44 protein-coding genes, 1 tRNA gene and 1 pseudogene are annotated in these 42,488 nt (G+C 69.5%); 22 read left to right on the top strand and 24 right to left on the bottom strand.

The genetic code is table 11. The features are described from left to right. The coding region (locus EK403_RS23080; RefSeq protein ID WP_245479605.1) for an NAD(P)/FAD-dependent oxidoreductase at window positions 1-499 on the bottom strand (499 nt) is incomplete at its 3' end. Between the two features lie 105 nt (window positions 500-604). On the opposite strand from EK403_RS23080, the gene EK403_RS09230 reads away from it, so the two are divergent. The 4 genes from EK403_RS09230 to EK403_RS09215 all read left to right on the top strand — a co-directional run bounded on the left by EK403_RS09230 (window position 605) and on the right by EK403_RS09215 (window position 3,899). Next, the gene (locus EK403_RS09230; protein WP_128777203.1) at window positions 605-1,846 is read left to right on the top strand and encodes a family 8 glycosyl hydrolase; all 1,242 of its coding nucleotides are present in this window, start codon (window positions 605-607) and stop codon (window positions 1,844-1,846) included. A 65-nt stretch (window positions 1,847-1,911) separates the two neighbouring features. Beyond that, window positions 1,912-2,592: a DNA-3-methyladenine glycosylase family protein gene (locus EK403_RS09225; RefSeq protein WP_164919555.1), complete on the top strand. Its 681-nt coding sequence runs from the start codon at window positions 1,912-1,914 to the stop codon at window positions 2,590-2,592. Beyond that, entirely contained in the window at window positions 2,589-3,275 is a 687-nt protein-coding gene (locus EK403_RS09220) for an alpha/beta hydrolase (RefSeq protein ID WP_128777201.1), read from the top strand. Before EK403_RS09225 ends, EK403_RS09220 begins: the two co-directional genes overlap by 4 nt. A gap of 66 nt (window positions 3,276-3,341) precedes the next feature. Next, window positions 3,342-3,899: an HNH endonuclease gene (locus tag EK403_RS09215; protein ID WP_128777200.1), complete on the top strand. Its 558-nt coding sequence runs from the start codon at window positions 3,342-3,344 to the stop codon at window positions 3,897-3,899. Window positions 3,900-4,109: 210 nt separating this feature from the next. Here the strand turns inward: EK403_RS09215 and EK403_RS09210 are convergent, their stop codons facing one another. Next, window positions 4,110-4,604 (bottom strand): disulfide bond formation protein B, encoded by a 495-nt coding sequence (locus EK403_RS09210; protein ID WP_128777199.1) that lies wholly within the window; start codon window positions 4,602-4,604, stop codon window positions 4,110-4,112. A gap of 6 nt (window positions 4,605-4,610) precedes the next feature. After that, window positions 4,611-5,192 carry a YqaA family protein gene (locus EK403_RS09205; protein WP_128777198.1) on the bottom strand — a complete coding sequence of 194 codons (582 nt, stop codon included), beginning with the start codon at window positions 5,190-5,192 and terminating at the stop codon, window positions 4,611-4,613. Window positions 5,193-5,340: 148 nt separating this feature from the next. Between EK403_RS09205 and EK403_RS09200 the strand changes: the two genes are divergently transcribed. From EK403_RS09200 to bioD, 6 genes are all read left to right on the top strand, one after another. Further along, window positions 5,341-5,427 (top strand) — tRNA-Leu (locus tag EK403_RS09200). Between the two features lie 113 nt (window positions 5,428-5,540). After that, on the top strand, window positions 5,541-7,157 hold the full coding sequence (locus tag EK403_RS09195) for an ATP-binding protein (protein WP_128777197.1): 1,617 nt from the start codon (window positions 5,541-5,543) through the stop codon (window positions 7,155-7,157). Window positions 7,158-7,188: 31 nt separating this feature from the next. After that, entirely contained in the window at window positions 7,189-7,677 is a 489-nt protein-coding gene (locus EK403_RS09190; protein ID WP_128777196.1) for a DUF3016 domain-containing protein, read from the top strand. Window positions 7,678-7,786: 109 nt separating this feature from the next. Further along, entirely contained in the window at window positions 7,787-8,758 is a 972-nt protein-coding gene (gene bioB, locus EK403_RS09185) for a biotin synthase BioB (RefSeq protein ID WP_245479603.1), read from the top strand. Between the two features lie 185 nt (window positions 8,759-8,943). Then, window positions 8,944-10,083, top strand: a complete 1,140-nt coding sequence (locus tag EK403_RS09180) for an 8-amino-7-oxononanoate synthase (protein WP_428979590.1) — start codon at window positions 8,944-8,946, stop codon at window positions 10,081-10,083. Next, a complete protein-coding gene (bioD, locus tag EK403_RS09175; RefSeq protein ID WP_128777193.1) occupies window positions 10,080-10,730 on the top strand; it encodes a dethiobiotin synthase in 651 nt (216 codons plus the stop codon). The genes EK403_RS09180 and bioD overlap by 4 nt, the downstream gene beginning before the upstream one ends. 117 nt (window positions 10,731-10,847) lie before the next feature. Here bioD and EK403_RS09170 read toward each other — a convergent pair whose 3' ends face one another. After that, window positions 10,848-11,594 carry a phosphocholine cytidylyltransferase family protein gene (locus EK403_RS09170; RefSeq protein WP_128777192.1) on the bottom strand — a complete coding sequence of 249 codons (747 nt, stop codon included), beginning with the start codon at window positions 11,592-11,594 and terminating at the stop codon, window positions 10,848-10,850. Window positions 11,595-11,814: 220 nt separating this feature from the next. After that, on the bottom strand, window positions 11,815-12,507 hold the full coding sequence (locus EK403_RS09165) for a glutathione S-transferase family protein (protein WP_128777191.1): 693 nt from the start codon (window positions 12,505-12,507) through the stop codon (window positions 11,815-11,817). Window positions 12,508-12,662: 155 nt separating this feature from the next. On the opposite strand from EK403_RS09165, the gene EK403_RS09160 reads away from it, so the two are divergent. From EK403_RS09160 to EK403_RS09145, 4 genes are all read left to right on the top strand, one after another. Continuing rightward, window positions 12,663-13,496 (top strand): undecaprenyl-diphosphate phosphatase, encoded by an 834-nt coding sequence (locus EK403_RS09160; RefSeq protein ID WP_128777190.1) that lies wholly within the window; start codon window positions 12,663-12,665, stop codon window positions 13,494-13,496. Between the two features lie 44 nt (window positions 13,497-13,540). After that, window positions 13,541-14,614, top strand: a complete 1,074-nt coding sequence (locus EK403_RS09155; RefSeq protein WP_164919554.1) for an ABC transporter ATP-binding protein — start codon at window positions 13,541-13,543, stop codon at window positions 14,612-14,614. Between the two features lie 89 nt (window positions 14,615-14,703). Next, window positions 14,704-14,922: a hypothetical protein gene (locus EK403_RS09150; protein WP_128777188.1), complete on the top strand. Its 219-nt coding sequence runs from the start codon at window positions 14,704-14,706 to the stop codon at window positions 14,920-14,922. A gap of 97 nt (window positions 14,923-15,019) precedes the next feature. Continuing rightward, window positions 15,020-15,460 carry a DUF3617 domain-containing protein gene (locus EK403_RS09145; RefSeq protein ID WP_128777187.1) on the top strand — a complete coding sequence of 147 codons (441 nt, stop codon included), beginning with the start codon at window positions 15,020-15,022 and terminating at the stop codon, window positions 15,458-15,460. Between the two features lie 3 nt (window positions 15,461-15,463). Here EK403_RS09145 and EK403_RS09140 read toward each other — a convergent pair whose 3' ends face one another. Continuing rightward, window positions 15,464-16,261: a glycerate kinase family protein gene (locus tag EK403_RS09140; RefSeq protein ID WP_245479602.1), complete on the bottom strand. Its 798-nt coding sequence runs from the start codon at window positions 16,259-16,261 to the stop codon at window positions 15,464-15,466. 11 nt (window positions 16,262-16,272) lie between these two features. After that, window positions 16,273-17,688 carry a S8 family serine peptidase gene (locus tag EK403_RS09135; protein WP_128777185.1) on the bottom strand — a complete coding sequence of 472 codons (1,416 nt, stop codon included), beginning with the start codon at window positions 17,686-17,688 and terminating at the stop codon, window positions 16,273-16,275. Window positions 17,689-17,846: 158 nt separating this feature from the next. On the opposite strand from EK403_RS09135, the gene EK403_RS09130 reads away from it, so the two are divergent. Continuing rightward, the gene (locus tag EK403_RS09130; RefSeq protein ID WP_128777184.1) at window positions 17,847-18,383 is read left to right on the top strand and encodes an RNA polymerase sigma factor; all 537 of its coding nucleotides are present in this window, start codon (window positions 17,847-17,849) and stop codon (window positions 18,381-18,383) included. Continuing rightward, window positions 18,380-19,246, top strand: a complete 867-nt coding sequence (locus EK403_RS09125; RefSeq protein ID WP_128777183.1) for a hypothetical protein — start codon at window positions 18,380-18,382, stop codon at window positions 19,244-19,246. Before EK403_RS09130 ends, EK403_RS09125 begins: the two co-directional genes overlap by 4 nt. A 67-nt stretch (window positions 19,247-19,313) precedes the next feature. On the opposite strand, the gene EK403_RS09120 is transcribed toward EK403_RS09125, so the two are convergent. From EK403_RS09120 to EK403_RS22320, 4 genes are all read right to left on the bottom strand, one after another. Then, window positions 19,314-21,428, bottom strand: a complete 2,115-nt coding sequence (locus EK403_RS09120) for a peptidase domain-containing ABC transporter (RefSeq protein WP_128777182.1) — start codon at window positions 21,426-21,428, stop codon at window positions 19,314-19,316. 44 nt (window positions 21,429-21,472) lie between these two features. Further along, on the bottom strand, window positions 21,473-22,810 hold the full coding sequence (locus EK403_RS09115) for an HlyD family secretion protein (protein ID WP_128777181.1): 1,338 nt from the start codon (window positions 22,808-22,810) through the stop codon (window positions 21,473-21,475). A 1-nt stretch (window position 22,811) separates the two neighbouring features. Continuing rightward, window positions 22,812-23,759: a hypothetical protein gene (locus EK403_RS09110; RefSeq protein ID WP_128777180.1), complete on the bottom strand. Its 948-nt coding sequence runs from the start codon at window positions 23,757-23,759 to the stop codon at window positions 22,812-22,814. Window positions 23,760-23,885: 126 nt separating this feature from the next. After that, entirely contained in the window at window positions 23,886-24,041 is a 156-nt protein-coding gene (locus EK403_RS22320; RefSeq protein WP_164919553.1) for a hypothetical protein, read from the bottom strand. A gap of 331 nt (window positions 24,042-24,372) precedes the next feature. Between EK403_RS22320 and EK403_RS09105 the strand changes: the two genes are divergently transcribed. From EK403_RS09105 to EK403_RS09090, 4 genes are all read left to right on the top strand, one after another. Next, window positions 24,373-24,936 (top strand): hypothetical protein, encoded by a 564-nt coding sequence (locus EK403_RS09105; protein WP_128777179.1) that lies wholly within the window; start codon window positions 24,373-24,375, stop codon window positions 24,934-24,936. Window positions 24,937-25,088: 152 nt separating this feature from the next. Next, window positions 25,089-26,660: a sensor histidine kinase gene (locus tag EK403_RS09100; RefSeq protein WP_164919552.1), complete on the top strand. Its 1,572-nt coding sequence runs from the start codon at window positions 25,089-25,091 to the stop codon at window positions 26,658-26,660. Next, window positions 26,657-27,352 carry a response regulator transcription factor gene (locus EK403_RS09095; protein WP_128777177.1) on the top strand — a complete coding sequence of 232 codons (696 nt, stop codon included), beginning with the start codon at window positions 26,657-26,659 and terminating at the stop codon, window positions 27,350-27,352. Before EK403_RS09100 ends, EK403_RS09095 begins: the two co-directional genes overlap by 4 nt. A gap of 103 nt (window positions 27,353-27,455) precedes the next feature. Continuing rightward, entirely contained in the window at window positions 27,456-29,285 is a 1,830-nt protein-coding gene (locus EK403_RS09090) for a sugar-transfer associated ATP-grasp domain-containing protein (protein ID WP_128777176.1), read from the top strand. A gap of 51 nt (window positions 29,286-29,336) precedes the next feature. Here EK403_RS09090 and EK403_RS09085 read toward each other — a convergent pair whose 3' ends face one another. The 11 genes and pseudogenes from EK403_RS09085 to EK403_RS09035 form a co-directional block, all read right to left on the bottom strand. After that, on the bottom strand, window positions 29,337-30,359 hold the full coding sequence (locus tag EK403_RS09085; protein WP_128777175.1) for a GlxA family transcriptional regulator: 1,023 nt from the start codon (window positions 30,357-30,359) through the stop codon (window positions 29,337-29,339). A gap of 66 nt (window positions 30,360-30,425) precedes the next feature. Then, the gene (locus EK403_RS09080; protein ID WP_128777174.1) at window positions 30,426-31,169 is read right to left on the bottom strand and encodes a CbtA family protein; all 744 of its coding nucleotides are present in this window, start codon (window positions 31,167-31,169) and stop codon (window positions 30,426-30,428) included. A gap of 13 nt (window positions 31,170-31,182) precedes the next feature. Continuing rightward, window positions 31,183-31,368 carry a CbtB domain-containing protein gene (locus EK403_RS09075; protein WP_128777173.1) on the bottom strand — a complete coding sequence of 62 codons (186 nt, stop codon included), beginning with the start codon at window positions 31,366-31,368 and terminating at the stop codon, window positions 31,183-31,185. Beyond that, on the bottom strand, window positions 31,365-31,745 hold the full coding sequence (locus tag EK403_RS09070) for a nitrile hydratase accessory protein (RefSeq protein WP_128777172.1): 381 nt from the start codon (window positions 31,743-31,745) through the stop codon (window positions 31,365-31,367). The genes EK403_RS09075 and EK403_RS09070 overlap by 4 nt, the downstream gene beginning before the upstream one ends. 15 nt (window positions 31,746-31,760) lie before the next feature. Then, the gene (gene nthA, locus EK403_RS09065; protein ID WP_128777171.1) at window positions 31,761-32,378 is read right to left on the bottom strand and encodes a nitrile hydratase subunit alpha; all 618 of its coding nucleotides are present in this window, start codon (window positions 32,376-32,378) and stop codon (window positions 31,761-31,763) included. A gap of 15 nt (window positions 32,379-32,393) precedes the next feature. Next, complete coding sequence (gene nthB / locus EK403_RS09060; RefSeq protein WP_128777170.1) at window positions 32,394-33,143, bottom strand: nitrile hydratase subunit beta; 750 nt, start codon at window positions 33,141-33,143, stop codon at window positions 32,394-32,396. A 28-nt stretch (window positions 33,144-33,171) separates the two neighbouring features. Then, a complete protein-coding gene (locus EK403_RS09055) occupies window positions 33,172-33,672 on the bottom strand; it encodes a DUF1097 domain-containing protein (protein WP_128777169.1) in 501 nt (166 codons plus the stop codon). Between the two features lie 26 nt (window positions 33,673-33,698). Continuing rightward, window positions 33,699-34,670, bottom strand: coding sequence for a CobW family GTP-binding protein (locus EK403_RS09050; protein WP_128777168.1), 972 nt, complete (start codon window positions 34,668-34,670; stop codon window positions 33,699-33,701). Window positions 34,671-35,055: 385 nt separating this feature from the next. Next, complete coding sequence (locus EK403_RS09045; protein ID WP_128777167.1) at window positions 35,056-36,054, bottom strand: Lnb N-terminal periplasmic domain-containing protein; 999 nt, start codon at window positions 36,052-36,054, stop codon at window positions 35,056-35,058. Between the two features lie 36 nt (window positions 36,055-36,090). Then, window positions 36,091-37,044, bottom strand: coding sequence for a formylglycine-generating enzyme family protein (locus EK403_RS09040; RefSeq protein ID WP_164919551.1), 954 nt, complete (start codon window positions 37,042-37,044; stop codon window positions 36,091-36,093). After that, window positions 37,041-37,277: pseudogene (locus EK403_RS09035) on the bottom strand (haloacid dehalogenase-like hydrolase); the annotation flags it as partial. The gene EK403_RS09040 and the pseudogene EK403_RS09035, both read right to left, overlap by 4 nt. Window positions 37,278-38,031: 754 nt before the next feature. Here EK403_RS09035 and EK403_RS09030 point away from each other — a divergent pair. Both EK403_RS09030 and EK403_RS09025 read left to right on the top strand, forming a co-directional pair. Next, on the top strand, window positions 38,032-38,775 hold the full coding sequence (locus EK403_RS09030; RefSeq protein WP_164919550.1) for a hypothetical protein: 744 nt from the start codon (window positions 38,032-38,034) through the stop codon (window positions 38,773-38,775). 102 nt (window positions 38,776-38,877) lie between these two features. Continuing rightward, window positions 38,878-40,125 carry an alpha/beta hydrolase gene (locus tag EK403_RS09025; protein ID WP_128777164.1) on the top strand — a complete coding sequence of 416 codons (1,248 nt, stop codon included), beginning with the start codon at window positions 38,878-38,880 and terminating at the stop codon, window positions 40,123-40,125. A gap of 310 nt (window positions 40,126-40,435) precedes the next feature. On the opposite strand, the gene EK403_RS09020 is transcribed toward EK403_RS09025, so the two are convergent. After that, window positions 40,436-41,719, bottom strand: a complete 1,284-nt coding sequence (locus EK403_RS09020) for a S8/S53 family peptidase (protein WP_128777163.1) — start codon at window positions 41,717-41,719, stop codon at window positions 40,436-40,438. 156 nt (window positions 41,720-41,875) lie between these two features. After that, a complete protein-coding gene (locus tag EK403_RS09015) occupies window positions 41,876-42,487 on the bottom strand; it encodes a response regulator transcription factor (RefSeq protein ID WP_245479601.1) in 612 nt (203 codons plus the stop codon). Window position 42,488: the final 1 nt, after the last annotated feature.

Genomic DNA, 42,488 nt, shown 5'->3' with positions numbered 1-42,488 from the left:
CGAGCGCGCGCAGCCGCTCGCGCGAGAGCGGCTCGAGACGCGGGTAGCCGTAGTCGCGCGCGAGCTTTTCGGCGTAGTCGCGGGTCTTGGCCACGAAGCCCGGCTTGTGGTCGGCGTGGATCACGCCCTCCTCATAGGCGCAGTCGACGGCATGGCACGAGATCAGGCCGCGCAGCAGCGCCTTGGCCTCCTCCGCCATGTCCCAGAGCTTTCGCGCGTCGTCACGGCCGACCGCCTGCTCGAGCTCGTCCTGGCCGCGCCGCTGGCCGCTGTGGATCTGCCCGCCATTGCGGCCCGAGGCGCCCCAGCCGATCCGCGCCTGCTCCAGCACGACGGCGGATGCGCCGGCTTCCGCGAGATGAAGCGCCGCGGAGAGTCCCGTCAGCCCGCCGCCGACGATCGCGACGTCGGCGCGCGCCTCGCCTTCGAGCCGTGGCCGCGGCGGCGCCTCGGGATTGACCGCCGCGTAATAGGAACGCGCCGGCGGGAACGGCCTCACAGGCCCCTCGCCGATCGGCCAAAAGCAGCGGGTGCATCGAGCGTCGTCTTGATCATGATGGTCCCGTTTCCGGTCGCCGACAGCCCGAGCACGAAAGGCGTCGCCATGACTGAGCGCATCCCGACCTTATTGAAAAGCCTTCGCGTCGCCGCAGCGGTCCTCGCGGCGGTCGCGGTCCTCGCCTGGTCGACCCCGGCCGACGCGCAATCCGCGCCGTTCGGCGGCCATAAGCAGCGCTATGCGGAAGGCGTGTTGAAACCGGGCGGCGGACAGGGCGAGCTCGACAGGCAGACGGCCGCGTTCTACGCCAAATGGAAGGCCGCCTATCTGCGCGCCGGATGCAGGGCCGGGCGGCATTACGTCAAGGCGGACACCGATTCCGGCGCGGCCGTCGTGTCCGAGGGCCAGGGCTACGGCATGCTGATCGTCGCCATGATGGCCGGCGAGGAGCCGGACGCGCGGGCGATCTTCGACGGGCTCTACCGCTACTATCTCGATCATCCGAGCGAGGTCGACCCGGACCTGATGGCCTGGGCGCAGGACGCCGACTGCAAGAACATCCTCGGCCCGTCGAGCGCGACGGACGGCGACCTCGACGCCGCCTACGCTCTCCTGCTCGCCCACCGGCAATGGGGCTCGAAGGGCGCGATCGACTATCTCGCCGGCGCCGAGCGCGTGCTGAAGGCGCTCATGCGCAGCAACGTCACGAAGAGGACCAAGCTCCCCAATCTCGGCGACTGGGTGAAGGTCAGCGGGCCGAAATACCGCTTCGCCACGCGCAGCTCCGACTGGATGCCCGGCCATTTCCGCGCCTTCGCCGAGCGAGACGACGATTGGAAAGGCGTGCTGAAGGCGAGCCAGAGGACCGCCGCCCAGCTACAGTCCGGCTATGCGCCGGCCACCGGCCTGCTGCCGGACTTCGTGATCGACACCGACACGGCCGCCAAGCCCGCCCCTCGCGGCTTCCTCGAGGGCGCGAATGACGGGCGCTACGGCTACAACGCCTGCCGCGACCCGTGGCGGTTCGGCGTCGACGCCGCGATCGACGGCGACGAGGCCTCGGCGAAGGTCGCGCGCAAGATGAGCCGGTGGGCGCGCCGCGCCGCGTCCAACAAGCCCGCGAAGCTGCGCGACGGCTACGAGCTCGATGGCTCGCCGACCGTCCAATATCAGAGCATGGCGTTCGTGGCGCCCTTCGCGGTCGCCGCGACCGTGGATCCGGACGCGCAGAAATGGCTCGACGCGCTCTGGGACGCGATGGTGACGACGGCTCCCGAGGGCTATTACCCGGACAGCATCCGCATGCTCTCGATGCTGGCCGTCTCGCGCAACTGGCTGAGGCCCTGACGCACGGCGGGGTGGTTTCTGCCTCCTCATTGCCGGAGCGCGCGCGGGTCCTTAGGGTCCGGCCCGTGCCGCACGACCGGATCCTCACCAAGGCCCAGCTCGACGCCGCCCTCGACGCGCTCTGCGCGCTCGACCCGCGGATGGCCGCGCTCCGCCGCGAGGCCGCCGAACCGCCGCTGCGGACCCTGTCGCCCGACCTCGCGGGGCTCGTCTGGCTGGTGAACTCCCAGCTGATCTCCGTCACGGCCGCGCGCGCGATCCACGCGAGGGTCGAGGCGGCGCTCGGCGCCATCGACCATGAGAGCCTGTCGGCCGCGCCCGACGAGGTGTTTCGGGCGGCCGGCATGTCGCGCGGCAAGCTCAGGACCGTGCGGGCGCTCTGCGCCGCGGTCGAGAACGGGCTCGACATCGAAGGGCTCGGACGGCTCGACGAGGCGGAGGCGCGCGCCACGCTCGTCGCGATCCCCGGCATCGGGCCTTGGACCGCAGACGTCTTCCTGCTGTTCGCGCATGGCCGCGCCGACGCCTATCCGGGCGGCGACGTCGCCGTTCAGGCGGCGCTCAAGGAGGCGTTCGACCTGCCGGTCAGGCCCGACCGCGTCGAAGCCGAGCGGCTCGCCGAGGGCTGGCGACCCTTAAGGGGAGTGGCGGCGCAGCTTCTCTGGGCCTATTACCTGCGCAAGCGAGGCGGCCGCGACGCCGCCCCGACGCCGAGCAGGCCTGCGGCGGTCGAGGAGATCATATGACGCCAGCGATCGACGGTCCGAGGCTCCCGGCCCTCAACGGGCAGGCGAAGGCGCTCTGCGTGTTCCTGCACGGCTACGGGGCCGACGGAAACGACCTGATCGCGATCGGCGCGGAATGGCGCAAGGCGATGCCCGACGTCGCCTTCGTGTCGCCGCACGCGCCGGAACGCTGCATCGCCTCGCCCTCGGGCCGGCAGTGGTTTCCGCTGACCTTCCGCGACCCCGACGAGCGCCGCCGCGGCGTGATCTCCGCGCGGCCCGCGCTCGACGCCTTCCTTGACGCCGAACTCGCGCGCCATCAGCTTCCGGCCGACCGGCTCGTCCTGGTCGGGTTCAGCCAGGGCGCCATGATGGCGCTCCATGTCGGTCTGCGCCGGCCGGTCGCGCCGGCGGCAATCCTCGGCTTCTCGGGCATGCTGGTGAGCCCCGAGGCCCTGAAGGACGAGGCGAAGTCGAAGCCGCCCATCCTGCTCGTCCATGGCGAGCGCGACGACGTCATCCCGGTCGACGCGCTGTTCGCCGCGATGGACGGCCTTGGCGCCGCCGAAATTCCGGTGGAATGGCATCTGTCGCCGGGGCTCGGCCACGGCATCGACGGCGAGGGTCTGAGACAGGGCGGGCACTTCCTGACGAGCGCGCTCAAACCGCGGAGGACAAGTCTTCGATCGTCTTCACAAGCTTGACGCACAACATATAGATTATCGGCCAAGCGCAGGCCGATGCGCCTGCGCGCCGATGAGGAGTGCGTGGTGACGGTCGCCGTATCGCCCGAAGCGTGCCCGGCCCTTGTGCTTAATGCGGACTACCGTCCGCTCAGCTACTACCCGTTGTCGCTGTGGTCCTGGCAGGACGCCATCAAGGCGATCTTCCTCGACCGGGTGAACGTGCTGTCGCATTACGACCGGCTGGTGCATTCCCCGAGCTTCGAGATGAGGCTGCCTTCGGTGGTGTGCCTCAAGGCCTATGTGAAGCCGGCCCGGCATCCCGCCTTCACGCGGTTCAACGTGTTCCTGCGCGACCGCTTCTCCTGCCAGTATTGCGGGACCCGCGAGGAGCTGACCTTCGACCATGTGGTGCCGCGCTCGCGCGGCGGCCAGACGACGTGGGAGAACGTCGTCGCGGCCTGCTCGCCCTGCAATCTGAGGAAGGGCGGCCAGATGCCGGCGGACTGCGGCATGCACCCGGCCCAGGAGCCGTTCCAGCCGAGCGTGCATGACCTGCACCGCAACGGCCGCGCGTTCCCGCCCAACTACCTGCACGACAGCTGGCTCGACTATCTCTACTGGGACAGCGAGCTCGAGCCGTAAGGCGCCTTCGGACCGACGGCTCTACCTGCTTCGAGACGCAGGCCTTGCGGCATGCTCCTCAGCATGAGGACCGTGGAGGACGCCAAAGCGCAACCTCCCTCATGGCTCGAGGAGCCGTCCGTCAGGACGGCGTCTCGAAGCACGCCGCACGTCTGCGCAGGACTTTCTTGGCGAAGATCGGCGGCGTAAAGCCGTTCTCGACCCTCGTCCTCAGCGCCGCCTGACGGCCGCGAACGCCACCGCCGTAAGGCCCGCGGCGATCAGCGCGTTGTAGCCCGCGAGCGAGATCCCGAAGAGCCGCCACGCCGCCGCGTCGCAGGGCACGATCCGGGTCGTCCGCATCTGGTCGAGCAGGCCGCCCGCAGAGGTCGGCGCGGCGTTCGCGCCCGCGCAGCTCGTCGGGCCCGGCCAGAACCCCCATTCGACGCCGGCGTGATAGGCGCCCAGCCCCGCGCCGCCCAGGAACATCAGCCCGACGATCACGAGGAGAAGGCGCGCCGCGCCGTCATGCCCGCTCCAGGCGAGCAGCGCCGCGACGAGCGCGAGCGGCGCGCCGAGATAATAGGGCCAGCGCTGCCACAGGCAGAGCATGCAGGGCAGGTAGCCGAAGCCGTGCTCGAACACGAGCGCGCCGCCCACGGCGAGCGCCGCGACGGCGAAGATCAGAAATCCGGCGCGGAACAGCGCCTCCGACGCGTCGTTCATGGCCAATCAGATCACATATTTGACGATTACGAAGCCGCCGACCACCACAACGAGCAGCAGCAGGGCGGAAAGCTCGAGGCGTTTCTCGATGAACTCTCGGACCGGCTCGCCATAGCGCCTCAAAAGCGCGGCGACCGCGAGAAAGCGCAGGGTGCGGGACACCAGGGACAGCAGGAAGAACAGGAGGAAGTCGTAGCCTGCGAAGCCCGACGTGATGGTGACGAGCTTGTAGGGGATGGGCGTCAGGCCCTTCAGCAGGATGATCCACGCGCCATAGGCCGCATAGGCGTCCCGGAACGCGTCCATCTTCTCGCCGTAGCCGTAGAGATTGATGATCCACAGGCCGAGAGTGTCGTAGAGCAGGGCGCCGATCGCGTAGCCGAGCAGCCCGCCGAGCGTCGAGGCGACGCCGCACCACAAGGCGAGCCGGTAGGCGCGCTCCGGCCGCGCCAGGATCATCGGCACGAGCAGGATGTCGGGCGGCAGCGGAAAGAACGAGCTTTCGGCGAACGACACGCCGAACAGCGCCGCGTTCGCTCTCGGGCCCGCGGCGAGCGAGAGCGTCCAATCGTAAAGGCGTCTCAGCATGGCGAACTTTCAGGGCGGCGGCCGCGCGCCGGGAGGCCCGCCGATAAGCGCCGCGCCGGAAAAGCGCAAGCCGTCTGCCGGATCGGGCCGATTGACACTCGGCCCCCGCCTAGACATCGTGCCGCCGCTTCGCGCCCGCGGAGCCGCCGCGGGCGTGGCGGAACTGGTAGACGCGCCGGACTCAAAATCCGGTTCTGGCGACAGAGTGTCGGTTCGAGCCCGACCGCCCGCACCACCCTCGGTTGACTTGTCGGCCGCTCAGGAAGGTATCCGGCTGCGGCTGTCCCGAAATGGCGCGATGTCGTAAGACGACTCATCTAGCGCCCGCTTAGAACGGACGTCAGCTTGATGCGATTGGTCGATTACGCCGACGCCGTCCGTTCTCGGCCGCTGGTCGGTTACGCCGTCGCCATCCTGCTCACCCTCGCGGCTCTCGCCCTGCGCTTCGCGATCGGCGACGTGCTGGTCGGCTTTCCGTTCCTCACTTTCGTGCCGGCCTTCGTGGTCGCGGCCTTCGTCGGCGGCCTTGGCCCCGGCTTGCTGGCTGCGGCGCTCGGCGGGCTGCTCGCGGATTACTACCTGATCGAACCCATCGGCTCCTTCGCGCTGGCCTGGCCGGCCGGATGGATTGCGATGGGATTCTACGTGCTGCTCGCCTCGCTGGTGATCGGCCCGATGGAGGGCATGTTCCGCATCCGCGCGCAGCTGCGCGAGCTGAACGAAGTGCTCGAACAGCGCGTCGCCGAACGCACGGCGGCGCTCGAGACCGAGATGCGCGAGAGAGAAGAGGTCGAGGCGCAGCTCCGCCAGGTGCAGAAGATGGAGACGGTCGGCCGGCTGACCGGCGGCATCGCGCACGACTTCAACAACATGATGGCGATCGTCATCGGCTCGCTCGACCTCGCCCGGCGCAGGCTCACCGGCGACGAGAACCCGCGGGTCGCGGCCGGCATCGACAACGCGCTCGAGGGCGCCCAGCGGGCCGCCGGCCTGACGGCGCGGCTGCTCGCCTTCTCTCGCCGGCTCGCGCTCGAGCCGCAGCCGGTCGACGCCAACAAGCTGGTGGGCGGCATGTCCGAGATGCTGCGCCGGACGCTCGGCGAGATCATCCGGGTGGAGACCGTGCTCGCGGGCGGCCTCTGGCGGTGCTTCGCGGATCCCGCTCAGCTCGAGAGCGCGATCGTCAACCTGGCGGTCAACGCGCGCGACGCCATGCCCACGGGAGGCCGGCTCACGGTCGAGACCGCCAACACCGATCTCGACGACCGCTACGCCCGCGCGCATTCCGAGGTGACGGCGGGCCAGTACGTCATGGTGAGCGTGACCGACGAGGGCATCGGCATGTCGCCGGAGGTCGCCGAGCGGGCCTTCGAGCCGTTTTACACGACCAAGGGCGTCGGCCATGGCACCGGGCTTGGCCTCAGCCAGGTCTACGGCTTCGTCAAGCAGTCCGGCGGCCATGTGAAGATCTATTCAGAGGTCGCCCGCGGCTCGACCGTCAAGATCTACCTGCCCCGGCATCACGGCGAGACCGCGCAGTCGAAACCGACCGGCGCCACGCCGCTCTCCGACCTCGCGCCGCCGGTCGGCGCGACGGTGCTGGTGGTCGAGGACGAGGAGCAGGTCCGCCACATGTCGGTCGACGCCCTGAGGGCGCTCGGCTACGCCGTGGTGCAGGCGAATGGCGGCAACCAGGCGCTCGAGCAGCTCTCGCTGCAGCCGAAGATCGACCTCCTGTTCACCGACATCGTGATGCCGGACATGACCGGCCGCGAACTCGCCGACAAGGCGCTCGTCATGCGGCCGGACCTCAGGGTGCTGTTCACCACCGGCTACACGCGCAACGCCGTCGTTCACAACGGCGTGCTCGACCAGGGCGTCGCCTTCCTGCCGAAGCCATTTACGGTGGAGCAGCTCGCGCTCAAGGTGGGCGACGTGCTGGCCGGGCGCGGCGCGAACCGCTGACCGCGCTTCATCTGGCTCCGGGAGCCGATCGATGCGCGGTCTCGTCTTCGTCCTGACCTTCGTCCTTCTGGCGTCGCCGGCCGCGGCCGAGGTCGCCGTGTCCTACGCGCCGGCCCGCGAGGTCTCGCCCCTCGTCTATCGCAGCGTCTCCGAGCGCGACGCGCTGTTCGCCGACGTCGCCCGCCTGCTGAAGCGGCTCGGCGAGCGCGACCTGCCGGCGAGCCGCAAGCTCTCGGTCGAGCTTCTGGACATCCGCCCGGCCGGTCAGTTCGAGCCCTGGCGGCCGGGCGCGGACCAGGTGAGGGTCCTCCGCGACGTGACGCCGCCCGTGATCAAGCTGCGCTACGCCTTGACCGAGCGCGGCCGCGCCATCGCGCGCGGCGAGGAGACGCTGAGCGATATGAACTATCTCTGGAATCTGAGCGCCCGGAGCTCGCTTTCGAGCTTTCCCTATGAGAGGGAGTTGGTGCGGGACTGGTTTCGGGACAGGATCGTCAAGCTCAGGCCGCAGCGCGGCTGAGGGGCGTTACGTCTTCGGTCGCCGTTTCCCCGCGTGGCGTTTTTCGCTATGCGGGGGCGGACCGACACCACGGAACGGGCGAAAGATGGCCTTTGCGGAACTTGCGTCCATGGTCGAGCGCGCGAGCAGGCGCACGCACTGGACGCGCGCCATGGCGCGCCGGCTCTACGAGCTGCCCTTCGCCGACCTGATGTTCGAGGCGCAGACCGTCCACCGCCGGCATTTCGACCCGAATCGGGTGCAGATGAGCCGTCTGCTCTCGATCAAGACCGGCGGATGCCCGGAAGACTGCGGCTATTGCAGCCAGTCGGCCCGCACGCCGGGCGAAAAGCTCAAGGCCTCCAAGCTGATGGAGGTCGAGCGGGTGATTGAGGAAGCCCGAAAGGCCAAGGAAGGCGGCGCCACCCGCTACTGCATGGGCGCGGCCTGGCGTTCGCCGAAGGACCGCGACATGGACATGGTCGTCGCGATGGTCGAGGGCGTGAAGGGTCTCGGCATGGAGACCTGCATGACGCTCGGCATGCTGAGCCCCGAACAGGCGCTCAGACTCAAGGACGCCGGGCTCGACTACTACAACCACAACCTCGACACCTCGGAACGCTACTATTCCGAGATCATCACCACGCGGACCTTCGCGGACCGGCTGGAGACGCTCGACAATGTCCGCTCGGCCGGCATGAAGGTCTGCGCCGGCGGCATTCTGGGGATGGGCGAGACCGCGGACGACCGCGTCGACATGCTGGTGACGCTCGCCAATCTCGACGAGGCGCCGGAGAGCGTGCCGATCAACATGCTGATCCCGATCCCGGGCACGCAGCTCGAGAACGCCGAGCCGATCGACCCGCTGGATTTCGTCCGCGTGATCGCGCTCGCCCGGATCATGATGCCCGAGAGCCATGTGCGGCTCTCCGCCGGCCGCACCGAGATGTCGGACGAGCTGCAGGCGATGTGCTTCCTCGCCGGCGCGAACTCGATCTTCGTCGGCGAGACGCTGCTGACCGCCGACAATCCCGGCGAGGACCATGACGGCGCGCTGTTCCGCCGCCTCGGGATCGAGCCGGAGCCGCGCGACGGCGCGTGACGGTCGCGGACGTCGGATTGGGGATGCGGCCTGCGTGCTTCGAGACGCCCGCGTTCCGCGGGCTCCTCAGCATGAGGACGGTTGAGGATGCCAAGCAGAAACGTTCCTCATGCTGAGGAGCCGTCCGTAAGGACGGCGTCTCGAAGCACGTATGCGATCTCCGCAACGAAATGGCGGGCCTTGCCGTGAGCGTCCGCCTGGCCCGCTTCGAGGCGGCGCTGGAGGGGCTCGCCCGCAAGGACAGGCGCCGACGGCTCGAGCCGCGCGAGGGGCTCGACTTCGCCTCCAACGACTATCTCGGGCTGGCGGCCTCGCCGCGCCTCACCGCGGCTGTGCAGGAAGCGGCGGCGCATGGCGTCCCCGTAGGCGCGGCGGGCTCTCGCCTGCTGCGCGGCAACCATCGGGAGCACGAGGCGCTGGAGGCGGAGGCCGCGTCATTCTTCGGCGCCGAGCGCGCGCTGTTCTTCGGCCAGGGCTTTTCGGCCAATGTCGCGCTGATCCGGACGCTGCCGCAGCGCGGCGACCTGATCGTCCATGACGAGCTGATCCACGCCAGCGTCCATGACGGGCTGCGGGCCGCCCGCGCCGAAGCCATAGCTGCGCCGCACAACGACGCCACGGCCGTCGAGGACGCGATCAAGGCTTGGCGTGCGCGCGGGGGGGGGGGAACGCCCTGGATCGCGGCCGAAAGCCTCTATTCGATGGACGGCGACCATGCGCCGGTCGCGGAGCTGATTGCGATCGCCGGTCGCCATGACGGCTTCCTGCTGCTCGACGAAGCCCACGCCACCGGCGTGCTGGGCGCGCGGGGCCGGGGCCTTTCGGAGGGCTTCGAGAGCCATGAGGCGCTCATTTCCACCCACACCTGCGGCAAGGCGCTCGGCTGCTCGGGCGCGCTGGTGACCGGGCCGGCCGCGGTCGTCGATTTCCTCGTCAACCGCGCGCGGCCCTTCATCTACGCCACGGCGCCCTCGCCGCTGGTCGCCGCGGCGGTGCGCGAGGCGCTCAGGATCGTCGACGAGGAGCCGGAGCGCCGCGCAGCGCTCAGAGCGCGGGTCGACATCGCCAAACGCAAGCTCGCGGCGCTCGGGCTGCCGACCAGCGGGTCGCAGATCCAGCCCGTGGTCCTCGGCCGCAACGCCCGCGCGCTCGGCCTTGCGCGCCGCCTGAAGGCGGCGGGCTTCGACTGCCGCGCCATCCGGCCGCCGACCGTCCCCGAGGGCACGGCGCGGCTCCGTGTCTCGCTCACCCTCAATGTCGACGAGGCTCAGGTCGCGGCGCTGTTCGACGCGATCGGCGAGGGCCTGATCGAGGCGGCCGCGTGAGCCATCCGAGGATCGTGGTGACAGGCACCGACACCGGCGTCGGCAAGACGGTGTTCTGCGCGGGCCTCGTGGCGGCGCTCGGCGCCTTCTATTGGAAGCCCGTGCAGGCCGGGCTCGACGAGGAGACGGACAGCGAGGCGGTCGCGCGGCTCGCGCGGCTGCCGGCCGGCCGGGTGCTGCCGGAGGCGTGGCGGCTCCGGACCCCTGCCTCGCCGCATCTCGCCGCCGAGATCGACGGCGTCGCGATCGACCCCGACGCGCTCGTTCCGCCGCATGTCGACGGCCCGCTGGTGATCGAGGGCGCGGGCGGCCTGTTCGTGCCGCTGACCCGCGAGGTTCTGACCATCGACGTCTTCGCGCGCTGGCGCCTGCCGGTCGTGCTGGTCGCCCGCACCGCGCTCGGCACCATCAACCACACGCTGCTGTCGCTCGCAGCGTTAAGAGCTCGGGACATTCCGCTCGTCGGCGTGGCCTTCGTGGGCGAGGAGCACGCGGACTCGATCCGCGCCATCGCGACCTTTTCAGGCGCGAACGTGCTCGGCCGCCTGCCGCCGATCGACCCGCTGACGCCCGAGACGCTCGCGGCGGCGTTCGGCAGGGCGTTTCGGGTCGAGGATTTCGGCGCAACGGCCATGTCCCGGCCTTGAGCCGGGACCCATTGGGCTCAGTTCTATAGTCAAGAAGAATGGGCCGCCGCCCGCGTCTTGCTCACTCCGCCTGCGCTGAATGGGTCCCGGCTCAAGGCCGGGACATCGGCGCGGCGCTCAAAGCCCCCGCCTGGCCCAGCCGTCGGTCATCGCCACGCCGCGGTCGAGGTCGGCGGGGAAATCGAGCTCGCTCCATTCGAGCCCCTCGATCGAGCGCACGCCGACGATGTTCTGGTAGCGCGCGATGCCGTCGATCGCCGACAGGTACCAGCGCTTCAGCCCCTCCTCGGAGCGCAGCAGGCGCTCGATCTCTCCGACGAAGGCCTTGGCGCCCTCGTCGGTGAAGCGCAGGCAGCCGATCGACTCGCCGGTGACGAGGTCGTTGGGCAGGGTCTTGCCGATCGCCAGCAGCCGGTCGCCCTGCGTGCGGACCTTCATGTCGTCCGAGTCGTATTCGTCCTTGCGGTCGATCGTCACCGTGATCGGGGCGACGGCGGGATATTCCAGCACCTTCGCCGCGATCCGGGGCTCGATCAGCGTGTCGCCGTTCAGGATCAGGAAGGGCTGGCGCATCTCGTGGCGCGCGATCCAGCAGCTCGCGAGATTGTCGGCGAGCTCGAAGAACGGGTTGTGGGTGGTCCTCAGGCTGACGCCCGGCAGCGAGATCGCCTCGAGCGCGTGGTCGACCTTGCCGGCCTCGAAGCCCGTGACCACGACAATGTCGTCGACGCCGGCCGACGCGAGCGCGCGCACCTGCCATTCGACCAGCGGGCGGCCCGAGAAGGGGATTAGGCATTTCGGCGTCTCGGCGGTCAGCGGCAGCAGCCGCCGTCCCTGGCCGGCGCTCAGAATGATGGCTTTCACGTCGAATGAGGCCTCGGACGTTGGGGCGCTCCGGATAGCGCGATCGATCCGGGGAGGCAAACTTGGGCGACGGGACGAAGCGCTGACGTGACGACGCCCTCGCGTTCCGGCCTTGAGCCGGGGCTCGGCGGGCGCAGGACGCCCGGCGCCGGCGACGTCCATCCGGGTCGCGCGGCGCAAAATGGGTCCCGGCTCAAGGCCGGGACATCAGGCGCGGAGGTCAGAAATCGAGGTCGGCGTAATGCGGCGCGGGCTGCGCGCCCGCGATCGTCTCGCCGAGCAGCGGCCGGAAGGAGGGGCGCGACTTCACCCGGGCGTACCAGCCGCGCGCGGTCTCGTCCTCGTCCCAGGGCACGTCGCCGAGATAGTCGACGACGGAGAAATGCGCCGCCGCGGCGAGGTCCGCATAGGTCAGCCGGTCGCCCGCCAGCCAGTTCCGCTGGCGGATCAGCCAGCCGACATATTTGAGGTGGTAGCGGACATTGGTCCGCCCGGCCCGGATCGCCGCCATCTCGGGCGCGCCGCCGCCGAGATGGGCGGGCATGAAGCGCTTGTAGATCTTCTCGGTGACGAGATGGCTCGAGACCTCGTCGAAGAATTTGCGATTGAACCAGTCCATCAGCCGCCTGGTCTCGACGCGCTCGCGCGGCGACTCCGGCAGCAGGCGGCGGTCGCCGAGCGCGAGGCCGCGGGTCTCGTCGAGATATTCGGCGATCACGTCGGCGCCCGGCACCGACGGCATCGAGGCCTCGACCAGCACCGGGGTCGTGCCGGCCGGATTGAGCGAGAGGAACGGCTCCCGGCGCTCCCAGACGCGCTCCTCGACGAGGTCGGCGTCGAGGCCGTACTCGCTCATCATGAGGCGCACGAAGCGCGAATGCGGGCAGAGCGGGTGGTGGTAGAGGATCGCCATTGAGACCGGAAAGGCGGGGTGCGGTGTGGCCGGCGCGCGTCGGGCCGGGCCGGAACGCCGGACGGTCGATGGCGCGGCGCGGAGGCCCCGTATAGAACCGCCTCGCCCGCGCGACAACTCCCGAATCGCTGCGGGCGCTCGGGGGAGTCGCGGCGATGGACATTGTGAGCCTCTTCGAGGCGGCGCTGCTCGGCGTCGTCGAGGGCCTGACCGAGTTCCTGCCGGTGTCGTCGACCGGCCACCTGCTGCTGCTCGGCCATTTCCTCGGCTTCGAATCGACCGGCAAGACCTTCGAGGTGCTGATCCAGCTCGGCGCGATTCTCGCGATTGTCGCGGTCTACGCCGCGCGCCTGACCAGCGTCGCGGTCCGGCTGCCCTCCGACCCGGCCGCCCGCCGCTTCGTGGCCGGCGTGCTGGTCGCGTTCCTGCCGGCCGCGGTGATCGGCGCGGCGCTGCACGGCTTCATCAAGCAGGTGCTGTTCGAGACGCCCCTGGTGGTGTGCGTCGCGCTGATCCTGGGCGGGCTTGTGCTGCTCTGGGTCGACGAGCGGCATCGGCCGGCCGCGGATGGCGGGCCGCAATGCGACATCCGCCACGACGACGCCATGCGCTTCCCGCTTGGCATGTGCCTGGCGATCGGCTTCTGCCAGTGCCTCGCGCTGATCCCCGGCGTCTCGCGCTCGGGCTCGACGATCGTCGGCGCGCTGCTGATGGGCGCGTCGAAGCGCGCCGCGGCGGAGTTCTCCTTCTTCCTCGCAATGCCCACCATGGCCGGAGCCTTCGCGTACGACCTCTACAAGAACCGCTCGATCCTGAGCCTCGACGACGCGGCGCTGGTCGCGGTCGGCTTCGCATGCGCCTTCGTGACCGCGCTGATCGTGGTGCGCTTCGTGCTCGACTTCATCTCGCGCCACGGCTTCGCGCCCTTCGCCTGGTGGCGGATCGTGGTCGGCGCCGCGGGCCTTGCCGGGGTGCTGGTCTACGGGTGACGATGGCCCGTACCGCCGAAGCAGGCGGCCAGCGGAAAGCGTCCATGAGTTCGCCCATCGTCCTCGCCAACGTCACGAAGATCTATCGCGGCGGCGCCGAGGCGGTGCGCGACGTCTCGATCGAGATCCCCGCCGGCGCCTTCTGCGCGCTGGTCGGGCCGACGGGCGCGGGCAAGTCGACCCTGCTCCGCCTGATCGCGAGCCGCGAGGCGCCGACCGGCGGACTGGTCGAGGTCGGCGACGCGGCGAGCCAGTCCTGGCGGATCGGGCGATCCGAGGTCGTGGAGCTGGTCGACGCCCGCGCCCTCGACCCGGACCGCAACCTCTGGGACAACATGGTCGCGGGGCTGAAAAGCCGCGGCCTGGGGCGCAAGGAGCGCGAGGCCGCGACGCTGAAGGCGGCCGACGCCATGGCGCTCGGCGGGCTGCTCGCCCGCAAGCCCGGCTCGGTCTCGTCCGGCGAGGCCGCGCGGGCCGCGATCGGGCGCGCCTTCGCGCACCAGCCGCGGGCGCTGCTGTTCGACGAGCCCTTCGCAGGCCTCGACCCGGCCCGGCGGCTGGAGCTCCGTCGCGCTTTGAAGCGCCTGCAGCGCGACAGCGGCGCGACGGCGGTCATTGCGACTCACGATCTCGGCGACGCGCTGGCGCTCGCCGACCTCGTGGCGGTGATGGATCAGGGCCGCCTCGTCGCGGCAGGGACGCCGGACGAGGTCTACGGCCGGCCGCCGACCGTCGAGGTCGCGCGCCTCCTCGGCGCGCCGCCGATGAACGTCCTGCCGGTGCGCGCCAACCAGACCGGGCTATCGCTCGAGGACGGCACGCATCTCGGGGGGACGAGCGTCATGACCACGGCGGTGTTCGCCCAGCTCGGCGTCAGGCCCGAGGACCTGTTCGTCGCCGGAGAAGGAGCGCCGCAAGCGGCCGCCATCCTGCCCGTGCGGGTCGAGGAGGTCGAGCGCGCCGGACCGGAGACCCTCGTCTACGGCCGCGTCGGCGCGTTCCCCGTAGCGGCGCGGATCACTGGCGTAGTCGAGGCGCCCGTCGACGGGCCGCTCCGGCTCGGGGCGCGCCGCGAGAGCCTCCATATGTTCGACGCCGAGACCGGCGCCCGGCTCTGATCCACGCTTGGCGTAAGGTCGCGCTTCTTGGAATGGTTCTGAGGGCGTAGTCTCGGCTCAAGCGGCGCGATCACGATGGTGGGCGCACGATGAGCTGGGAGCCAAAGCCGGAAGTCGTCGAGGTCATGGCGCGCTGGCTGTTCCGCAAGGAGCATCCGGACGTCCTCGACTGGGAGGCGGACGAGCGGGCCGCGGAGCCGACCAAGCCGCCCGCCACCGCCAGGGAGCCGGACGTCAAGAGCGAGTATGAGGAGCGCGCGCGGCAGATGCTGATCGTCGCGCGCATGAACTCCGGTAGCGGCGGCTGACGCGGGTTCCGAAGCAAGTTTCGGAGCGCGTCCTGCGAGGCGCAGGACGCATGCTCCTTCCCGCGCGTCGCGGACGCCGGGATCGGAGGCCTCAAGGATGAGATTGTGGTTTTGCGCGCTCGCGGCGCTCGCCGCGGCCGCGCCTGTCGTCGCCCTGGCGGAGGACGGCGCGCTGCGCGACGGCGCCTATGAGGTCGCGTACCGGCTGGAGCTGCCGCATCTCGAAAGCCGCGGCGAGGAGGTCCGCACGCTCTGCCTCAGGGACGTGGGCGGCGCAGCGGCCCTGCCGGCGCTGTCGCCCAACAACCCGCTCGCGGGATGCCCGGCCCGGAACGTCAGGCGGGTCGAAGGCGGCTTCGCGTTCGACATCGTCTGTCCCGGCGGCGGGGCGGCGCGGGCCTCGGCCGAATTTTCGACGTCGGAGGAGAGCTTCCAGGGCGTCATCGCCATGACCATGGGCGGCAAGAACATGACTATGTCGGAGGTCCAGCGCGGCCGCCGAGTCGGCGACTGCGCTGCGGCCGCCGACATGCGCTGAACCTTACGCAGCGGCCGCGCCGCGAAAGGCGCGACGCCCGCGGCCGAGCGCGAACAGCCGGACGACCTGCTCGGTCGACCCTCGCAGCAGGCGCTCGGTGTCGGCGATCGCCGCCTCGAGCGAGCACGGCTGGTTCAGGATGCTGAAATGGGCGCCCACGCCCGTCGAGAGCGTGCTCGCCGCTCCTTGGCCGATGGTTCCGGCGAGCGCGACGATCGGCACGCCGAGCCGCCTCGCCCGGCGTCCGATCTCGGCCGGCGCCTTTCCATGGGCCGACTGGCCGTCGAGGCTCCCTTCCGCCGTGATCACGAGATCCGCTCGCGCCAGCAGCCCGTCGAGGTCGACATAGCGGGAGACCACCTCGTAGCGGGGATGGAGCGTCGCGCCCTCGAAGGCGTGCAGTCCCGCGCCGAGCCCGCCCGACGCGCCCGCGCCCTTCATGCCGTCGAGTTCGACGCCGAGGTCGCGCCGGACCGTCGAGGCGAAGGTCTCGAGACCCCGCTCGAGCTCGGCGACCTGTGCGGGCGTCGCGCCCTTCTGCGGGCCGAACACCCGCGCGACGCCGCGCGGCCCGAGCAGCGCGTTCTGCCAATTGACCGCGACGTCGATCCGGATGCGGGCGAACCGCGGGTCTCGGCGGGTCATGTCGATGCAGGCCAGCCGGCCGAGCGCGCCGCCGCCGCGGCCGATCTCGTCGCCGGCCTCGTCGAGCAGGCGGACGCCGAGCGCCTGCGCCATGCCGGCGCCGCCGCGGCCGCCGACATCCTTGTCCTCCCGCCTGGCACGGGAGGAAGAACGCAAGGCCGATGCGGTTATTCGCGCGAGTAGGCCTGCGCCGGCGCCTCGCCCTTGACGGCCGCCGGACAGCCCTTGTCCTGCGGCAGGGTCCCCCAGCCGAAGACCGGATCGCGACCCGGCTCGCCCTTGTCCTCGACCCCGGCGGCGAGCGCGGCGACGATCTCGGTCGCCGGACGGCCATTCGACTGCGCCTTCAGCGAGGACAGGGCGGCCGCGACCAGCGGCGAGGCGTAGGACGTGCCGGAGCGCTGGCGGCCGGGCTTCAGCGCGGCGTCGGGCAGTTCGAGCCGCACGCCCGGCGCCGCGAAGGCGACGTGCTCGCCGCGCCCGGCCTTGGCGTAGGGCAGGCCGCGGGCGTCCACGGCCGTCACCCCGACCGCCCAAGGATAGGCGGCCGGATAACGCGGCTTCGCCTTCGGGCCCTCATTGCCTACGGCCGCGACCAGGATCATGCCGCGCTCCGCAGCCTTCTGGCCGGCGCGCTCCAGCACCTCGTTGGCGGGACCCGCCAGGCTCAGATTGACGACGCCGACGCCGCGCTCCGACAGAAGGTCGAGCGCGGCCACGAGGTCGAAGACGTCCGCCCGATCGTCCGAGCCCACGCGGTGGAACGCGTCGACGGCGACGAGCTTCAGGTCGTCGGGCTCGGCGCGCGCGCCCGCGAGCAGGATCGCGACCTCGGTGCCGTGGGCGGGATCGGAGGGCTTGCGCTTCTCCCCGCGGGTCGAAACCGCTTCGATCGCGCGGTTCGCGAGCGCCGGATGGCCAGGATCGACGCGCGTGTCGATCATGCCGACCGGCCCGCGCGCGGGGCAGACCGGCACGCTCCAGTGTTCCGGCTCATAGGGGAAGCAGGCCCGCTCGGGACAGGCGGGGCGCGCGTTCGGCCGATAGAAGACGTTGGCGCCGATCACCGCGCCAGGCGCGAGCTCCGTGAGCCGCGTCCGGGCGCGGGCGGCGCGCAGGTTCCGGGGCGCCGCGACCCGCACGGTCGCCTCGGGCAGCAGGCCGAGCCGCCGTTCGGCGATGATCGAGAAGCCCGCCGCGCGGAGCCGGCCGAGCGCCTCCTGCGTGACGCCGGCCGCCACGAATTCCGGCGGGGCGGCCGCCCTGCGGGGCGGCGCCTGCCTCCGTTGCGCGCGCGGCGTGGGCCATCGAGGCTCGTAATAGACCTCGACGTCGTCGTCATCGTCGTCTTCGACATAGAAGCGCGGCCCGCGGCGGCGCGGGCGGTCGTCGTCATCGTCGTCGAAGAATCGTCCGCCGCCACGCCAGCCGCGTCCGCCGCCGTCGTCATCGTCGTCGGCGGCCGCCGGCGCGGCCAGCATGCCCGGCGTTCCGCCGGGCGCGAAGGCGGCGTCGAGGCCGCCAAGCGCGAACGTCGCGAGCGCCGCGAGGCCCCCGAGAGCGAGAAGGTTGCGTGTCGCCATGGCTCGATGGTCCCTCCGATCGCAGCCCACAACGCCCCTTCGGGCGAGGCTATTCCGACGGGCGATCAAGGCGGGATCGCAATGACGTGAAGCGCGTCGGCGATTTACTCGGAATAGATCGGCGTACCGCTTCGTTTTTCGCGCAACGAGAACGTTGAATGTCGCCGTCGCACTTCGCCGACGAGCTCGTCGCTCTGCTGCCTCGACTGAGACGCTTCGCCCTGTCGCTGTGCGGCGACCGGGCGCTTGCGGACGATCTGGTGCAGGGTGCCTGCGAGCGCGCGCTGAAGGCGCGCGACCGGTGGGAGCCCGGGACGCGGCTCGACAGCTGGACGTTCCGCATCCTGCGGAACCTCTGGCTCGATGGGATCCGCAAGACGCGGAGCGAAGGCGTGACGCAGCCGGTCGACGAGACCTTCGACCTTGCGGGCGAGGACGGCCGCAGGGTGGCGCACGCCTCGATCACAGCGGCCGCGGTGATGCAGGGCGTCGCGGCGCTGCCCGAGGACCAGAAGCGGGTGCTGACGATGGTCTGCATCGAGGGCATGAGCTACCGCGAGGCCGCCGACGTGCTCGGAACGCCGATCGGCACGGTGATGAGCCGGCTGAGCCGCGCGCGCCGCGCGCTCGCCGAAGGCCTTGGAATGACCGAGAGCGAAAGCCCACTCGAAGCTTCGGACGTGACCACGCCATGACGACAGCCGCCAGCAACGGGACGACGCCCGACGTCTCGGACGAGCGCCTGATGGCGCTCGCGGATGGCGAGATCGACGCCGCGGATGCGCGCGCGCTGCGCGCCCGGATCGCCGCCGATCCGAGCCTCGCGGAACGCTTTGCGCTGTTCGTCGAGACCCGCGCCCTGCTCGCGGCGGAGGACGGGGCAGCGGAAGAACAGACCGATCCCGGCTTGGCGCGCCTCGCCGCCGCGATCCATGCGGCCGACAGGGCGCTGGGCGCCGAGAACGACGCGACGCCGAAGCGGCGTTTCGGCGTCGTCGAGGGCGGCGGGTCGTCCGCGCCTGCGCAGCCCGCGCGTCCCCGAGCCCGGTTCCACGTGGCGACGCCTGCGCTCGCCGCATGTCTCGCGCTCGCGATCGGCGGCGTGCTGGGCTACGGACTCGGACGCCAGGCCATTGGTCCAGGCGAAGAGGACCGGAACGTGGTCGCGATCGCGAACGCGCCCGCCGCCATGGCGGCCACGTCCCGGGCGCTGCAGGGCGCGCCGAGCGGCGAAGCGGTCGCGTGGACGGACGGCGGCGCCGGGCTGAAGGGCGCGGTCACCGTGCTGTCCAGCCACCGGATCGGCGACGACGGCGTCTGCCGCGAATATGAGGTCACGATCGAGGGCCGGGACGACAAGGCGGTCGCGCTCGGCTGCCGCACGGCGGATGGCTGGCGGACCGAGCTCGCGGCGCGCGCGGGCGTGGGAGACGGCTACGCCAAGGCCTCGGGCGCGAGCATCGCCGAAGCCGCGCTCGCCGACCTCGGCAGCTCCGGCGCCATGACGCCCGAGGAAGAATCGTCGCTGATCAAGGACGGCTGGCGCGCCCGGAAGTAAGGCTGCATCGACGTGACTGCGTGCTTCGAGCGTCCTTCCAATCACCTCAAGGCTTGCACTTCGAACATCACGCGGAAGCGGGCGCCTTGATCCCCTCCGGCCGTCTGCCGCCTCGCCGCTCGCGCTCATCCAAGACGACGCGGCCGTCTCTCAGCGTGATCACGCGGTCCGAGGCGTCGATCGTCTCGGGCCGGTGCGCCACCACGATGCGGGTCGCTTTGGTCTCGCGCATGGCGGCGTTGACCGCCCGCTCCCGCTCGACGTCGAGATGGCTCGTCGCCTCGTCCATCAGCAGCACGCTCGGCTCGCGATAGAGCGCGCGGGCGATCAGCACGCGCTGCTTCTGGCCGCCCGAGAGCGCCGCGCCCATGTCGCCGGTCAGCGTGCCGTAGCCCATCGGCATCGCGGCGATCTCATCATGGACCGCCGCCATCCTGGCGCAGCGCTGGACGCGGCCGAAGTCGGGCCGGCTCGCGAAGAACGAGATGTTGTCGGCGATCGAGCCGGCGAACAGCTGGTCGTCCTGCATGACGACGCCGAGCATCGTGCGATAGCGGTCGGGGCCCAGGCTCTTGAGGGGCTCGCCGTCGACCAGGATGGTCCCGTCGGTCGGCTCCAGCAGGCCGGCGAGGATCTTGAGCAGGGTGGTCTTGCCGCAGCCGGACGGCCCCGCGATCGCGACCCAGTCGCCGGCCTCGACGCGGAAGCCGATATCCTTCAGCACCCAGCGGTCGTTGACGCTGTAGCGGAACGAGACGCCCCTGGCCTCGATCACGAGCGGGCGCCGGGCGGGCGCGGGCTCGCCGATCAGCCGGTCGCGCGCTTCTGGCCTCGCGAGCGCGATGTCGGCGAGGCGCTCGGCGTGAAGCCGCAGCATCTTCAGTTCGACCACGGTGTCGGTGAGGTCCGAGATCCGTCGGACGAAGATGTCCTTGTAGGCGATGAACGCGACCAGCATGCCGACCGTGAAAGCGCCTTCGAGCACGTTGAGCGCGCCGAGCCAGACCACGGCGAGCGCGAGCGCTCCGAGCAGGGACAGGTTCGCGGTCTTGAACAGCAGTTCGAGCTTCTGGGTGGTGAGCTGCCGGTTGATGGTCTCGACCAGAAGGTTCAGCCAGTGCGCGCGGCGGTCCTCGTAGCCGTTGAACAGTTTTATGGCCCCGATGCCGCGCAGGGTCTCAAGGAAGTGGCCGTCGCGGCGCGCGGCCCAGATGATCGCCTCGGACTGCGCCTGCCTAAGCGGCCCGTAGAGCGCCCAGCGTAGCGCGACGTAGAGCGCCGCGCCCGCCACCACGACGAGGGTCAGCGTCGGGGCGAACACGAACATCAAAGCGAGGGTCACCGCGCACATCAGCCCGTCGAGCACTCCGACCACGAGGTCGGTGGTGATCGCCTGCAGGATGGTCTCCTGCGAGCCGAAGCGCGACATGACGTCGGCAACATAGCGCGTCTCGAAATAGTTCGGCGGCAGATTGATGAGGTGCGAGAACAGGTTGGTCCTGGCCTGCACCTTCAGCGAGGCGCCGAGCGTCAGGATCACCCAGTCGCGCATCGCCGAGACTGCGGTCTGCAGGACGAGCAGCAGCCCGAAGGCGAGCACCAGGGTGGTGAGCAGGTCGCGGTCGGCCGTCACCAGCGCGTCGTCGATCACCCAGACCATGAACAGGGGAGCGAGAAGCGCGAACGCCTCGAGCGCGAGCGCGAGCGCCAGAAGCTGCGTCAGCGACCGCCCGACGCCCTGCAGCCGGCCGAGCAGCGCGCGGATCTTCACCCGCGGCGGCGGCGCTGCCGTCTCGAAGCCGCCGGTCGGCGTCAGCTCCAGCGCGACGCCGGTGAAGTGGCGCGAGGCCTCGGCCAGGGACATGCGGCGGAGCCCGACCGCCGGGTCGTGCAGCGTCACATCGTTGCGGCCGACGCTCTTCAGCACGACGAAATGGTTGAGGTCCCAATGCAGGATGCAGGGCGTCCGGAGGAGGCCGAGCTCGTGCATGTCGAGCCGGACCGGCCGCGACGCGAGCCCGATCTCGTCGGCGATGCGGACCAGCTCCTTGAGGCTCGCGCCGGTGAGCGACAGGCCGAAGCGCCGCCGGAGCTCGGTCGCGCCGACCTGGTGGCCGAAATAGCTCGCGACCATGGCGATGGAGACGAGGCCGCATTCCGCGGCTTCCGTCTGCAGCTCCATCGGGAGCCGCCGGCGGACACCGAAATTGAGGCGTTTGGCGGGGTTCACGCGCTCCGCCGTCCGGTCAGCGTGAACAGCGGGTCGAGCATCCACTCGTAGAGCCGCCGGCGCTCGATCAGGATGTCGGCCTCGAGCTGCATACCGGCCTGCAGCGGCGCGGGGACGCCGTAGGCCGTCGCGGACTGGCGCTCGGGCGTCACCTCGATGCGGTAGACGGGCTCGTCGGCGGCGAACAGGCTGGTGAGGCCCGCGAGCTGGGGCGACAGCTCCGACGGACTCACGGCCGAGCGCGAGATCTGGGCGACGGTCCCGCGGTATGAGCCGAACTTCTGGTACGGGTAGGCTTGGTAGCGCAGCAGCACCTCCTGGCCCGACCGCACGAAGCCGATGGCGCGGCTCGAGGTGAAGAGCTCGGCGGTGAGCTTCGAGCCCTCCGGCATGATCGAAAGCAGCGGCGCGTCGGCGCGGACATCGCCGCCGAGCGACGAGCGGACATGCGTCACGACGCCGTCCTGCGGCGCGGTGACGACGATCTCGCGCTGCGCCTCGGCCTCGGCGATCTCCTGCGAAAGCGTCGCCACGCTGCGGTCGATCTCGCCGAGCTTGGCGTCGCGCTGGAGCGGCAGTTCGCGAAGCCTCGCCTCGAGCGCGAGCCGGTCGCGTTCGTTGATCAGGGCGTCGCGTTCGAGCTCGTGCAACTCGGCCGACTGGCGCAGCCGCTCGACCTCGGCGTCCTCCAGGTTGCGTTCGGTCGTGATCCCCTTGGCGCGGAGACCGAGCTGCCGCTCGCTCGCCTGCTCGGCGAGCCTCAGGCGCTGCGTCTGGAGCTCGATCTCGCGCGCGAGATTCTCGCGCTCGGCCTTGAGCGCCGCGATCCGCTCGGCGGATTCCCGCTCCTGCAGCGCGGACAGGCGGCCCTGACGTTCGCGCTCCGCCGCGAGGCTGTCGCGCCTCAGCGCGAGCTGCTGGACGGCGGCGTGGCGCGTCCGGCCGAGGGCCTCCGTCTCGAGCTCGCTCGAGATCCGCACGAGCGGCGCGCCCTTGGCGACGCGGTCGCCCTCGCGGACGTGGAGCTTGGCGACCCGGCCGGGCTGCGGCGCGAAGATCCGCATGGCGCCGAGTTCGGGGACGAGCCAGCCCGAGATGCGCGCCTTCTGGGTGAACTGGCCGAGGACAAGGAGCGCGAGCACGCTCGCGACCGCGGCGGCGGCGAACAGCGCGAACAGCGTCGCCGAGAGATTAGGCGCGACCAGCACCGTGCCGAGCCACTGGGTCTGCTGCTCCTCCATCACCTCGTGGCGGAACAGGCTCGTCTGAGCGGGTGCGGGAGCCGGAGGCTCGTCCGTCGCGCGCTCCGCCCGCCGGGCGACGGCCGCGTCCATGTCACTCCACCACCTGGTATTCGCGGACCTCGAGCTTGACCTCGATCATCCGGCTCATGCGGCGGACGTTCAGCACCTTGCGGATCTTCGGATCGAAGAAGTCCTTGAGCAGCGGCGGGCGCTTGGCGCGGCAGTAGAACTCCGGCGCCTCGATGACAGGCTCGCCCGCTACCAGCTTTAGCTCGTCGCGGCGCGTCACCGTCTGGACCGCGCAATAGGCGTGGGTGATCCCGAGGTCGCGCAGCGCATAGGCGCGATGGTAGCCGTTCTGCAGGATCAGCCGGTCGTCGGTCTCGATCGCGTGCAGCACGTTCGACCCGAACCCGACCGGCACGGCGACGATCGCGCTCATCGGATCGGCGGCCGCGAGCTCCAGAATCTGCGCGGGCCTCAGCAGCGTCGCGTCATGGGCGCGGAAGTCTGAGGAGTCGGACGAGAACAGGAAATGATTGTCGTCGAGACGCTGCGCCCGGACCGGCGCCTGGGGCGGCTCGATCGGCTGGCAGAAACGGAACAGCCGCTCGGGGCTCGGGGCGAGGCCGAGCCCGCTCTTCAGCGTCTCGACGAAGTTCAGCGAGACCGATTGCTGGGACACCACGGGGCGGTGGGCCTCGACCAGCTCGAACCGGCTCGGCAGCGGGTCGTGGGCCGGGGAGAAGCGAGGCTGGGCCTGGAGCTCCGCGATGAGCGGCGCAAGCTCGGGCTCGACGTCGAGCCGCTCGATGTCGTCGGCGATCCCGGCTTCGGTCCGCTCGAGCTCGTAATAATGGTCGTTCGCCTCGCGCCACTCGTCGGCGAGCGCCCTGACGTCGGCGCGTTCGCCGCCGACCGTCCTGGTCTGGACGAATGTGATGTAGTCCTCGAGATGCGGCTGGCCGAGCAGGCGCGCCCGCAATTCCAGCCCGCCGAGGGCCGGCGCGAAAAGGGTCGGATCGGGAGCGTCGTTCATGCTGCGTCTCGCATCGCCGGAGGAAAGACCGCCGCCGCCCGCCGGGCGCGAGGCGCGGCGCGACGACGGCGCGCGAGGGGACGGACAGGGCCCGGGCCCTAATCCGTCCCTTCGCTTCCGCGGGGCTTAGTCGCGGGTGCGGCTGCGCCGGCTGCGGCGGGACCGACGGCTGCGCCGGGAGCGCGAGCGGCTCCGGTTGCGCTTCTTGTTGCCGCCGCCACGGCGTCCGTCGCCGCCAGCGCCATAGACGTGGCCGAGTTCTTCGGTGGTGAGATCGCGCATCTTGGCGTTCCTTTCGCTTGTGGTTCGTGGCGGGGAAGCCGATCGAAGCATCGTCTCGCCGCCATCAGCCCCGTGCGACAAACGATAGGCAACAGGACCTATTCCGGGAACATGTAGCCCTAGAAATTCACGGTCACGTGAACAAAAGCCAAGTTTAAATTCAGTTTAAAACAGCCTCGGTTCAGGAATTTACTGGCAGTTTAAAAAGAGGTTAAATCGGGAATATTGCTGATGGGCGTTCGTTGATCATTGGCTCCCGGGCGAGATAATTCGTCTGCCATCGGTCGGCGTTGGGGCTTCGAGCCGGCCGCCATCAGGAAGGACTACTCAGATGAAGCGGTCGTCATTCACGCGGCTCACGCTCGCAGCCGCCGGCGTCGCATGTCTCCTGCCCGTGTCGGCCTTCGCCGAGGAGCGGGTCTGCCGCGGCGAGATCGGCGCGGTCACGCTCGACAATGTGCGCGTGCCCCAGAACGCGAAATGCACGCTGACCGGCACGCGCGTGAAGGGCACGGTGAAGGTCGAGGCCAACGCCACGCTGGTCGCCGAGGACGTCGTGGTGATCGGCAACGTTCAGGCCGAGAACCACAAGAGCGTCAAAGTGCGGGACGGCTCCCGCGTCGGCGGGTCTGTGCAGATCAAGCAGGGCGGCGGCGCGACGGTCGCCGACAGCCGGGTCGAGGCCGACATCCAGTACGACGACAATGACGGCGTCCTCAACATCGCTCGCAACAAGGTCGGGGGCAGCGTCCAGGTCGTGAAGAATTCGGGCGAGATCACGATCCGCCGCAACACGATCGACGGCAACCTCCAGTGCAAGGAGAACAGCCCGGCGCCGACCGGCGGCAACAATGTCGTGGGCGGCAACAAGGAGGATCAGTGCCGCAGGCTCTGACCTGCCGCGCCCGTATCGCGCCAGACCCGGAATGAGCAGGAGAGCCCCGTCGCACGACGGGGCTTTCGGCGCTGTTGGCGTCTCACGGGTCGATGGAATAGATCGGACCGCAGGGCCGTTGGCGACGGGGCTTTCGAACGACGATGAGCATCATGGGACGCATCCGCGTCTTCCAGATCGTCCTGGTGATCGCCGTGGTCGCGATCGCCGCGACCGCCATCGTCAGCCTGCGCGGCGCGAACCACTACATCGAGCGGGTCCAGATCTCGCGCCGGCAGGTCGACGCCATGACCGAGCTTGCGCTGAGGGCGAACCGCTTCTCCGAGCAAATCGCCGAGCTGCTGCTGGTGGGCGAGCCGGAGAGGCTCGAATTCGAGGATTCGCGGCGCAAGATGCTCGCGCAGTTCGACGCGCTGCGCCGCTCGATCGAGCAGGAAGACGACTTCTTCCGGGACCCGGCGAACGAAGCCGAGGAGCGGGAGGAGGCGGGACGGCTCGACCGTATGCGCCAGCTCGTCCGCGCGATCGACCGCACGGTCGAACGCATCCTTCTGCTCGATCAGCAGGGCCGCCGTGAGGAGGCGATCTCGCTGTTCCGCACCGAGATCGAGAACCGCTACGACAAGGAGCTCGAATCGCTGATCGACGCCGCCGTGGCGGACGAGCGCGAGGACGTGGTCGAGGCCGACACACTGGCGCAGGGCGTCTCGCGGACGCTGCTCTACGGCTTCCTTGCGGCGCTCACGGCGCTGCTCGCCGTCATCGTCGCGGCCGGCGTGCTGTTCGCCCGTTCGCTGCGCAAGCCGATGGACGCGCTCGTCGAGGGCACCCGCGCCGTGGAGCAGGGCGACCTCGCGCACCGGGTCGTCTATGACAGGCCCGACGAGTTCGGCGTGCTGGCCCAGCGCTTCAACGCCATGTCCACGCGGCTGGAGGCCCACCGCCGAGACCTGACGGCCACCCGCGACACGCTCGAGCGGCAGGTCGCGGAACGGACCCAGGAGATCGCGAGCGCGAACCGGCAGCTGACCGAGCTCGACCGGCAGCGGGTGCGCTTCTTCGGCGACATCAGCCATGAGCTGAAGACGCCGCTCACCGTGCTGCGGGCCGAGGCGGAGCTCGCGCTCAGGGGACCCTCGCGGCCCGAAGGCGTCTATCGCTCCGCGCTCGAGAGCGTGGTCGCGCATGCGGCGTCGATGAGCGATCTCGTCGACGACCTGCTGTTCCTCGCCCGTTCGGACGCCGACGAGATCCGCTTCGAGTTCCGCAGCGTCAGCCTTGACGGGGCGGTCGACCAGGCGGTGCAGGACGCGTCCGTGCTGTCCCAGAGCCGCAGCATCCGCATCGTCTATCGCTGTCCGAAGCCGGCTCCGGTCGTGCGCGCCGACCCGCGCCGGCTGAAGCAGGCCTTGCTCGTCATGCTCGACAATTCGGCGCGCTACGCCGAGGAGGGCAGCGAGATCACGGTCGAGGTGCGGCCCGTGGAGGCGGGCAGGGTCGAGATCATGGTCCGCGACCGCGGGCCCGGCATACCGGTCGACGAGGCCCCCTTTGTCTTCGACCGCTTCTATCGCGGCTCGACCGCGATGGAGGGCGTCGTGGGCAACGGTCTCGGCCTGCCGATCGCGCGCTGGATCGTCGAGAAGCATGACGGCGACATCACGCTGTCCAGCACGCCGGGGCAGGGCACCGAGGTCCGGGTGTCGCTGCCCCTCGCCGCATGAGCGCGCGGCTGCTCGTCGTCGAGGACGACCACCGGCTGCGCTCGGTGCTGAAGAGAGGGCTCGAGGCTGAAGGCTATCAGGTCGAGGTCGCGAACAACGGCGCGCAGGCGCTCGAGATCGCAGGGGCGCGGAGCTTCGCGCTGATCGTGCTCGACCGCATGATGCCGGGCCTCGACGGCGTCGAGGTCTGCAGGGAGCTGCGCGCCCGCGGCTGCGCGAGCCTCGTGCTGATGCTGACGGCGCGGGACACGCTCCAGGACAAGATCGACGGGCTGAAGGGCGGCGCCGATGACTATCTCACCAAGCCCTTCGCGCTGGGCGAGGCGCTGGCGCGGATCGAGGCGCTGCTGCGCCGCCCCCTCGCGGTTCCGCGGCCCGGCGGGGACGGCATGCTGCAGGTCGGGGATCTCAGGCTCGACCCGTCCGCAAGGGTGGCGATCAGGGGAAAGCGCCGCATTCCGCTCACGCCCAGGGAATACGCCCTGCTCGAGCATCTGATGAAATCGCCCGGCGCCGTGGTCGGCCGCGAAGAGCTGCTCTCGGAAGTCTGGAAGCTGTCCTTCGACCCCGGCACCAAGGTGCTCGAGGTCCATATCCGCTTCCTGCGCCGCAAGGTCGACGACGGCGAGAAGCGCCCGCTGATCCGGACCGTGCGCGGTTTCGGCTATACGATCTCGGCGGACGACCACTGACCCGGCCCAGGGATCGACCGCGCGCACATTGTTGCGGCCTCCACAAAACGCTACGACCTGTCCAAGCTCCCCCGCGGGGCGCGGCACATGGAGGCCGGCGGCGATGGCTCAGACGAAGGCCCAAGAGGCGCTCCACCCGCTCTTCTCCTCGCCGAAGCGGCTGATGATCGGCGGCCTGTTCGTCCTCATGGCCGTCTGGCTGATCCAGACGTCAAGCGGCATCCCGGCCTATCGCAGCTTCGCGCCGATCGAGCTCAGCAGCAACGTTGTGGCGACGATGGGCCTGGCCTGGACGATCATCCAGCTTCGGGCCTATCGGGCGACTCCGCGGCTGCGGCGCGCCTGGGCCTCGTGTGCGGTCGGAATGGCTCTGCTCGCGATCGAAGGGAGCCTCGGCGAGACGTTCCTCGATGTGGCCCATGGCCCGGCCGAGATGGGCCTGTCGATCGCCGTCTGGCTGCTCGCGGCCTATTTGATCTTCCGCGGCGGGCGCGTTTTCGCGCCGCGGCGCTCGGTGGTGGCGATCCTGTGGATCGGCTTCGCAATCCAACTGGCCGCCCAGACGGTCGGCTGGATTTCGGTCGCCTGGCCGGACTACTCGCAATCCACGGAATGGCTGGAATATCTGAACGACATGGGCGAGCTGAGCGCGGTCCTCGCCTATATCTGCGCCCTGCTGCTCGCCGAATTCGGTCCGCTCAAGAATTACCAGTTCCCCGCCGCCTCGATCGGCAGGAAGGCGCGGGCGGTCATCCGCGATTTCGGTCTTCTGCAAGCCGGTCGGCGACCGACCCAGACCCCGCTTAGGGGCGCCTTGACCCGTGGGATCGCGCGAGGCGCGATGCTGTTCTGGCGGGTCCTGAGCCTCGCTCCCAGTGTCCAGATGTCCGGGGGACCCAACGTCCTGAGGCAGGTCGTGGATCTCGTGCGCCTCGGCGCAAAGGGAGTCAGCCCGCAGAGCTATTACGCCCTTGGCCTGTTCCATGTGAGCAGGCGGGCCGCCGTCGATGAGTTCATGACGAACGCCGAGACGAATGGCGGCCTGGCGGCCGGAATCCGTCGCCAGGCTTCATGTCCTCTTCCCGTCGACGAGCTGAACGACAGGCTGCTCTTTGGTCGGCTCTGCGAAGCCGCGGAGTTGCCGGCAGCGCCGGTCTACGCGACCGTCGCGCGCGGCGTCGTGACCTCTTCCCGCGATCACGCGGCGTTCGACCGCGACCTCGTGGTGCAGGATCGCCGCGGAGGCGCCCGGACGGCCCGGCGCTTCAGGCGGATCGAACCCTTCGTCTATCGAGGCCCGTTCGGCGAGACGCTGGGTTTCGATGACATCCTCATGCGGCTCGCCTCGGCGCCCGGAGACATGTTGATCCAGCCCGGTTTGAGGAACCACGAGAGCGTCGCGTTCCTCTCGGACGAGTCGCAGGTCGTCTTCCGCGCCGTCACCTGCCTCGACGACGCGACGGGCGCGCCTCGCGTGACTCATGGGCTGGCGCGCGTCCGGTCGAGCGCGGCGGCTGATTGGGCCAGGTCCCGCGAACAGGTCTGGGGCGCGGCGATCGATCTCGAGACCGGCGCGCTGGGCGCCCTTTACGGCGATGCGCCGAGCGTGGAGCGCTGCGACGACCACCCCGTGACCGGCGTCGCGGTCCGGGGGGTGCGCCTGAAGCACTGGCCGGAGATCTGCGCTCTCGCGGCGCGGGCCCATGCCGCCTTCGGCGGCTGGGCGATCATTTGCTGGGATATCGTCCTGACGCCTCGCGGCGCCGTCATCCTTCACGGCGATCTAAGGATCGATTTCGACTTCCTGCAGCGATGCTACGGCACGCCGCTCGGCCGCTCGCCGCTTGGCCCGACGATGGATCGCCGCCTCGACGCCCTGCTGGCGGAGCAGCTCGAGCGCTTCACGCTCGACGGCCGCCGAACGACGTATTGATCTGCGGAAAGTCTTCGATCTGCGGCAAGTCTTCGCGCCATCCGCCGCCCATCAGACGGGAATTTGAAGCTCCTCGCCAGCGGGCTTTCTCGCGCCGGGCCTACGCGCGCCTTGGCCGTCTGGCCAGGCCGACCGGAACCGTCGACGATAATCGAGCGGGCTCACGCCGATATTGCGGATGAAGGCGCGGCGCATGACGTCCACATTGCCGAATCCGCAGGCGTCGGCGATGCGCTGGAGCGGCGCCGGCGTGTCCTGAAGCATGCGTCGCGCTTCGTCGAGCCGAGCGGCCTCGACGAAGTCGGCCGGCGTCATCTCCATCTCTTTGCGGAACACCCTCGCGAAGTTGCGCACGCTCATGCCGGCTTCATGCGCGAGAACCTCCACCGAAAGCGGCGAGCCGAGATGGGCGAGCGCATATTCCTGCGCCTGCTGGATCGGGCTCTTGCCCGACATCTGGGCCGCGAGATGGGCCGAGAACTGCGACTGCCCGCCGGGACGCTTCAGGAACATCACCATATAGCGCGCGACGATCAGCGCGAGGTCGCGGCCGTAATCCTCCTCGACGAGCGCAAGCGCGAGGTCCATGCCGGCGGTGACGCCGGCCGTGGTGCAGAGCGCGCCGTCCTGGATGAAGATCTGGTCGCTGTCGACGATCACCTTCGGGTAGTCGCGCGCCAGCTTCTCGGCGCATTCCCAATGGGTGGTGACGCGCCGTCCGTCGAGCAGGTCGGCCGCGGCGAGCAGGAACACGCCGGTGCAGACCGAACCGTAGCGGCGGATCGTGGGCGCGCGGCGGCGGATCCAGGCGACCACCTTCGGGTCGATGTCCTGGAAGGAGGGATCGCCGCCGACCAGCAGGGTGTCGATCGGCTCGTCCGGGTCGTCGATCGTGCAGTCCGGAAGGAAACGCAGGCTCCCGGTGCCGGCGATCGGCGCATCGGTCGCGCCCATGACCTTCACCTCATAGGCGTCCGGCCGTCCGAGTCGGCGCGCGGCTTCCCAGAAGACCTCCGCCGGACCGACGACGTCCAGCGACTGAACCCCGGGCGGCGCGAGAATCACGATGCGCATGGTTCACACTCGAGGGGTGGCCGTTGGCCGACGCAGCCGGAGACGCAAGACTCCGGCCAACAAGGGTCAGGCGGCGAGCGCCGATTTCGGCGCCTTGGAGCGCGCCGCCGTCCGCGAGCGCTCCTGCCGTGACCAGACATAGCCGCAGGCCGCCCCAAGGGTCGTCCAGACGATGGCCTGGACGACGATCGCCTGCGCGGCGAAAGCCGCCGAAAGCTCTGCCGGGGCGGTGCTGGACGGGGCGCCGGCCACAGGCGCGCCGATCAGATGAGGCGCGGCCATGAGCGCGACGCCGAGCGCCTTCAGGGCAGGGCGGCCATAGGCCAGCAGCGCGATCCCCGCGGCGGTGGCGATGGCCGTCGCGATCCACCAGCCTTGTCGCAGCAGGAGGTCGCCCGCCGCCGAGCCGGGCAGCTCCGGCGCAAGGCCGAGGCTCGGCGCGAGCCCCGTCGCGGCGAAGCCTGCGAGCCCGAACGCCACGCCGGTCCGGACCGTGAGGCCCGCGGGCGAGAGAGCGGCGGCCGCGACGAGCATCAGCGCGAAGCCGATCGTCGAGGCGACTGTGGCGAGCGTCGTAAAGGCCGCCCGCTCGGCTCCGTTTTCGGGCGCCCAGCCCTCGCCGTGGTCATGGTCGACGGCGCCGGCCGCGTGCTCATGCGCCGGGGCCGAGGCGTGGGCCGCGGAGGCCGCCTCCTCATAGACCTCGGCCTTCAGGATCAGCGGGCTCACGAAGGTCAGCTGCAGCGCGGCCGCGAAGAGGCCGACAAGCAGCCCGGCCGAGAGCCCGCAGGCGAGGATCCGGTTCAACATGGCGATCTCGGGTTCAGTGGCAGGGGAAGCCCGTGGCGTGACGGGTGTCGTGGGCGGCGTTGTGGATCATCTGCGGGCCGGCGAAGCCGACCGCGAAGATGATCAGCGCGCCGAGCGTGAAGGCCGCGAAGGCCGCGGGGAGGGCCGACTGGTCGACGCGCCCCGCGGCCTGACCGAAAGTCCCGGTGGTTCCCGTCATTGCGGGGCTCCTGTTTGGGTTGATGTGGCCGCCGGGCTCGTGTCCGAACCTTCTCCGGCGACCCTGGCTTCGATTTCCTCGCGGGTCGAAAGCCCGCTGTCGATCACGGCCTCCTCGAGCGCGGCGAGCCAGCGCTCGTAATAGGACCAGCTCGCGTCATCGAGCGCGTGAGACTTCTCCCAGCCGTCGATCGAGGCGATCAGCTGCTGGCGGAAATCCTCCCACTCGAAGAGGCCCTCGCGGGCGAGGGCGAGCGCGACCCCGAACGCCGTGCGCTCCCACTCCTCGGAGAAGCACAGCCCGCCATTGGCGCGGGGCGGAGAGTCGCCCGCGCCCATCATCGAGGTGACGGCGAACTGCTCGTAATTGATGAGCATGCTGGATCATCCGGCTCAGGCGGCTTTCGCGACCGCGACGCCCATCATGGATTCGGGCGTGACGAGCGCGGCTAGTTGCTCCTCGCTCATGCCCTCGGTGCCCTCCGGGCGCTCGGGCACGACGAACCAGCGGATCTGGGCGGAGGAGTCCCAGACCTTGATCTCGACGTCGGCGGGCACGTCGAGGCCGAACTCCTTCAGCACCGCGCGGGGCTCGCGCGCAGCGCGGCTCCGGAAGGTCGGGTCCTTGTACCAGTAGGGCGGCAGGCCCAGCACCGGCCACGGATAGCAGGAGCAGAGCGTGCAGATGATGAGGTTGTGGACGCCGTCGCCATTGGCGACGGCCTTCATGTGCTCGCCCTCGGCGCCCGCCATGCCCTCAGGGAAGTCGAGCTCCGCGATCGCGGCCGGCGTGTCGGCGACCAGACGCTCCCTGTAGGCCGGGTCGACCCAGGCCTTCGCCACCGCCTTCGCGCCGTTGAACGGACCCATTTTGGTCTCGAAATAGCCGAGCACCGTGTCGACGGTCTTCGAGGTGATGACGCCCTTCTCGATGAGCAGAGCCTGCAGCGCCTTGGCGCGCGCCGCGTTCTTCTTCTCGCGGTCGGCGTCGTAGAAAAAGCGGTCGGACATCGGTTGCGCTCCCCGTCAGGCGGCGGCCGCAGCCGGGACCGGCTCGGCGACATAAGCGGCGTAGAGATCGGCGTAGAGGCTAAAATTGCTCTCGGCGTTGCCAGGCCAGAGGTCGGCGGGGTCGAACTTCACGCAATAGACCGGCATCGCCTTCTCGATCGCGTCGCCGATGCCGTCCGCCCCGGTGTCCGTGAGGTAGACATAGGCGCCAGGATAGACTTCCGTGACGACGCCCGTCTTGTTGCGCAGGAAGCCCGGCAGGCGGGTGTGCTCGACGGTCGGGACGTTCTTGATCAGCACCGTGTCGCCGACGGCGAATGCGGGCTTCGGATCGACGTCCCGCTTCGGCGAGTCGCCGTCGACGAGATACTGCACGATTCGCGCGTCGATCTCGGGCGCGCCGCCCTCCGGCAGCGGCTTATCCGGATCGGTGAGGTATTCGGCGGTCTTGGCTTCGAGCTCGTCCGCCGTGATGTAGCCGTTGGCGACGAAATAGCCTGAGATCCCGCCGAGCCATTTCTCGTAGTAGCGGTACTTGAAGTAGTCGAAGGGGTTCATCGACTCCGCGCCCTTGCGCAGGTCCGCCCATGTCCAGACCGTCTTGAAGACGCTCGAGGTCTCGGGCAGCGGCAGCTGCGGGCTCAGCGCCATCATGGCGGTGTGGATCCCGAAGATGCCCTTCTCCCACTCCTCCACGAAGACGCGGGTTTCGGTCCAGACGGGGCCGAGGCCCTCGAGCCCGCCGAGCGTGTGCTGAAGCTTCATCTCTGGTCGCTCCGTTCGAAAGGTGGGCTCAGGCCGCGGCCGGCTTCTTGGCGGTCAGCATGTTGGTGCCGATCTCGGAGAGGTAGCCGAAGCCCGCGCCGACCAGCATCGCGACCGCGGCGACGATCGTCGGGTGGCTGATGTCTCCGGTCAGGATCGTCTTGCCAGTCGCCGCGCTGGTTCCGACCGTCGAGGCGAAGCCGAAGACGATCGCGGGCGGGAAGGCGAGCAGCGGGATCGCCGAGGCCGCGACCATCGCCGAGGTGCCGAGCCCGACGCAGATGGCGGCGAAGATCGGATGGCTCGGGCCGATCGCGATGACGAGCAGGGTCAGCGAGGCGATCGCGACGCCGGTCCAGTTCCGCGCGACCGACTTGACGAAGCCGTCGGACCCGCCGCCGCAGGCGAAGAACGACGCCCAGGCGATGAAGGTCACCCAGACCGGCACGGGCAGGATGGTCGCGGTGATGTAGGTGTCGATCGCGCCCAGAACACCGAGGCTGATCATTGCGGCGACGAGAGGCGACATCGGCTGGTCTCCGGAAGGGGTGAGGGTCAGGCCGCCTGGGCGGGGAGCGACCGGCAGGCGGCGACGCCGTCCCCGATCTCCGCCGCGTCGAGATGTCGGCCGATGAAGACGATCTGGCTCACGCGGATTTCGCCCGCGCCCCAGGGGCGCCCCGGTCGGCCGTCGGCGGTCATGTGGACGCCATGGAAGACGTATCGGCGGTTCTCGCCCTCGAAGCTCAGGACGCCCTTCATCCGCAGAAGGTCGCGGCCGCGCGCCTGCTGGAACCTCGCGAACCAGCGGTTGAAGAGGTCGGGCGACAGGGGCTCCGCGATCGTGAGAGCGACGCAGGCGATGTCGTCCGCATGCTCATGCGCATGGTCCCCGAGCAGGTCGGGCTCGATCGCGAGCAGGTTCTTGAGGTCGAAGGCGCCGATGTCGAGCACCGCGGCGCGCGACGCTGCGCCGTCGCGGATGCGGTGGATCGCGGCGAGCGGGTTCAGCCGGCGGATCTCGCGCTCGGTCGCGTCGAGGGAGGCGGCGTCCTCGAGATCGGTCTTGTTGATCAGAAGCACGTCGGCGAAGGCGACCTGTTCGCGCGCCTCGTCCTTGGCGACCTGGCCGCGGAAATGCCGGGCGTCCACGACGGTGACGATCGCGTCGAGCCGCACATGCGACTTGAGCACGTCGTCCAGGACGAAGGACTGGATGACCGGAGCCGGGTCGGCCAGGCCGGACGTCTCGACGATCAGTCGGTCGATCGGACGGCCGCTCGAGACGAGTTCGCCAATCGCCGCGACCAGGTCTCCGCGGACGGTGCAGCAGATGCAGCCATTGTTGAGCTCGACGATCGTGTCGGCTGTCTCAACGACGAGCTGCCCGTCGATCCCGACTTCGCCATACTCGTTGATGACGACCGCGATCTTCTCGTCCCCGCCCTGCTCGAGGATGTTGTTGAGCAAAGTCGTCTTGCCCGCTCCGAGAAATCCCGTGATGATCGTCACGTTCTTCTTCGACACGCGCGCGTCTCCGTCTTCCGCCAAGCGACCGCCCGGCTGAGTTGAGGCAACTTGCCTGCATGGACGTATAATCTAGCTATCTGATCACTTCTGCTTCGCCGGGACTATGTGCCCCTCGACGAAAGCAAGATGATTGCACTGCAACAAGCGGCAACGCGCAACAGGCTTGTTCCGACTATTTCGGCCAAATGACGCCTTCAAACGGCCAAGAACGCCGATTTATGCAGCGTGCCTCATTTCTAGGCGATCTTAGAGAATTCGACGCCCCTGCCGATCTCGGACGAGGCGTCGCGGTCGCCCAGTCCCCGGTACGCGGCAGGCCTTCGGGTCGTAGGAGTGCGTCGACCAGACGTCGGCCATCCATTCCCGGACATCGCCGATCATGTCACGGCGACGGCGCCCCGACGCGGATCAGCTCTGAGAATTCGGGAGAGGCGTTCGCAGACCGCGCGCGGTCTGCGATATGCGCGAGCTCCCGCACCCGCGCGAGCGGCAGCCGGACGTCCAGCGCCCCTTGCTCATAGAGATAGTCCGGCAGGTAGCCGTTCACGATCAGGCGCCAGTCGAAGGGCAGCGCGCCGCCGGCGGCGCGCGCCATCTTCACGACGGTGGTCGTGCAGTTCGTGGTCAGCGAGTTGTAGAATTTGGGTCGCGCCGCAAGCGCATTGGCGTCCGACACATATTCCAGCAGGATGGCGCGCGTCTGGTCCGGCGGCGTTCGGAGACGGTAAATCTGGACATCCTCGCCCCGCACGTTCGACCGCACGCGCACCACATCCCGCTCGTCCGCGGCGACGATGACGAGCGCGTTGCTCTTGAACAGATCGGCGACGGGCGAGAACGCGCCGCCCCGCCGGCGCCGCACCTCGACAGACCAGGCGAGGCGCTCGCCGCCCTCGAAGCCGAAGCTGACGATCGTGTGGGCCATTTCGGGGCCCGCCCAGTAGGACATGAAGAGGTCGAGCGTTCGCAGCTTGCTGAGGTCGTAGCTCCGTGTCTCCCACCGTTCGGTGAAATCGTCGTCGCGCCGCCAGTCGAAGTTCCGCACGCTCTCGAGCGTGAGGATGTCGCCCTCGACCGATCCCGTCACCTGGCGCGCGACGTCCGGCGCCCAGTCGGCGATGGCGGGTGGGCGGATGGCGCCCCACCAAAGCGACACGGCCGCGAAGCCCAGGCCGAAGAGGAGTAGCGCGCCGCGGCGCTTGGCGCCGAACCATGCCGCGGCGGTGGCGACGCCGAGGATCGCGAACGCCGCGGAAGCCGCTCCATTGAGCCAGAAAGTCTCCGGCGCCCTGTGCCAGAGGGCCAACGACGCCCACGCCGTCGCGACGATGATTGCGAAGAGCGCGCCGACGCCGAGCAGGATCTTCAGAAAGCGCGCCAAATCGTGTCCCGGTCTGAAAGCCAGTCGCGTTCGCCGTCAGCCCCTCGACACGCAGCGGAAGCCGACATGGCTGGTCGATGTGTCGATCGGTTCGGCGTGCCGCGCCGCCGGGCGGTAGCGGCGGCAATAGTTCGGCGCGCAGAGATGCGATCCGCCTTTCAGGACTTTGCGGGGGATGCGGATCGCCGGCTGCGCGGGATCGTAGCTCGCGGCCTCGGGGCCGCCCCTCGGGTTCTGCGGCACGCAGCAGGCCTTCGGGGCGTCGGCGGGGTGGCGCGTCGACCAGAAGTCGGCCGTCCACTCCCAGACATTGCCGATCATGTCGTAGAGGCCGTAGCCGTTCGGCGGATAGGCGCCGACCGGCGAGGTGCGGGCCCAGCCGTCCTCCTTGGTGTTCTCTTGCGGGAACGCGCCCTGCCAGGTGTTCGCCATGTGCCGGCCGGCCGGCGTGAACTCGTCGCCCCAGGCGAATTCGGCATCGTCCAGGCCGCCGCGGGCCGCGAACTCCCACTCGGCTTCGGTCGCCAACGCCTTGCCGACCCAGGCCGCGTAGGCCTCGGCGTCCGAATAGGCGACATGCACGACGGGGTGGTCGTCGAGCCCCTTGATCGAGCTGCCGGGGCCGTAAGGCCTGCGCCAGTTCGCCTTGAACTTGAACGTCCACCACTGCGACCAGTCCCGCAGACTCGCCACGCGCGCCGGGGGGCTGAACACCAGCGAGCCCGGCTGCAGCATATGCGGCAGCGCGCCGGGATAGTCCTTCGGATCGGGAGGGATCTCGGCGAAGGTGACGTGGCCGGTCGCCTCCGCGAAGGCGCGGAACTGGCGGTTGGTGACCGGCGCCTCGTCGATCCAGAAGCCGTCGACCTTGACGCGGCGGGCCGGCGCCTCCTCGGGGTAGTGCCGGTCGGACCCCATCCGGAACGCGCCGCCGGGGATGCGGACCATGCCGGTCGTATCCGTCGGCAGCTCTGCGTCGAGCGCCGTCATACCCGAAACTCCCATTTGCCGTCCGGAAAGGCGGCCTTCCAGTCCACCTTCATGTCGATCACGATCCAGCCTCTCTTCGCCGTCTCGTCCAGCGCCTTGTCGAGCTTGCCCACATGGGACTGGCGATCATAGGCCCATTCGGGCTCGGCATCCGTGTGATGGACGATCAGCGCGATTCGCGGGCCGTCGCCGCCGGCGTCATATTCCAGCATCTGCTGGTCGCCGTCGGAATTGCAGCTCGTCAGGTCAAATCCGTCGAGATGCGCCTTGAGCGTCTTGTCGTTATTGGCTGGCGTTCAGCGGTCTTCATGAGTTGCTCGAGATCCGCGCGCCCTTTCAGTCGCGCTCCGCATGAGCTGGCATGAGCGGTTCCCGGGGTGCTGAGCAGTAACGGCAACGCTGCTTCAGCGAGGCCGGCGGCGCGTCTGCGCCCGCGAGACGACCATCTTTGCGAAGACCAAGGCAGGGACGGCGTTCTGATCGTCGCGGGCTCGTGAAGCCGCCGTGGGCCCGTCGCTCCGCGATAGCGGACGTAAGGCGACCTCTGAGCCGAAAAAAACAAGGCGCAAGAACTACCGGGCCGTCTATTTTGGCCGCGATCTGCAGTTTCGCGAATTGTGCGAGGCCTACGAGCTCGCGTTCAGAGGAGTCGACCACTTGGCCAAGACCCGCAGCCCGGCGGCCGAAGGCATTGTCGAAGAGGTACAAGACTTTGATTGTCGCGACCGAATTTAAGATGCTTGAGATGATCGGGTCAGCAATCTTGCCCAACCGGCCTTCACCGACGCAAGTATGAGTTCCGTTTTGCATGAAAAGGTATATCTTTAGAAGCATCCGAGTCTGCGGATACCTTCGGCAGGCATTGTTGGTCAAGCGTTACGTGGATACTGTGTCGTTTTGATATAGGGTCGAACCATGGGTCTGCGGGGCTCGACCTTCGCGCCAAATGGACCGCCGCCTGATTTGATCAGGTGCGAGCTCGATAAATTGCTGCAAGACAGTGAATTTAAACTCTCCGCGCGAAATCGCCGGTTTCTTGCGTTTGTCGTCACCGAGACCCTCGAAGGCAGACAAGATCGTATCAAGGCTTATCCGATTGGCGTCGACGTCTTCGGGCGCGGCGACGACTTCGATCCGGCGCTCGATCCTATTGTCCGCATCGAGGCGACCCGGATAAGGATGGCTCTGGCGACATACTACCGATCTTCGGGGGTCGGAGACGTCGTCCAGATCACCATCCCGCCGGGCAGCTACATCCCCAAATTCGAGTGGGCGCGCGCCGCGCCCCTATCCGACGCGGAACAGGCCGCGTCGCTGTCGACCTCCGACGCGCGAGCCAGTCCCAGCCTGCCTGCGTTCGTGATCACCCATCACTCCGATCGAAAGGACCGCTGCGCGACGTCGCGAGGCGAGCTTCTGGTTTCTGCGGTCCTGCAGCGTCTGTCGGCGGCGGGATGCGAAGTCTTTTTGATGTCGCCCGTCGACCGAAAGACTCCGGAAAAGGCGCTCAAGCCGCTTCTGGCGGCGTCCCGTTCGGTCTACGCCGTCGAAGTGACCGTGCACGCGCTCGAGGGCGTGAAACGCTATGACTGGCGTCTCTCGGACCTTCGGAACCGACGCGTCGGCTGGTCCGAGTCTTCGGACCACGCCGACGAGGGTCACCCTTCGGCGGAGATGATCGACGGCCTGGCTCGCCGAATCGTCGAGAGGTCGCTCACCGTGGCGCGGTGAACACGGTCGGCTGCGTTCTCCGCGCGGTTACGGTTATGACTTCCTGAGCGCCGCTCTCCGATCCTAAGATGCCCGCGGCGGTGGCCGGCGTCGGGGGACGTCATGACAGTTCACGGACCGGCTCGCATCGCGCTTGCGGGCACGCTCGCCCTCGCTTTGTGCGGATGCGGCGGGCGAGCGGAGAACGTCCTCGTGCCGACTCCGTCGAGCGCGCCGCCGCCCGGCGCGAGCAAGATCGACATGCTCGTGGTGACGACCCGCGAGCGCACCGAGACGCCGACGGGCGAGATCTACAGCGGCGCGCGGGCCATGGACCGCTCCCTCTTCAACCTCGTGGTCTCGATCCCTCCCGCGCAGGCCCGCAAGGTCGGGACGGTGCAATGGCCGAAAAGCCTGCCCGCGGATCCCGCGACCGATTTCGTGACGCTGAAGGCCAAGGACATGGACAAGGCCGGCGTCATGACGTGGTTCCGCACGGTCGCCGGCCCGAAGCGGAACGTGCTGATCTTCGTCCACGGCTTCAACAACACCTTCGAGGCGGCCGCTTATCGCTTCGCGCAGATCGCCCACGACTCCGGGACCGACGCCGCCCCGATCCTGTTCACCTGGCCCTCGGGCGGGAGCGTGTTCGACTACCTCTATGACCGCGAGAGCGGGACGATGTCGCGCGACGCGCTCGAGACGCTGATGACCAACGCCGCGACCAACCCGAACGTCGGCGAGGTGACGGTGATGGCGCATTCGATGGGCAATTGGGTGCTGATCGAGGCGCTCCGGCAGATGGCGATCCGCCGCGGCTCGATCTATCCGAAGATCCGAAACGTTATCATGGCGGCGCCCGACCTCGACGTCGACGTGTTCCGGAGCGACTTCCTCGCGATTCCGGAGCCGCGGCCGCGGATCACCGTGCTGGTGTCCCGCGACGACCGCGCTTTGGCGATTTCGCGCCGTGTGGCCGGCGGGATCGACCGGCTCGGGTCGATTGACCCCGACGCCGAACCCTACAAATCGAAGCTCGCGGCCGCCGAGATCGTGGCGATCGACCTCAGCAAGGTGGAGGCGGGCGATAGTCTGAACCACGGCAAGTTCGCCGAAAGCCCCGAGGTCGTGAAGCTGATCGGCTCGCGCCTGATCGCCGGCCAGCAGGTGTCCGACGCCGATCTCACGCTCGGCGAGCGGATCGCCGGAGCGACGGTGGGGGCCGCTGCGGCCGTCGGCTCCACGGTGGCGGCCGTGGCGACGGCGCCCGTCGCGATAGTCGATCCAGCCACCCGGCGCAGCTATGGCCGGCAGGTCAGACAGATCAGCCAGAACGCCGGCGAAGCCGCCGCTTCCGCGACCGGCAGGTGAGCGCACGCCCCGGGAAGCCGCGCTGCGGCCTCCGGGGTCGAGGTCGCGGCCGTGCAACCGGCGAAACCGCCGGCGACCCGACTTGCCTCCTTCCTGTCGGGCCGCGGCGCCGAGGCGATGCGCGAGGCGGCTGCGTCCGCCGACGCCGTGGCGAGCTTGCGCTCGTTCTGGCCCGACGACCCGCTCCACCCCCATGCCCGGCGCGCCAACATCCGGATCGTCGAGATCGACGCCGGCCGGCCGCTCGAGGACGATTTGACCGCTGGAGGAGGCGCCGGACTCCTCGGCCGCCGGCCAAGCTCCCGCCGGCTCAGTCGGGCCGCAGCCCTTGACCGATCGGCGAGGTCACGCGGCTCGCGAAAAGCTGCGAGGCGCAGATGTTGGGCGCGGCGAAGGAGGTCGCGTCGGCGACCTGCAGCTGCCCCTCCGAGCGGTCGCCGATCGGGTCGAAGACGAGCGTTCCGTCGACCGTCGCGCGAAAGATCGTATCGGACGGGAAATGCATATAGGGGCCGTCGGCCACGGCGCGCGCGAACGTGCCCGAGCTCTCGGAATAGCCATAGGCCGCCATCAGGTCGTCGGTGCGGTAGAGGCCGTGCTCGAGGGTCCTGGCGAGGTAGCGGTTGCGCTGGCGGGAGGGGCCGCGGAGGTTGAGGTACCGCAGCTCAGCGGGCGTCTCGAGCACCACGTCGACAGCGCGCTTGCCCCCGAACCGGGCGATGACGGCGCGCTGCTCGGGAAGGTCGGCGCCCTTCAGCTCGACGCCCCTTCCCCCGCTCACGCTGAGGCCCCCCGGCGCCTCGGTCAGCACGACGAAGCCCGGGCTCCAGACCGAGACGAGGCCGGGCGCGCTGGTGTAGGGCGTCGCGCCGCCGTCGCGATCGAGGGCGCCGACCGCGTAGACGCCTTCGCTGAGCGCGAGCGCGTTGACAATTTGGTCCGGCCCTGTGTTGCCCGCCGCGACGAAGACCGGGACGCCCGCCTTTCTGAGCCGCGCCAGCTGGGCGTCGATCTCGGAATAGGGATTGCGGGGGTCGTGACCCTCGCTCAGCAGGTCGAGCAGCTCGCGTTTGCGCGCCGCGACGCCGGACTGCTCGAAGGGCTCCGCCCGGTCGAAGCGGGCGTTGATCTGTCGCAGATCGACCGGCAGCACGATCGAGGACACCACCGCGGCGGGCCTCGCGATGCGCCCGCTCTCGATGTCGCGCGCGAGCCGCCGGAAATCCGCCGCGAGGCTGCGCACGTTGAAGATCGGGTCCGTCTGGTAGGCGATCGTGCCGGGATGGGAGGCCTCGGCGATCGCCGCCACCACGTCGCCGTGGAGAAGCGGCTGCTCGCGATTGTCGGATGGCGCCTGCGGGACGTCGTCGATATTCGCAGGCTTGAACAAGGCGAAGGTGTCGACCACCACGAAGGGCGCGGTCGATGCGCAAGCCGACTGCGCGGCGCGTTCGGCCTCGGGGGTCGAGAAGCGGCTCGCGCGGAATCGGTCCGGCTCGTGCGCCTGGCCCGCGAAAAGGCCGCCGAGGGCGACCAATCCCAGACCAGCCGCGAGGACGAGACCGATGACCGTGCGGCGCGGCGGCAGCCTCATGCCCTCACGCTCCTTTCGAAGAGGAGACTAGGGCGATCCTGCGCGACGGCCCGTTCTTATGCAATACTAATGTTAGAGAATAATAATGAAGATCCAATTCCCAGCAAAAATCTAATAATAAGATTCAATGCGGCTCCGATCCCGTATAGATCTGCGTCACTGCGAGACCTGATGGATCACTGCGAGCCGCACCAGATCCTGTAGGCTGCCGGCGTTCAGCTTCTCCTTGAGGTTCGAGCAGGTGTTGGCGACGGTCTTGTAACTGACGCCAAGCGCGTCGGCGATCTGCGAATAGGAGCGGCCCTCGCCGAGCAGGGAGAGGGTCTGCAGCTCGCGGGAGGTCAGGTCCGCCTGCTCGGCGCGGCCGCGCGAGCCGAGAAGCGCGACCTGCACCGCCATGTCGTGCGCGATGTAGGGCTGGTTCCGCCGGACCTTCTCGACAGCTTCAAGCAGCGTCTTCGGCCCGGTGTCCTTGGCGAGAAAACCGGTGGCGCCGGCCTTCAGCGCGCGCCGGGCGATCACCGGGTCGCTGTGCATCGAGAAGACGAGGATCGGCGTCCGCTCGTCGTTGAGGCGTAGGCGCCGGATGAGCGACAGACCGGCGAGCCCCGACCCGCGGATCGCGAGATCGACGATCACGAGGCTGGGCCTCGCCCTCCGGTAGAGCCGGAATCCCTCGAGCGGCGCGGCGGCCTCGAGCACCTCGTCGAAACCGGCGTCGAGGAGAACCCGGCGGCAGCCTTCGAGCACGATCGGGTGGTCGTCGATC

This window comes from Hansschlegelia zhihuaiae, assembly GCF_004103825.1.
Classification (GTDB): domain Bacteria; phylum Pseudomonadota; class Alphaproteobacteria; order Rhizobiales; family Methylopilaceae; genus Methylopila; species Methylopila zhihuaiae.
Note: the sequence above shows the minus strand (reverse complement) of the source record. Positions and strands in the feature narration are given on the sequence as shown.

Coding starts and splice junctions, on each gene's coding strand:
- EK403_RS09100 (WP_164919552.1), top strand. CDS start 25,089: ATGGGACGCATCCGCGTCTTCCAGATCGTCCTGGTGATCGCCGTGGTC.
- EK403_RS09070 (WP_128777172.1), bottom strand. CDS start 31,745: ATGCTCATCAATTACGAGCAGTTCGCCGTCACCTCGATGATGGGCGCG.
- EK403_RS09210 (WP_128777199.1), bottom strand. CDS start 4,604: ATGAACGACGCGTCGGAGGCGCTGTTCCGCGCCGGATTTCTGATCTTC.
- EK403_RS22320 (WP_164919553.1), bottom strand. CDS start 24,041: ATGCGCGATCTCACCACCGAAGAACTCGGCCACGTCTATGGCGCTGGC.
- bioB (WP_245479603.1), top strand. CDS start 7,787: ATGGTCGAGCGCGCGAGCAGGCGCACGCACTGGACGCGCGCCATGGCG.
- EK403_RS09130 (WP_128777184.1), top strand. CDS start 17,847: ATGTCGCCGTCGCACTTCGCCGACGAGCTCGTCGCTCTGCTGCCTCGA.
- EK403_RS09075 (WP_128777173.1), bottom strand. CDS start 31,368: ATGACGGGAACCACCGGGACTTTCGGTCAGGCCGCGGGGCGCGTCGAC.
- EK403_RS09120 (WP_128777182.1), bottom strand. CDS start 21,428: ATGGAGCTGCAGACGGAAGCCGCGGAATGCGGCCTCGTCTCCATCGCC.
- EK403_RS09020 (WP_128777163.1), bottom strand. CDS start 41,719: ATGAGGCTGCCGCCGCGCCGCACGGTCATCGGTCTCGTCCTCGCGGCT.
- EK403_RS09160 (WP_128777190.1), top strand. CDS start 12,663: ATGGACATTGTGAGCCTCTTCGAGGCGGCGCTGCTCGGCGTCGTCGAG.
- EK403_RS09165 (WP_128777191.1), bottom strand. CDS start 12,507: ATGGCGATCCTCTACCACCACCCGCTCTGCCCGCATTCGCGCTTCGTG.
- EK403_RS09230 (WP_128777203.1), top strand. CDS start 605: ATGACTGAGCGCATCCCGACCTTATTGAAAAGCCTTCGCGTCGCCGCA.
- EK403_RS09110 (WP_128777180.1), bottom strand. CDS start 23,759: ATGAACGACGCTCCCGATCCGACCCTTTTCGCGCCGGCCCTCGGCGGG.
- EK403_RS09205 (WP_128777198.1), bottom strand. CDS start 5,192: ATGCTGAGACGCCTTTACGATTGGACGCTCTCGCTCGCCGCGGGCCCG.
- EK403_RS09115 (WP_128777181.1), bottom strand. CDS start 22,810: ATGGACGCGGCCGTCGCCCGGCGGGCGGAGCGCGCGACGGACGAGCCT.
- EK403_RS09155 (WP_164919554.1), top strand. CDS start 13,541: ATGAGTTCGCCCATCGTCCTCGCCAACGTCACGAAGATCTATCGCGGC.
- nthB (WP_128777170.1), bottom strand. CDS start 33,143: ATGAAGCTTCAGCACACGCTCGGCGGGCTCGAGGGCCTCGGCCCCGTC.
- EK403_RS09095 (WP_128777177.1), top strand. CDS start 26,657: ATGAGCGCGCGGCTGCTCGTCGTCGAGGACGACCACCGGCTGCGCTCG.
- EK403_RS09125 (WP_128777183.1), top strand. CDS start 18,380: ATGACGACAGCCGCCAGCAACGGGACGACGCCCGACGTCTCGGACGAG.
- EK403_RS09085 (WP_128777175.1), bottom strand. CDS start 30,359: ATGCGCATCGTGATTCTCGCGCCGCCCGGGGTTCAGTCGCTGGACGTC.
- EK403_RS09220 (WP_128777201.1), top strand. CDS start 2,589: ATGACGCCAGCGATCGACGGTCCGAGGCTCCCGGCCCTCAACGGGCAG.
- EK403_RS09135 (WP_128777185.1), bottom strand. CDS start 17,688: ATGGCGACACGCAACCTTCTCGCTCTCGGGGGCCTCGCGGCGCTCGCG.
- EK403_RS09040 (WP_164919551.1), bottom strand. CDS start 37,044: ATGACGGCGCTCGACGCAGAGCTGCCGACGGATACGACCGGCATGGTC.
- EK403_RS09190 (WP_128777196.1), top strand. CDS start 7,189: ATGCGCGGTCTCGTCTTCGTCCTGACCTTCGTCCTTCTGGCGTCGCCG.
- EK403_RS09150 (WP_128777188.1), top strand. CDS start 14,704: ATGAGCTGGGAGCCAAAGCCGGAAGTCGTCGAGGTCATGGCGCGCTGG.
- EK403_RS09105 (WP_128777179.1), top strand. CDS start 24,373: ATGAAGCGGTCGTCATTCACGCGGCTCACGCTCGCAGCCGCCGGCGTC.
- EK403_RS09025 (WP_128777164.1), top strand. CDS start 38,878: ATGACAGTTCACGGACCGGCTCGCATCGCGCTTGCGGGCACGCTCGCC.
- EK403_RS09080 (WP_128777174.1), bottom strand. CDS start 31,169: ATGTTGAACCGGATCCTCGCCTGCGGGCTCTCGGCCGGGCTGCTTGTC.
- nthA (WP_128777171.1), bottom strand. CDS start 32,378: ATGTCCGACCGCTTTTTCTACGACGCCGACCGCGAGAAGAAGAACGCG.
- EK403_RS09055 (WP_128777169.1), bottom strand. CDS start 33,672: ATGTCGCCTCTCGTCGCCGCAATGATCAGCCTCGGTGTTCTGGGCGCG.
- EK403_RS09090 (WP_128777176.1), top strand. CDS start 27,456: ATGGCTCAGACGAAGGCCCAAGAGGCGCTCCACCCGCTCTTCTCCTCG.
- EK403_RS09195 (WP_128777197.1), top strand. CDS start 5,541: ATGCGATTGGTCGATTACGCCGACGCCGTCCGTTCTCGGCCGCTGGTC.
- EK403_RS09145 (WP_128777187.1), top strand. CDS start 15,020: ATGAGATTGTGGTTTTGCGCGCTCGCGGCGCTCGCCGCGGCCGCGCCT.